Genomic DNA, 57,671 nt, shown 5'->3' with positions numbered 1-57,671 from the left:
GACCTTTGGCTCGGTTATTTTTGGCTGTCTGTTCTTTATGGAACTGAATACGACTAGGCTCTTTACCAAGCTGCTGACCCTGGTAACGCCTTGGTCCTATTCCTTCAGTAATTTGGCCAGCGCTTTTGGCCATTTCACTATTAATGAAGGCATTGCCTTAGGGCTGACATTGTTTCTGGCGGCAGGATTTTTGCTGATGGAGCATATTGCTATATGGCAGGAGCGGACTCTGGAGTATGAACTATTTCTGGTGCCTTGGGTCTCGCGAACATTACTGGTCCTGACTATTTTATTTGCCGCCAATATTCCGTCGGAGTTTATTTACTTCGAGTTTTAGAACGAAGCCTCGAACAAACGCAGTTTAATCAGTCAATTTTGGAACAGGTTGAGAGTTATGAGAGGGTCATTAAAGCTACTGAGTTGGGCCGCGATCGCAGGCATCACTTGGACCGCAGGGAGTCTATACAACATCTATGGCGGCGGTGAAACGACGTGGCTGCGGGCAATGTACCAGCGCAAGGTGGCACTCGCCGAGGAAATTGAGACCCCCAAATTGCTCATTACGGGGGGGTCTGGTGCCCACTACACCATCAACTCGGATATTTTAGAAGCCGAACTCGGTCTGCCAGTGATCAATATGGGTATTGACGGACCAGTCGGGCTCAACCTGATTTTGCCCAGCGTGTTGCCCCAGGTGAACCCTGGTGACACGGTTCTGCTGATTCCTGAATATTTGTTGTTGAGCCATGAGAACGGTTTAGGGGAACGTTCCGGTTCCTTTGCCCTTGCCACCGGACAGCCCTTCACAGGAAATATTCCTCCTCGGCAATTGGCCCAGGAGGTCATGATGTTGGGTATCCCCTCCCTGCGAGGGATGGTGAAATCTGCCACAGATGTTGCCACCCTAGGTCGGGTAACGGGCTACTACGACGACCCTCTCACCCCAAATGGGGATCCTACGGTAGAGAAAGAGCGGGTGGGAGACTGGTGGAAAATAACTATTCGCCAGCCTGCAACTCCCCATACCCTAAAGCGGATTACCCAGTTTCGAGAGGAGGTCGAGGCGCGGGGAGGAACCCTATTGCTCTCCCTGCCCTGGGTCTATGCTGATGGTAGTGATTCTAGGACTCAAGACAGCATCCGTACTACGGCGGAAGCGTTGGCCCAGATTGCCCCCTTGGTGTATGACCCCAAGACCTTCAACATTCAGGTTGATGTAAATCTCTTTGCCGATACTCATTACCACCTGAAGCCTGAGGCCAGGGAACTGCGATCGCAGGAGCTGGCCCAACAACTCCAACCCCTCCTGCCTACGCCTTAGATTCCCCTTCTATTTCCATTGCCCTACGATTCCTGTTGCCCTATGACTGCTGCTGCCCGCCCCGGATTTTGGGAAAAACGCTATGGTCTCGATCTGCGATCTCTAGCCCTATTTCGGATGGGCTTAGCCCTTGTTATTTTGGCAGATCTGACTACCCGCTTCGGTGACCTGACCGCTCACTATACAGATGCAGGAGTCTTGCCTCGACAAGCAGTGGCTGAAATTCTACCCGATTGGTATTGGTCTCTGCACCTGATCAGCGGCCAACCCTGGTTCCAGGCAGGGATCTTTTTGATCGCGATCGCGATCGCGATCGCCCTCTTCGTAGGATGGAAAACTCGCCTTGCCACCATTGCCTCCTGGGCACTGCTCATTTCCCTGCACAACCGCAACCCAGCCCTCATCTTCGCAGCCGATGATGTTCTGCGAGCCGTTATGTTTTGGGCCATGTTCCTCCCCCTTGGGGCCAGCTACTCTATTGACAGTGCTCTCAATACTAATTCCCGCTCCCTACCTAAACGATTCTTTGGGGCTGCTACCCTAGCCCTGATGGCGCAGCAATGTTTCATCTATATATTCTCTGCCTTTTTCAAAACGACTAGCCCTACTTGGTGGCCTGAAGGTAGCGCTGTTTACTACGCCCTTAGCTACGACCAATATGTCACCCCACTAGGCGCTTGGCTCTTGAACTTGGGCGCATTGTTGCCTTTATTCACCTTTTCTACTTTAGTTCTAGAATGGGTAGGGCCATTGTTTTTATTCTTTCCTATTCGTACGGACTTAGTTCGCAACATCACAATCGTTACCTTTATTCTACTTCATTTAGGATTTGGTCTTACTCTCAATTTAGGTATATTTCCAGCTCTAAGTATTACCACTTGGCTTGTCTTTATCCCTACATCGGCCTGGGAGCGTTGGAGTAAGCGAGTTTACGACTCAGAACGGTATGGATTGACCATTTACTACGACATAGACTGCGGATTTTGCAAAAAAGTTGTGTATTTAATTCGCACCTTTTTAGCTTTGCCCAGTACCCCCCTAACCCCAGCTCAAGAAATTCCTGAAATTGCTGCTGCTATGGAGCAAGAAAATTCCTGGGTCGTGGTCGATTGGCAAGGACATCATCGCTATCGGTTTGAGGCAATCGCCTATGTTTGTAGCTTATCCCCTCTATTCTGGTGGATAGCTCCCCTGTTGCGATGGTCACCTCTGATGGGATTAGGGACACAATTCTATGAGGCGATCGCTAATAATCGGCGGCGAGCGGGCCTACTCACCCGTCCCCTCGCCTTCAAAACTTTTTCCGTGAAACCAACTCGGCTCCAGAACGGGGCCGCTGGGCTGCTACTACTATTGACCTTTCTGTGGAACGTGCGCAGTATTACCAACCATTACGCCTTTGTAGATAGCCCCAACTCCGCCATTCGCGTCCTGCGTCGTATCACCAATAGTCGTACAGCTAATCGTCTCCACGGTCTTATGCAAGCTGCCCGCCTAGACCAGTCTTGGAGTATTTTTTCCCCTAGTGCTCCCCGTGATGATGGTTGGTACATCGTAGAGGGAATTCTGGAAAACCAAGATCGCGTAAATCTACTTCAGACTGACCAAGCTATCTCGATGGAAAAACCCACTCTAGGCCAGCGGCAGGCTCTCTACCGCAACCTGCAATGGCGCACCTACTTCATTAACCTCAACCGTACAGTGGGAGAAACCCTATATCCTTACTACGGCGACTACCTATGCCGGAGTTGGAACCAAAAGCATGACTCTGGACCACACCTCAGTAGCTTAGAGGTCACCTTTATGGACGAACGGACTGTCCCCCCCGGTAAAACACAAACCGTGGCTGAGACCCAACCCTGGAGCCAGCCCTGTCCTGATCCTTGACGACCTACTTAGGAGAAATACTTCACATAAACGACAGATTTTCCCAAATCATACCAATCCCTTCTCCCCTTCTATTACACGCTGACCACAAGGATGACAGTATGCATGAAACCTTAGAGCAGCACAATATCAGTCCAGATAGCATCTTTTCTCAGAATCAAATCGCTGTTTTAATTCCCTGCTATAACGAAGCTATCACCATTACTCAAGTGGTTCAATCCTTCAAACTAGCTTTACCCGAAGCAACGATTTACGTTTATGACAATCGCTCTACAGACGACACTTCTATCCGAGCCCAAGCAGCCGGAGCTGTGGTCTGTTACGAAGCCCAAGCAGGTAAAGGACATGTCGTTCGCCGCATGTTTGCCGATATTGAAGCCGATATTTACATTATGGTTGATGGAGATAACACCTACGAGGTTCCTGCAGTTAGGCGACTCGTAAACCGTCTAGTGACTGAAAATCTAGACATGGTAGTCGGTACCAGACAACCCTCTCCAGAAAGCAACGAAGCCTACCGTCTAGGCCATCGAGGCGGCAATTTGTTTTTGACTGGAGTGGTGCGATTCCTTTTTGGGCGGCAGCTCAAAGATATGCTATCAGGCTATCGAGTTATGTCAAGACGATTTGTTAAATCCTTTCCCGCTTTATCCAATGGCTTTGAAACGGAAACAGAACTGACTATCCATACCCTAGAGCTAAATATCCCCTTCGTTGAAGAACCAACCCTATTCTATTCACGTCCCGATGGTTCGGAAAGCAAGTTGAAAACTTTTTCCGATGGATGGCGCATCCTAGGGACAGCTCTACTCCTATTTAAAGAAGTGCGTCCCGCCCTGTACTTTGGCATTCAATTTATCGTTTTGAGTATATTAGCGATCGCTCTGGGGATTCCCTTGATAAAAACATACTTGGAAACGGGATTAGTACCACGAATACCAACTGTGATTCTTTCAGCCTCTATGATTTTATTGGCTTTTCTGAGCTTGTTTTGTGGACTGATATTAGATTCAGTTGCCCGTGGAAGACGAGAGACAAAGCGACTAAACTACCTTGGCTACCCTGCCACCAAAAATTATACTAAATAGCACCAAAAGTTCTAAATAAAGGTTGGTTTTGGGTCAAAAATTTTCGCCTCAACTACTGAATAGTTAATTTGATGATAAAAATTTGATGATGAAAACCTTACTCAAGCTGACCCTAGTTTCCTTGCTCTGGCTACTGACAATCACCTCAGGAGACATGGGCAGTCTGGATACAGAGCTGAGACTACAAATGGCCCATGCTTGGTGGACAGGCACAGAAGAGGTAAAAGTATCACCAGATATCACACCCATTGTCAGAGGTGACATTCGATTTGGAGTGGAGGGGGCCGATGGTAGTCGCTATATCGCCTATGAAACTGGCCAATCATTTTTGATGTTGCCAGCTGACTGGATTGGAACTCAGATTCACCGTAGTTGGCCTGTACTTTCTGAGCAAACTACAAGAAATATAGCCGTCAGCATATTGACATTCATTCCTGTCAATATTGCTTTGATTTTAGCTGTATATTGGTTGCTTAAGTTGTTCTCTTTTGAAAATAATATTGCTGTTGCTAGTAGCTTACTTCTACTGCTGGGAACAACTGTCTTGCACTATGCTCAAGTTCACCAGCATAACAATCAACTATTATTGTTGGCAGTATTAGGTTACGCAACAGCTATAAAATATCTGCAAACTCAGCAAGCTAAATGGTCCTTCTTGAGTGGTTTGGCATTGGGGATGGCAATTTGCATCCGAGTGACTAGCGTAATTCATGCCTTTGCAGTGATGCTATTTCTAGTTGGTGCAATTCTATGGCAGGAAAAACGATTTAGAAAATTGATTAATAGCCTAATTCCTTGGATTGTGGGTATTCTTCCTCTTCTGATTTTTAGTAGATATGTGGATTTCCTCAGGTTTGGTAGTTTCTTTGCCTCCGGCAAAAGCGTTGAAAAACTTCAGCTAGCGACTGACCCCATGTGGGAAGGATTACCCCAGTTACCAGACAACTATCCCTTAATCAACAATCCCCATGTGGGTATTCTAGGGCCATTATTATCTCCGGCAAAAAGTATTTTTCTGTATGATCCATTACTAATTCCCTGTCTGATTCTAGTTGTGATAGCTTGGCACAAGCTGTCACCTTTACTGCGGTTGTACCTCTTTACAGCCATTCTGAATTTATCGTTGCATCTAGCAGCCTACAGTCGTTTCGTTTTTTGGCATGGGGACTCTGCTTGGGGAGCAAGGTATCATGTAACCTCAGTTCATCTTCTTCTTATTCCCCTTCTAGGCTTATTCTTGGGTAACTTACTGATAGTAAACAAGGTTAGACGTTGGGCAATGCTAGGTATTGCCGGTGTTGCTATCTCAATACAGCTTTTCTCAGTCTCTATGCCTATGAACTTAGAAATATTCCAGAAAAATGTAGGGGTACCAGGGACTCGATTTGATCTGCGTTTGCTGCAAAGACCTATTAATTTGGCTTGTTTAGTCAACTCTTCTTTGTCAAGAAGTTGTGTTGAGCAGAATCCTAATAGTCAAGAATTCGTAGAAGGTTGGAATCATATCTACTTTTTACCTTTTAACCTGGCGCAAAACTCAGATGAAGCCAAGCAAGCACCAAGGTTAATAGGCTTTTTATACTTTTTCTGGACTGCAATGCTAATAGGCTCCGTAGCTTCAACTGCTTGGCTCACCAGCTCCCTATTAAACCCGGAAAACAAACTGGATATGCCCAAGAATTTGTCGCTCTAGCTAGTATAATGATGATCTTCAGATTGTTGCGAATATATCTAAACTTAGGAACTCATTGGTAATGCAAAATGTTTTGATTTTGATCTTACTTGTACCTGTTTCAGTCGCTTTAAACACCATTGGTCAAATTCTACTGAAATTTGGTTCTGTCCATGGAATGGTCAACTGGCATGTTCTGGGGGGTGTTACAGCCTATGCGATGAGTACTGTTTCTTACTTACTAGTTTTACGAAGACTTGATGTTTCCATTGCCTATACACTGGTTTTCGGTTTGACCATTGTAGCTACGACCCTTGCTGGAGCAAATGTATTTAAGGAGCAGGTGGGCATCCAGCAATGGATGGGTGTAGGCTTAGTGCTCAGCGGTATTTGTGCGATCGGATTTGGAAATCCCAGATAGGGATCTGTGCGATGAATTTTGCATCAATTCCACAAGGAATTTCTCTCCATCAGCGGCTACGCTCTCTATCAGCGGCTACGGATGCTGTCGTTGGCAGCTAACGATACCTATTTCACTATTCTTTAGATTTATGGCAGATACGTTGAAGTTGGCAGTGAATGGAACGCTGATGCGAGGGTTGGCGCTGAATCCTAATTTGCTCAATGTGGGGGCGATTTTCAATGCCGAAACTCAGACAGAGGCGGCTTATCGCCTGTGGAGCATTGATGATGAATATCCGGCGATGGTGCGGGTGGCGGCGGGGGGAGTTGCGATCGCGCTAGAGATCTGGACTGTGCCGTTGGCGGGCTTGGGGGTGATTCTGATGCAGGAGCCGCCGGGACTAGCTATTGGCAAGGTGAAGCTGGCGGATGGGGAAATCGTGTTGGGGGTAATCGGTGAACCTCTGACGGTGCAGGGCAAACGGGAAATTACAGAGTTTGGTGGCTGGCGCGCTTATCAGCAGTTTCTCTCTTCGGTTGCGACTGCTACCTAGGCATCGGTGGCGCGATCTCAGCACTGTTTCACAATCCCTGAGAGGGTTTGGGTGGGGTGAAGCCCCCAGCCTATAGGCGAGCGAGTGGAGGCAGAGCCTACGGTTGCGGTTTCCAGACGGGGTCTGGGGCACCTATCACCCATCCACCCTGTCACCCGTCGGTACACGGCGATAGTGCAAAAACACCTCATCCGCCACCACTCGACAGGAGACTAGGCGTAGGTGCGGAGCTTCGGATAAAGCCAGCCCCGCGCCGTCACAGGGGGTCGGAGTCTGGGCTCCTCCTAAGAGTCGGGGACAGACGGTGAGGTGGAGGTCATCGATGAGATCCGCCTCGGCCCAGGCGGCTACCAGAGCGCCGCCCCCCAGCAGCGCCAGGGATGTGAGTCCGGCGGCTTTGAGTGCGATCGCAATTTCACGCCAATTTGTGGTCTTGTCAGCCTTTGGAGAAATCTCTCCACTACAGGAAGCGTCAGCGGTAGTCAGGAGCGGCAAAACCCGATCGAATTTCTGCTCTCCCTGCCAAAGTCCTCCCCCTGCTGGGGTGGTCAGCAGCCATCGGGGTACCGCCTGCCGGAAAAAAATCATCTGGGGATCTAACTGGCCACTGGCGGAACAGACGATTTGAATGGGCTGGGGTATTTGCCCCCGGTGCTGGCGCTGAGCCAACAGGTCTCGATCTCGCACTGAGAGGCAGGTGCCATAGGCCCGCAGCGTACCGGCCCCAAACAGCACCCCATCGACCTGGGCCACCTGGCGTTGGAGATGGACTAAATCCGCCGAGGAGGAGAACCGGGCAGCACTGCGATCTCGCGGGGCGATCTTCCCATCCACACTCATGGCCAACACCACCGTTGTCTGGGGGCGTTCAGGGAAGACAGACGCAACACAGCAGTTTTCTGGGTCAGTAGTCATCTCCCCCAACTTCTGGATCCGCTAGCCTTGAAACGTATACGGAGAGGGAGGGATTCGAACCCTCGGACCTTTTGGGTCATCCGATTTCAAGTCGGACGCAATCGACCACTCTGCCACCTCTCCTAGGTCTGACCTATTTTATGACAAATCCTTTCTCTCCATTGAGGATAATGGGGCAACATCCAAACCAGAGGCTATAGGAATGTATGTTCTGATTGGTGGCGCGGGGATGATGGGATTGGACTTGGCCAAAACCCTGCTACCGATGGGCCACACTATCGCTGTGCTGGATACGGATCCCCTCGCCTGCCAGCACGCCCGAGAAAAGATTGGGGTCATGGCCTTTGAGGGCAGCGCCGTGAATACGAGCATATTGATGGAGGCGGGCATTCGCAAAGCAGATGCCATCATCGCTGCTCTACCCCAAGATGCGCTCAACTTGGCCATGGTGACCCTAGCCAAGCACTATGGCGTGGGCCAGATTGTGGTGCGAATGAGCGATCGCGATTTTGCTGAACCCTACCAACTGGCGGGGGCGACCCACATCATTAGCACGACGGAACTTGCGATCGCGCGGGTAGTCAACGCCATTGAATATCCCCAAGTAGATGCCATGATGCACTTTGAGCAGGGGCAGGTAGAGGTACTGAAACTCTCCCTTCCCCAGCAGTGCTCTATCGTGGGACGCAGTGTGGCAGAGATTGCTCAGGATCCCCGCTTTCCCGAGGGAACCTTGATCATCGGCTACCAAGGCCACCCCCATGAGGATTTAATTATCCCCAACGGCAGCACGGTTTTAGAAAGTGGCTCGACTATTCTCACCGTCACAAAACCCGACCTTGTGCGGCAAATGATCACTTTTATGGGGTTGTGCACCTAACCAGAATTTGCGACAGCGCCGTTAGGGCAAAGCCAGCGGAGCCTGGGTTCGAGTTCTGGAGTAGGACTTCGCCCTAGGGCGTGTGGACCATTAATGGGGAAACCCTTGCGGGGTAGGCATGACCACGCCCGCCCTACTGAAGCCAGTTAGGGGCTGTAACCGCTCGATAGCGCGGGTAAAGTATTCGGAGAAGATATTGCATCTCGGGTGCGACCCTAAAGCGATCGCCAATTCCCCGCCAGCACAAACGCCGCCCAATAGTAGGGATGGCTATACTCGCCCCCCCGATTGATCATCTCCAACTGCACCACCCGCAGCGCCTCACTGCGACCCATCCCCGCCATCAGCTTTTCGTAATACCGGGCCATCAGGCTCTGGGTGCCAAAATCATCCACCTGCCACAGACTCAGCAGTTGCGTCTCCGCCCCAGCAATGCCAAAGGCCCGCCGCAGACCATACACCCCCTCCCCATTGGCCACATCCCCCAACCCGGTGTCACAGGCAGAGAGCACCACCAATTGGGTGCCAAAGAGATTCAGTTGGGACGCTTCCAGGGCGGTGAGCACCCCATCTTCATCGCCACTGCGGCGGGGATTGAACCCAGCCAAGGCCAAGCCCGATCGCAGTAGGGGATTCTCGACAGCGATACCAATAGGGGCAGTACTGGCGAGGGGATTATCGGTGCTGAGGATGCCCAAGCCTCGACTGTCGGGTGCAGGCCGTTCCACATCCGCCAGAAAGAACCCATGGGTGGCGATGTGGAGAATGCGGGGGGACTGCACCTGCTTGAGGGCATTCTCCGTAGCACGGCTCTGATCCAAGACGGTGGGATTGTTCAGGAGAGGTGCGATCGCATCTAGTTCCACCGCAGTCCCTTCCAGGGGGCCAAACTGCAACTGCCCCAAGGCTCCAGAGGTGCGTTCACTGGTCGCCCTAGAGGCTGACCCCACTGCCGCCACCAGATCCCCTGGCCCACCTCCCGAGCTGGGCGGCGGGGTAAGAGAGGCGGTGTCATAGTCAGGATTGGCGACCACCACAGCGGGGTTAGTGCTGGGGGGGACAATGCCGAACTTGACCAGATCCCGTCCCGTATTCAGATAACTGATCTGGTATTGCTCCACCAAGTAAGTCACTGAGCCGCCCCGCCCCGCTCCCTGAACGGAGTCGAAGGGCAATGCCTCAAAGGGCAGCAGATTCAGTTGACCATCGGGGGAAATCAGCAAATGCTCTCGCCCCTGGAGGTGGGGGGCGATGGGGTCAAAGACCAAGGCTTTAATCGCACCCGTCACAGTCTCTACCCGATCTGGGGCAATTTGTACTGCCACAGTACCCCGCCGTTGAAAATCAGCGCGGGTATCTTGCAGCAACCCCACAAAGGACTGGACGGCGGCATCAATCTCGGCGGCATCGCCCAGATCCACTGCCTCAATGCGGCCATCGGGAAACAGCAGATAGGCAGCGTAGCGGGCTGCTGCTCCCCAGGGATTGCGGGGATCTTGGGCGTTGAAAGGGCGATAGCGAACGTATTCGACTAGGACGCCATTGGTGGGGAGGTTGGCGGCGACGGTGGCGATATCGGCGGGGGTGCTTTCGGCGCGGAAGGTGGCGCTACGGCGAGCGAGGGTGCTTTCCAGTTGGTTGGCTTCGGCTTCCAGTTCTGCCAGTCGAGCCCGGTAATGGTCTGGGGGCAGGTTGGGGGGTGGGTTGAAGGTGAGGTTGGCCAGTTGGCGCTGGGTGTCGGTGAGTTGGTCGAGGGTGGCTTGGTCTGCGGGGGTGAGGTTTTGGCGCAGCACTTGCAGGCTACTGGTGCCCGCATCCAGGATGCGGCCTTTGCGGCGCAGCAGCGTGGTCAGCGCTAGTTCTGCTGCTTCGGGGGAGGTGGGGGCGGATTGGAGATGGAGGGAAGTGGGAGCTTGGCTAGTGCCCAAGATGGTGGTCACATAGGCTTGTCGCTGGGCCTCGGACAACGTTGCCAGGTTTAGATCCAGGTGCCACTCTTCAATGTCGAGTCCCTGCCTGAGAAGCGCTACCGCCTCCCCATAGAGCCCCTGGGCTTGGTAAAGCAAGGCTATGTTATTGAGGCTGTTTGCCACATCGGGATGGCGATTTCCCAGACTAGTTTCAAAAATGTTGAGCGCGCGCCGGTAGAGAGGAAGGGCGGCAGCATAATTGCCTTGGTTTTTGTAGAGTCCGGCCAGGTTGTTGAGGCTGGTTGCCACATCGGGATGTCGATTCCCCAGACTGGTTTCAAAAATGTTGAGCGCGCGCTGGTAGAGAGGGAGAGCAGCAGTATAGTTACCTTGGTTACTGTAGAGTCCTGCCAAGTTATTGAGACTTTGGGCGACATCAGGATGGTTCTCGCCTAGACTAGCTTCTCGAATGTTGAGGGCGCGCTGGAGAAAAGGTAGGACAGCAGTATAATTGCTTTGGGATTGGTAGAGTAGTGCTAAGTCGTTGAGGCTGGTTGCTACATTGGGATGGTTCTCGCCCAAAACAATCTCTCGAATGTTGAGGGCACGTTGATAGAGAGGAAGGGCAGCAGCATAATTGCCTTGGTCTTGGTAGAGTCCGGCCAAGTTGCTGAGGCTACTAGCAATATCAGGATGGTTCTCGTCTAGGGTATTTTCATGGATGCTGAGGGCACGCTGGTAGAGGGGTAGGGCAGCAGCATAATTGCCTTGGGCTTGGTAGAGTCTTGCCAAGTTGTTGAGACTGATGGCGACATTGGGATGGTTCTCGCCTAGGACAGTTTCAAAAATGTTGAGCGCGCGTTGGTAGAAAGGGAAGGCAGCGGCATAGCTACCTTGGTTGCTATAGGCTAATGCCAGATTATTGAGACTGATGGCGACATCAGAATGGTTCTCGCCTAGGACAGTTTCAAAAATGTTAAGCGTGCGCTGGTAGAGGGGAATAGCAGCAGCATAGTTACCTTGGATACGGTAGAGTTCTGCCAGATTATTGAGACTAATGGCGACATTGGGATGGCTCTCGCCTAGAGCGGTTTCGTAAATATTGAGGGCGCGTTGAAGGAGGGGGAGGGCAGCAGTGTAGTTGCCTTGAGCACCGTAGAGCACTGCCAAGTTATTGAGGGTGATGACAACATCTGGGTGCCTCTCGCCCAGCTGGGCTTGGCGAATCCTCAGAGCCTCCTCAGCTAGAGGAATAGCCTCAGCGTAGCGGCCTGCTTGATGAAGTTCGATAACTTGTTGGTTAAGGCTTCTGACTCGCTCCAGAGCCTCACGTTGTTCCAGGGTTAATCTAATGCTCTGCCACTGGAGACGGTAGGAGTCAATCCGATTTGTATCACTCCCCATAACACTAATCAGATATCTGCCTGTGCGGGGGAGTGTGACTTGAAGACGGGCAATAGCCCCTGAAACCTGACCCAGATATCTCCCAGTTTCAATGTCGATCAATACCAGTAGTGCTGCAAATCCATCGGTAGTAAGTTCGAGTATGAGAGTGTCACCAGCATTGCCCTGAATTACATGGTTATTAAAACGGCCCGTCTCTCCTAGAGCCCTGCTGTTTTCATCCAGTTGCCCAGTAATGGTAGTGGGGGCGGTTTGGGCTAGGGTGACGGGTACTGCTTGCGGGGGTAGGGCTACGGCTCCCGGTGCCCACAGCAGGCTCATCATGATCCACGCCGCCCATTGCCGTTGCCGTGCCATTGGTTTGCCCCCAGGTACTCTCCGTAAAGGTACCTACTTCCCCGCCCCGCGCACTTATTCACCCCCAGTCTCTTTAGATTTCCTGCCCGCCCCGTAGGCTGGGCCAAGGCACGCCGACCCAGCAACTTTCAAGGGCGACACCCCAGTAGCTGGTCAACGGACCCAGTCTACGGTTGCTAATAACTTAAACAGTCCCGTACCCTCCACACTTCCATGGCGCTGCGTGACCTTGAGCCTCAGCTTCTAGCCCTCAACCCAGCAGAAAAAGCCCAAGCCGTGCAGATCTTGCTTCAGAGCCTCGGCACCGTCTGGGCTGGGATTGAAAAAACACCGGGTATTTGCGGTGGCGATGCCCGAATCGCTCAGATCCGCATTCCGGTCTGGGTACTGGTGCAAGCCCGTAACCTGGGTATCAGTAGCTTTGCACAACGGAGCAAGACCAAAGCTTACAGCCTCTCAGCTTAGGGATCTTCGGGTTAATAGTGCACCCAGGGGCCAGGTTTTCTCCCTCTGGGAGCAAGCCCGATCAGCGGGTCGTTTATTTTCCTGCAAATCCCTTATGTTCCTCAAGCCTCAGGAAAAATCATCCTCATGGGATCTAGTGACTGGAGAGGGAGAACAATCGCTATGGTCATTAGCAGGCAAGATTACCTCTTTTGAACCAAGCAACAGCGATAGAATGGAGCAATTAGCGAAGCATCAACGATCGGTTAGATGATCCTATGCTGAACCCCTTTCCCGGTATGAATCCCTATCTTGAACACCCGGAATTGTGGCATCAGGTGCATAATCGGCTGATTGTGGGCCTTGCAGATGCGATCGCCGATCAAGTTGCCCCCCATTATTTCGTTTCTATTGAGCAGCGCATTTATCAATCCTTTGCAGATCCTCAAAGTTTAGTTGGGATTGCCGACGTCGGCATCAAGCGAGATCCGTGGGTCACCGATCAATCTAATGCTTTATCAGGATCGGTGAGTGTGCTCACCAAGCCCCAACGGGTTCAGATTGCAATGCCCTGGGAAGTCAAAGAACGCTATTTAGAAATCCGCGAAGTGGCCACTAAAGAATTAATTACGGTTCTGGAAGTCCTCTCTCCCAGCAACAAACGAGCTGGAGAAGGGCGATCAATCTACGAGTCTAAACGCATCAATATTCTGGCCTCTAAGACTAACTTGGTGGAAGTTGATTTACTGAGATCAGGACGGCCAATGGCAGTTCAGGGGGCACAGAAGTCCCAATATCGAATTTTAGTGAGTCGAGCCAGCGATCGCCCAGAAGCAGACTTATTTGCCTTTAATTTGCAGGAAGAAATTCCAGATTTTCCTATCCCTTTGCGGAGAGAGCACCCAGAACCGATGGTGAGTTTACAAGCCACCCTAAATGATACCTATCGGCGAGGCCGATTAGATTTGCTGATCGATTATTCAAAAGACCCCGTGCCAGAGCTAGGGGCGGGTGACCGACTCTGGGTTAAGGAATTGTTGGTTTAAACCGCTTATCGCCAATTTAAACCTTGCCCAAGTCCAGAAGCGGAATTTCCCCGGTGGAGAAACTCCAGATTTCGAGCTGGACTTGGTATAGTCTTCAGTCATGGGAGTCAGCTTAGAGAACGGCAATCATCACTAGGAAGGAGGAAGCTTCGACCAGGGGCGATTGCTCCCCTCACCTGATGCTGGGCTGACGAATATCAATCTCAAGCGGGCCTTAAATCCCTGGGAGGATTAGCTGTATTGTCCCCCCCGCAAACAAAATGTGAGCATGGAAACGGTTTACCCCTAGCCCTTGGCTTACCATAAATCAACGCTGTGTAGTTCTTGGATCCCACCAAAATCTTGGATCCCGCTAAAATTATGGCCACTGACTCTAAGGTGAATACTAATAACGGTGCTCCCAGCCTAGGGGATAACGCTGACTCTGAGACTAAGCTCAGCACGCAGAATAAACATAAAGGTAAAGGCTCTAAAGCCCTAAAGGTCAAGAAAACCAAGGCTCAGAAGCCGAAGGATGCGGTATATCGATACACCTCGGAGGCGGAGGGGAGTTCTAAATTAAAGAAGAAAAGTTACGAAGAAGAACTGGCAAAGCTGCAAGTGGAGCTGGTCAAAATGCAGTACTGGGTCAAGCATTCTGGCTCCCGCATTGTGATTCTATTTGAAGGGCGTGATGCCGCTGGCAAGGGGGGCACCATTAAACGCATTACCGATCCGCTCAACCCTCGTGGCTGTCGGGTGGTGGCCTTGGGAACCCCCAGCGATCGCGAAAAAACTGAGTGGTACTTCCAGCGCTATGTAGCCCACTTACCCGCTGCCGGGGAAATAGTTTGCTTTGACCGCAGTTGGTACAACCGGGCTGGGGTAGAGCGGGTCATGGGCTTCTGTACCGACGAACAGTATCAAGAATTCATGCAAACTTGCCCGGAGTTTGAGCGCATGTTGGTGAGATCCGGCATTATCCTGCTGAAGTATTGGTTTTCCGTCAGTGATGAAGAGCAGGAGCGGCGCTTTCAGTCCCGCACCACCGACCCGGCCCGCCGCTGGAAACTCAGCCCCATGGATTTAGAATCCCGCGATCGCTGGGTGGAATATTCCCAGGCCAAGGATGCCATGTTTGCCTACACCAACATTCCAGAGGCACCTTGGTTTACGGTGGAAGCCGATGATAAAAAGCGGGCACGGCTTAACTGCATTAGCCATATTCTCAGCAAAATTCCCTATGTTGATATGACCCCTGCCCCCTTGGAACTGCCACCCCGCAGCATTGCTCCCCACAACTACGTCCGCCCCCCCCACAATGAGCAGTTTTTTGTCCCTCAAGTATATTGAGCTGAGCCTAGTACTGGCTAGCAGAAGTCCTGTGCCCATTTCCCCTAAGCGTGGCATTTCTGCGGTGCATTGCTTCGCGAATGCACCCTACGAAACTTCTTTCCTGGTTCCCAGGCTCTGCCTGGGAATCCTCAACGAGGCTCTGCCTCGTCGTTAGAAAACGGCCAGGATATTTACGCCGCCCAGTACTAGTACACCTAGGCTGAAATAGACTTACTATCCTGTCGCACCAGCCCAACACTTTCCGGTCCCCTCGCCCCTTGGGAGGGGGCTAGGGTGAGGGGCCGAGGTGTGCCACGATAGAACGGTACGGCTATTTAATCGGCCCAGTACTAGGACTTCATCGCGTAAGTATCCCTATCTCCGTCCTACCCGTGACCATGCCCCCACCGAGATGGCTCAGGAGATCCATCTCGGCGAGAGCGATATGGCAATGTCCGCAACACTTGCCCCTGTCTCAGGGTTCTTAGCCCACCAACTCCTTGACCTTGGTCATAATGCCCGTAGGGTCAATGCCCTGGTGGGGATACTGTTCCCACAGACCGCCGCAGCCTTCCTCATGGGTGCCCAGGTAGGCAAACTTGGGGGTGTAGCCCCTCTCTAGCAGCCAGGAACCAAAGCGGCTACCCAGACCCGTGCGGCGGTTGAAGGCTTCCGTCACCAGCACAAAGGGAGACTGGCCCACCTTGGCCAAGACCTCCTCATCCACCACATTCAACGTAGCCTTATTGATTAGGCCCACGTCGATGCCCTCCTGCTTCAGCCGTTCCACCGCATCCAGTGCCCGGTAAACAGAGTCGCCAAAGGTGACAATGTAGCCCGCCGAGCCTTCCCGAATCACCTCGTCCTTGCCGGGAGTGAAGGTGTAGTCGCCACCAAACAACTCATGGCCATCGGTATCCAATAGCATTGGCACCTTGGAGCGGGTGGAGAAGATAAACCGCAGACCGGGATCGTTAAAGACCGCCTTCACGACCGCCTTCATCTGGTTGGCATCGGCGGGGAAATAGAGTTTGGTGTCGTAGCCGTCATCCAAACCATTGTCGGCAAACATGTTGTTGATGCCGAAGTGGCAGGTGTTGTCCGCCATGTCGTCAATCCCAGAGTGGGAGAAATGGCACAGCAGGTTGGAGTAGTTCAACCGGGCCATGGTGATTTCGGAAATACACATTTCCAAAAAGGCGGCGAAGGTGGCGAAGATGCCCTGTTTGCCCTTTTCCATCCCAAACCCAGCGGCGGCGGAGAGGTTGCCTCGCTCCTGAATACCACCGCTGATAAAGACTTCGGGATGGGCTTTGCGAATTTGGGCCAAGCCGCAGGAGCCTTCTAAATCACTGTCCACCACCAAGACACTGGCCTTACGCTCGTCTTCGCCCATGGCCCCCAGCACTTCCACGACCGCGTCGCCAAACACGTTACGGTTGGAGCCCCATTTATCGCTGGCCCCCAGGAAGGTGTAGGTATTCTTGGGCTTTTCAATCCCCTTGAGGAAGGCTACCGCAGCAGTGTGGCCCTTAGCCTCTAGGTACTTGAGGGCGGCATCTACGGGGATGACATCGTGGCCGTGGGTGCTGCCTTCGATGCCTTCGATGCCTACGGACATGGGCCGCTTGTTGATGATCGCAATCGGTCCTGGGGTATTGATCGCCTGACAGATGTTGGCATAAAGGCTATCCAGATCTTCTCCGTCCCCTTCTAGAACGGTCAACCCGTGGCCCTCTAGGGTTTGCTTGACGCTGTAGCCTCCCATGTACTGGGAGGGATGTCCGGCAATGGTGACATCGTTGTCATCGATGAGGAGCTTGACATTGACATGGTTAGCCACGGCAAAGCGGGCTGCTTCTGCGTCGTTACCTTCCTGCTGGGAACCGTCGGACCCTAGGCAGAACACCGTTTTTCCGGGGTTGGCTAGGGCCACGCCATTGACGTAGGGCCACATGTGGCCCAGGCGACCAGAGCTAAATTTCACGCCGGGGGTGAGGCCCAGTTCAGGGTGACCAGGGAGCTTTTCATGGGCGGCTCTGTAGCGCATGAGCTGCTCGGCGGGCAGATCTCCATTTAGGGTTGCCATCAAGTACTGGGTGGCGACCCGGTGTCCCGCTTCATCAAAGAAGGTGGGGACAAAATCATCGGGGCTACCGCGAAAGATCGCATCCAGGATCATCACTTCAGGCACGGTGTCATAGGGACCGCCGGTATGACCCCCTACTCCCCGCGCTGCACCGGTGGCGGTGAAGAATACAATGGCATCGCGGCAGAGTTCAATGTTGGCCTGGAGGGCACTGCGCTGCTCATCGGTCAGGGTAGGAACGGCAGGATCCAGAGTAATGCGCTGATACGCGCCTAGGTCAATGGGGAATTGAGTGGAGGTGGCGGTCATGGTAAATAATCTGTGGGGCATAGTTCATGGGTTATCTATATATATTGAGGGATGGCTGCAAGGGCGTCTATCAAGAGCAGGTTAAGTTCCCTGTCAATCCCTGTGTTATGGATCCATGGAGGTGCATCTGTGGGCTGCATCTCCATGGATTTCTGTTTTGAACTGGGCGCGTTGCGAGGGTCTTTCAACCCACGCTGCGAAGGGGATACTATGGTTAATTGGAAAGCTTTTGAGACCTGTTGAGCAAGGACAGAGGGACTGGCGCAATGACCCAAGTAACGACCGTGGCTGGCCGTGGCATTCCCCTTCAGGGAGATGACATTGATACCGATCGCATTATTCCTGCCCGGTTTCTGCGTTGCGTCACCTTTGATGGGCTGGGGGAGCAGGTCTTTGCTGACGATCGTACCCAGACTCAGGGCCGACATCCCTTTGATCAGTCTGTCTATGCTGGGGCGAAGGTACTGGTGGTAAACCGTAATTTTGGCTGTGGCTCCTCCCGCGAACATGCTCCCCAAGCGATTGCCCGCTGGGGCATTCAGGCCCTGATTGGTGAGAGTTTTGCGGAGATTTTCTTTGGCAACTGTGTGGCTATGGGTGTTCCCTGTGTCACGGCTAGCGCTGATGTGGTCTCTACCCTGCAAGCTCAAATTACAGAGAATCCGCAGCGGGAAATTCGCCTCGACCTCGACAGTCTGACGGTGCAGTGTGGGGACTATGAAGCCGTGGTGACTCTAGCAGCGGGGCCGCGACAAATGTTTCTGGCGGGCAATTGGGATGCCTGTGGTCAACTGGTGGCCCAAGCGGATGCCGTCCGCGCCACCGTAGCCCAACTTCCCTATGTAGCCTGGAGCCATACTTAGGGACTCGCAGGAAAATAACGTACCCGCTCCGCTGATCGGGCTTGCTCCCGAAGGGAGAAAACCTGGCCACTGGGTATACTATTAACCCGCAGATCCCTTAGTGGTTAGTCAATTTTACCTGTGTGAGTCTGCGTAGGTTGGGTAAAACGAAGGGTCACCCAACAACAGTGGGCCATGTTGGGTTCCGTTAGTGCTGCACCCAATCTACAAATTGAGGCTTGACAGAGCACTAGGGCGAAGACACAGGAGTTGCCTCTGACTGGAGTTGTTCTAGGGCTGAATAGGCCCATGCGTCTTCCTGGGGATTGGTTCGGTCGGCTTGCTGCACGCATTGAACCGCTGCGGTCTCTGCTAGGGTGGTATTCCCTGTGGCTGTGCTAACTTGAGCCAGCAGGCAGTAAGACTTGCTAGCAGAGACTAGGTCGGATTGTTCCATCGCTAGAATTTCATCCTCCTGGATCGGTGATTGATCGCCTAGGGTCGGGGTTGAGGGAATGGGCAGGGACTCGATGCCTATGTTTTCAGTAGGCTCCCCTAGCAGGGAGTCTCCCCCGAGGGCTAAGCTCTGCTGGAGATTGGCCTCCGCCTCTTGGTAGCGGTGTTGCTGAAATCGAGCCCAGCCTAAACTGGTTAAGAGATCTGCTCGTAGGGCTAGGGTATTGGGGCTATCGCCGATCTCCTCTAGGGCCTGGGTGAGGAGGGCAGCGGCTTTGTCGGGGTTGTCATTGTTCAGGTACAGCAGAGCCAGTTGATTGTAGGCGGGTAGGAAGCCGCTATTCACCGCTAGCAATAGTTGCTCCTCGGCGGTGTCACTACGTCCTAGGGATTCGTAAACCCCTGCTAGTTGGTAGCGAGCCTCTGCATTGTTAGGGTCTAGGGCAATGGCTCGTTTGTAGGATGATTCGGCTTTGGGGTAATTGCCTTCCGTCTGCACGGTCTCTCCTTGATGGGTCAGCCGCTCTGCGAGGTAGGGGAGGCTGGTGCGGAATCCTGCGAGGGTGAGGAGCAGAAGGAGGGACAGGCCCAACTTTGTTTCCTGCCACAGGGGGCGTTGGATGCCGGTTGTTGCGATCGCATTTTCAATTAATTGCCGCCCAGTTTGGGTCAGCACTCCCCCTGCTGTCCCTAGGGTGGCTACGCTTTGGGAGATAACGACGAAGGAGCCCCACAGCCCTGGTCCTCCGCTGAGGAAACGACTGCTAATATCCACCAGCAAACTTCCCGATCCCGTTAGGGCCACCACTGTCAGGGTGCTCCAGAGCCAGTCGTAGCGATCGAGGGGATGAATGGGGGGATCCAGAAACCACCACCAAGCAGTCTCGGGGGGGCTAAAGCTGCGTTGCCAAGCGGCCAAATCTATCGTTCTATGGATCGCCCCTGCCTGCTGTCTCAAGCGTTGGTCCAAATCGATCAATTCAATGAGCAGGTCAGCGGTGGGGGCCAAAATGGGAAAACCGGGAGGTTGACGCGCCGCTTCGATGCTATCCCGAGCGATTAGCGCGGCCAAAATTATGGCGGGGGTCGGCTGGGTCTCTAAAGTTGCGATCGCATCCCCATAGTGGTGAATAGCGGTATCTAGCCCGAGGGCCAAGGAACTGTTTTCCATAGCAACACCCTGATAACACCCTGATCGGATATCAACTCACCCCCCGGCTGTCGCCGCCCTCCTTGGTAAGGAGCACTACAGGGACTGTCTGTAATTGTGTCTATACTCTACTTACCATTTTCCCTAGGGAGAAATCGCCTGCTGTAGAACCGCTGGAGGCAAGTCTCGAATCAGGCTTACCGGCGTGAGCAACTCCCCCGCCATGGCTTCCTGAAGGTAGCGGGCAGTGAGAATGCTTGCATACCGAGTATCCCCCACCAGATGGGTCTGGAAAAAGCCCAAGCTCAACACCTCCAGGTAGGACCGGGCCAGATTGGGATTAGGGCCAATCAGCGCCAGGGGAACTGAAAGACTCGCCCCCCGCCGAGGTACTTCCGGGATCACCGAAAAGTGGGTGAGACTGCCCACCAACACCAGATAGCGATCCGGGGTTTGCAGCCAGGTAAAGGGACGAATCTGCTCCGGTAGTGCTGGGGCAACAGTATCCGCTACCCCAGCCAAGATCAGGGTGGGCACTTGAACCGTGCCATACCCCGTTGGTCCAAACAAGGCACTACCCACGGGATTCACCAACAACACCGCCCGCACCCGATCATCCTGCAAGGGGGGCAGGGTTGACAGTGACTCCGCCTGACATTGAAGGAGCAAAGATGGGTTAACGGGAATCAGTTGGGAGCCGCAAATCTCCGGTTGGGAGCCGGTTTGCACCGGGGCTCCGGCCAAGGCTAAAGCCGTATAGCCACCAAAGGATTGGCCAATGATCCCCACATTTTGCCAATTAATGCGATCGCGCCAGATACTATTGCCCGCCAAATGAATTTCCAAGGTATCCAGTAGGGCCGAAACATCCTGGGGGCGAGCCACGAACTCCTCATCACTGACCACATTCTGGCTCAGCCCCTCCAGCAGGTTCTCAATCTGTTGGCTGTTACTGCCGGGATGGTCAGGCACCACCACCACAAACCCCCGCCGTGCCAAGTAAGTGGCCAAGTAGTCATAGCTAAAACGGCTATCCCCCAAGCCATGGGAAATCACAATCACCGGCACCTGGGTCGGCAACACTATCCGTGCATTCGAGGGACTGGGCAGATAGAGATTGGCCTGAAATCTGCGATTGGGTACCCGTAGTTCCGACCGTAGCGCTTCATAGGGCGGAGAAGCCCCCACCAATTGGCGCGCTTCCCGCACCATCGCCTCCGGCTCCTCACTGGCAATGATGGCAGCCTGACCATGAACTAGGGCAACGGATTGAGCCGCATCGCTCAACGTGCGCCCCACTTGGTCGGCAATGGCTAAGCCTCGGATTGCATCCACCCGAATAGCAGGCGCTGGGAATTTCTCAAGAAAGTTCAGAATTGTCAGCCCCTCAGGCTGATCCGCAGCGGCTAAAATCAGAGCTGCCCGCACCGCATAAAAACCTGATTGCCGGGGCGGCGTTTGCATGACATTCCCCACAATCTCCAGCAATGCCTGTCCCTGACGGGTATAGAGAAACTGAGAAATCAATACCGCCTCATTTACCGACTGACTGTCATTGTTTAGGGTGAGGGATTGACTCAGGGTATTGCTCAAGGAGAGGTTGAGAATCCGACGGATTTCCTCCAGTTGCCTTTCCGAGAGATTAAACAGTCGAATATAGGCAGCCAACTGCCGACTAGGATGCTCGCCTCGGGCAAAGGCTGCTAAGTCCTCGACCTGAATCGTGCGCTCAAAAAAACCATAGGTGAGAATGATCTCTTCGGCACTGAATCCAGGTCGGGGCGTCATTCCCACTAGAGATGCCGCCGCTATGGTGCCCAGGAGAAAGGTCCACCCAGGGCGTCGTAATTTCCACCTCTCTCCGTGTCGTCGCAGTGTTTTCCCCCAGTCTTCATTGCGACCATGGAGACGGGTACGGCGATCGCCCGACGGTTTCCAGAGCAGTTTTCCTACCCGTGCGATCGCGCCCCCATTCGCCTCACCCGAATTCGTCACACCTACATTCGGATTATTTGGTACTTGTGCGATCATTGGGTTGCCTATCCTAGTTGATGACAGTGTGACGAAGGTCTTCAGGAGGCGACAGATACTTCCTCTAGCCAATCCAAAAAGCCGCCGCAGGCATCCATAAGTAGATCAATAACGTAGCGAAACCCCTCAGTTCCGCCATAGTAGGGGTCCGGCACCTCGGTATCAGGATGGTGGCGGCAAAACTCGCAAATCTTACGCACCTTGTACCCATAGCGACCATCGGGATCCAGGCGCAAAATGTCGCGATAATTGTCGTCATCCATGGCTAAAATCCAGTCAAACCGCTCAAAATCAGCGGCTTGAAACTGTCGCGCTTGGCCCACTAGGGTAATCCCCTGCTGCTGCGCCGCCGCCGCCATGCGGCGATCGGGAGGACTGCCGATGTGGTAGCTGGAGGTGCCCGCCGAATCACACTCAACATGATCTAACTGCCGCTGGCGCAGGAGATGGCTCATGATGTTTTCGGCGGAGGGAGAGCGACAGATATTACCAAGACAGACAAATAGCAACTTAGTCATAGCATCGAAGTCATAGGACACAATTTCCCCTAGGTAATGGCCCCAGGGAACCAGGGCGGACGCAGAACAGGTATAGCCTTGGCCGATTTGGTGCAGGCATCGGATATCTCTACAGATGCTCAATGCCATAGCAAATGGGTTCGCAGTCTCGTCCCAATGGGACGGGTGACTGCTATCCACAGGGTGGCTAGGGGGCAATGGGGTCTAGGCATGATCCCTGGAGGTCAGCATTTTCCCATTCCTCCCTAGCCCTAGAGACTATAGGTTTGGGAGGCTAAGCCCCCCAGTCAGATCCTCCATTCGCTGCCGCATCGTTTCCGTAGATTTTTGGTAAGCATCTTGCATAGCTGCCGTCACCAAATCCGATAGAATGTCTGCCCCTTCGTTCAGGGCGTCGGGGCTAATCACCACCCGTCGGGGTTCCTGGTTGCCACTCATGACTACGGTGATCAAGCCGCCCCCCGCAGTTCCTTCAATTTCCATTTGCTCCAAGTCTTCCTGAAGCTGCTTGGCTCCTGCTTGGATCTGCTGGGCCTTTTCAAAGGCATCCTTCAGTTCCTTCATTTTGCCGAGGCCGAACCCAAATCCTTGCCCTTTTGTCATGGTCAAACCTATGTAAAACTCCGTTTATCGCTGTGCTCAGGATGAGCTATTCGATTCTACAGCGGGGGCTTCCCCTGGTAGGGGGGACATCACTACCTCCCCACCCTAGCAAGGGGCAAATTCTCCCAACATCCTCACTTCTGGGTGCAGGCAAAAATCCCAATGATCGCTGACCTTGTCCTGGACATGGTGAATCAACCGCAGAACATCCATGGCCTTGGCTCCACCACAGTTGACAATGAAATTGGCATGGAGGGTAGAGACCTGAGCTTGACCAATCTGGTAGCCCTTCAGTCCCGACTGCTCAATTAGCCAGCCTGCTGTGTGGGGTATGGGGTTGCGAAACACACTGCCGCAACTGGGAAGGTGATAGGGCTGGGTGGTCCGGCGTTGGCATAGAGCTGCTTGGGTGTCTGCCATCACCGCAGCGGGATCATGGCCCGGTTCAAGCTGGAAGGTAGCCTGGGTAATTAGATGGGGGCTGTTTTGCAGATAAGAAGTCCGGTAGGAAAAGTTGAGATCGGCGGCGGCCCACTGGACGGGCTTCCCCCCCAGAGTCAGTCCCTCAATCGTAACCAAGCTATCGGCGGTGCAAGCTCCGTGGGCTCCAGCATTCATAAATACCGCCCCGCCAACGGTGCCAGGAATACCTACCGCCCACTCTAAGCCCCGCCAACCCCGGCGGGCCGCCTTCCAGGCTAAGTTGGGTAGGGGCTCTCCAGAGGCGGCGGTCAAGCGCCCCAACCCTGTCTCAAAGGTCACCTGGCGCAGATGGCGGCTGCATATCACTAGTCCCAGTAAACCGCGATCGCTAATCAACAGATTGGAGCCTGCCCCCAGCAGCGTGATGGGCAGAGCCTCTGATGTCGCCCAGGCAAGGCAATCGGCCATCTGATCCACTTGACGGGGCTGGGTAAACCATTCAGCCCTGCCCCCGACTCGATAGGAGGTATATCTAGCCAGGGAAACCTGGGGCTGGATAGGACAGTCAAGACTGATAACTACAGGGGTTGGGGTATCAATGGAAAGGACCATTGGGAAAGACCTCGGGAATGACAGTCAGCGTAGGGAGTCGGGAGGCTGAAGCACCCTTCAGCGGTAGCGATAGCAGCAATGGGGAATTTAGCCTCAGACCCCTCAGTTTTAGGGGGTGGCAGTACCCCACGCAGGGCGGGCCAGATCCCCTGGATCTAGATCGTTTCTGGGCCAAGGGTCTCACCTGACTTAGGCCCGTTGGGCAACGGGAGTGGGCATTGTAGCTCGATCCGCCAGCACCTCTGGGATAATACGGTTCAAGTTGCCTGCTCCCAAAAACAGGGCCATATCCCCCGGCTGAAGCTGCTGCCCCAGGGCGGCTCGAACGTCATCTAGGGTGGCGCAGTATTGGGTGCTCTGCTGGTGACTGGCGATGGCTTCTGCTAGATGCTGACCGCTAATACCAGATTGATTGTGTTCTCCAGCACTGTAAATGTCTGTGATGATGACTGCATCTGCATCCCCAAAGGCCGTGGCAAATTCCTGAAGAAAGGTGGCGGTGCGGCTGTAACGGTGGGGTTGGAATACGGCCACGATGCGATTGACTGGGCGATCGCTGTTCCCCTGTCGCCGCTGGAGGCTGGCGGCGGCTAAGGTGGCCCGAATTTCGCTGGGATGGTGGGCGTAGTCGTCAATGAATTGCACCCCATCCTCGTAGCCTCGCAGTTCAAACCGTCGTCGGGCTCCCCCAAAGGTGGAGAGTCCCTCGGCTAAGATCTCAAAGGGCTGTTTCAAATAGCGACCCACGGCAATTGCGGCTAGGGCATTGCTCAGGTTATGACGCCCTAATACCCCTAGGGATAGGGTACCCAGGATGGTGCCCCGCTCCCAGATGCGGGCCTGGGTGCCCGTGGCTGCGGAGACGATCTCGTCGGCCCAATAGTCGGCCCCGCAATCCGCTTCCAAACTATAGGTCAGGGTCGGGGAAAGGGTGCGGCGTACATTGGGGCAGTCCCAGCAGGCAACTAGGACCTCCGATTGCTGGGCAAATTGTTGGAATGTGGCCTCGACATCCGCGAGACTCTTGTAGTGGTCGGTGTGGTCCAGTTCGATATTGGTGATGACCCCAATGGTGGGGGCGAACTTGGTCAGAGAACCATCGGATTCGTCCGCCTCTGCGACGAACCATTTGCTTTGCCCCAAACGGGCATTGCCTTTCCAGGCGGTCACCTCTCCGCCAATGACAACGGTGGGATCCAGCCCTGCCTGCAATAGGGCATAGCCCACCATGCTGCTGGTGGTGGTCTTGCCGTGGGTACCCGCGATCGCAATGCTGCAATACTGCCCCATCAGGGCCGCGAGCAAATCCGAGCGATGAAAAATCGGACAGCCTAATTGTTGGGCTGCCCGATATTCAAGATTAGTGTCATCAATGGCCGTGGAGCAGATGACCTGAGGGAGACTGGCGCTGACGTTGGGGGAAGTCTCAAGGGCCAGAGTCGGAGCGGGATGAAGGGTCGTGCGAAAAAACTGTAAATTCTTCGCCTCCTGGCTCCAGAAAATATGGGCCCCTGCTTCCTGAAGGCGTTGGGTAATGTGGCTCAACCGCACATCGGAGCCCGAAACCGGTAGATGGCGCTCGGTTAGCACATAGGCCAACGCCGACATGCCAATGCCCCCAATGCCGATGAAATGGAAGGGCCTACCGCTAAAATCTACGGAATTGGGCATATTAACACTCCTTACACACCACACCACACCAAATATCAGGCGTATCATACCAGGAATCTTTCGGATGGCCCATGAAGCCCGGAACCAGCGATTTTGCGCCCAATATCGCCCCTCAGCGGTGGAAAGGGATCTTCCCACCTAGGTCCATTCCCCAGGGCCGGGGGCACATCACCCCAGGCGATTCCGAAAAATCTTGGTGATTTCGCAAATAGATGGGGGGATGCGCTATGTAATTCCCCATGGGATGCAACCATCCCGGAAAATTCCGTCCTACAGTCCCTTCCCCCCACAAAAGCTTGGAAAAATTGCGATCGCGCTGGCCACCCAAGGATGCTTTTCCCAAGGAAAATGGGGATCGGGGCTAGCGATCCCCTGAAGGGTACCTCAGTAAACTCTTCTCCAGGGCTCTAGAAAAGGGGAACATCCTTTGCGATAATGGATCGGACTAGGAAATCTTACCTATTGATTACATAGAGGGTTAGGCGCAGTGATTAGAGTAGCAATCAACGGTTTTGGACGCATTGGGCGAAACTTTCTGCGTTGCTGGCTCACTCGGGAGAACAGCCAGCTCGAAATCGTTGCCATTAATGACACCTCGGATCCGAAAACCAATTCCCATCTGCTTAAATACGACTCCATGTTGGGGCGACTAGATGCGGATATCCAGGCTGGGGAAGATACCCTGATCGTCAACGGCAAAACCATCAAATGCTCCTCTGATCGCAACCCCAATAACCTGCCCTGGAAAGCGTGGGACATCGACCTAGTCATCGAATCCACCGGAGTTTTCTGTAGTTTAGAAGGGGCCTCTCGCCACATTGAGGCTGGAGCCAAAAAGGTTCTGATCACCGCCCCTGGTAAAGGTGGCGGTATTGGTACCTTTGTCATGGGCGTCAACCACGAAGATTATGATGCCAGCAAGTTTAACGTGGTCAGCAATGCAAGCTGCACCACTAACTGTCTAGCTCCCGTGGTCAAGGTCATCCACGAGAACTTTGGCATCATCAAAGGCACCATGACCACCACCCACAGCTACACAGGTGATCAGCGCCTGCTGGATGCCAGCCACCGTGACCTCCGTCGTGCCCGTGCAGCGGCCCTGAATATTGTGCCCACCACCACCGGAGCCGCTGAGGCCGTGGCCAAGGTCTATCCCGCCGTGGCAGGTAAGCTGAACGGTATTGCGCTGCGGGTGCCAACCCCCAACGTTTCCGTCGTGGACTTTGTGGTTCAGGTAGAAAAGCAAGCCATTGCTCAGCAGATCAATGATGCCTTCAAGGTGGCGGCAGCAGATGCGCTCAAGGGTATTTTGGGCTACAGTGACCTGCCCCTCGTCTCCATTGACTATCGTAAGACCGACGAGTCCTCCATTGTGGATGCCAACTTGACCATGGTGCTGGGAGGCGACCTTGTCAAGGTGGTGGCTTGGTACGATAACGAATGGGGCTACAGCCAGCGAGTGGTAGACCTAGCGGAACTGATGGCTCAGAAGTGGGCATAGATTAAACAGCCCTCTAGAGCCTAGACTTCCGGGCTCTAGAGGACGACGCTATTGCCTAATTACATCGACTCCGTTAGATAGTTGATATAGCGCTGAACGCGGGCAAAGTCCCCAGTGGCAAGGCAGGCTGTTTTCAAGCTGCTGAGGGTTTGCCGTTGCAAAGATTCATCGTTGAGGGCTAAGGCCACTCCCAAACGCTCTTCTCGGTATTGCAGGGATTTGAAGACATCCCCTAGGGCGTCGTAGGCGATCGCTAAGCTTTCTAAGGTCTGGGCCTCGCCCCGCAGGTCCCGAACACGGCGGACAAGGATCAGCCGTTCTTGCAAGTAGAGGATAGCCTGCCCATAGTCTCCTAGGGCATAGCAGGCGCTATTAAGGTTACGTAGAATTTTGCTGACCACTTGGTCATCCATGCGATCTCGGGCCAGTTGCAATAGGCAATCGTAGTAGTGAATGGCTTGCTGGGAGTCGCCGAGGGCATGGTAGGTGTTGCCCAAGTTCCGCAAAATTTGCTCCTGAGTGACGGTATCCTGCAAGATTTGCGCTAGGTGTAGACTTTTTTCGTAGAGACTTGCCGCCATGGGCGCTTCGTTGCGCGTACGATAGATAAGCGCCAGGTTATTGAGAGCTCGCATCTCAGCCGCCTGATCCCCCAATTCCTCCGCCAGAGTTAGACTTTCGGTCATGTAGTTGAGGGCTTTGTGCAGGTCCCTCAGGTGGCGATAGCTGTTGCCCAAATAGTTGAGGGCTTGCTGGACAATAGCCTTAGCGTTTAAGGGGCGAGCCAAGACTAGACTCTGGCGGGCATAGTCCACCGCCCATAGATAATCGGCTAAGCCGTAATAGAGGCGAGCCATGGAGAGCAACACCTTGGCTTCGGCGGCAGGTTGCTCCAGGGTGCGATAGGTTTGTTGGGTCTGTTGAAAGGCTGCCAAAGCCGCTGTAAAGTTACCTTCTCGATATTGGGCAACGCCCTGCCGGAGCCACTGTTGAGCCTCGGCAGCCAAGCAACGGCACTGCTCAGGGGTTAGGGATTCGGGAACTTTATCCCAGGCCGGAACCAGGGTCAACTGCTCTAGCAGCGACTCAGCAGTCATAGTGCGATATGTGATACCCATTCCTATTGACCTGCCACTGTGAGGATTTTCTAGGAAGTAAATGCCGAAAAATAAAATCTAAATTGATATCTTGAGTATTGAGCCGGATGATAACCTCAGCAAAATTGGCCAGATCCCCACAACACTTTGTCCTTGTTTGTCATCCTAGTTGAGGGATTTTTGATCTGTAACCGTATATTCCACAGGGGGATTTCTCGGACAAAGACAGGATTTTATGAAGTTTTCGCGAGTTTATGAAGTTGACATCGGGTAAAGAGACGGATTTAACCCTTTACTGGGTTCCCTACCAGGGAATATTGCTGAGGGGGAATGGGGATGATTGACGCTTTCTTTTCGGAAGAACGCCTACTCTTTACCCCCGCGATCGCGACTGGGGAGACTCTCCCCGTCATCTTTGCCTTTCCCAATGAGTACACCGTTGGCATTACCAGCCTGGGGTATCAGGTGGTGTGGGCAACCCTGGTCCAGCGTCCGGATCTGGCGGTAACGCGACTGTTCACCGATGGTCACGAACCCCTGCCCGCTGCCCCGGCCCTACTGGGATTTTCCGTATCCTGGGAGCTGGACTACATCAATATTTTGAAGATCTTGGAGTCCCTGGGCATTCCCCTTTGGGCCTCGGAGCGCACGGCGGAACATCCCCTCGTCTTTGGCGGTGGTCCGGTCCTGACGGCGAATCCGGAACCCTTTGCCCCCTTCTTTGATGTGGTGCTGTTGGGGGACGGGGAGACCTTGCTGGATCCCTTTATCGACACTGTGGTACAAACCCAGGGTTGCGATCGCGCCACCCAACTGCGGCAACTGGCCCAGGTACCGGGGGTCTACGTACCCGCCCTGTACGAGGTGACCTACCAGTCTGCAACCGGACCCATTGCCCAAGTGACGCCCCAGGATAGCGACATTCCCCCGCGACCCGAAAAGCAAACCTACCGTGGAAATGTCCTCTCCACCTCCACGGTGGTGACAAAGCGGGCCGCCTGGGAAAACATTTACATGGTGGAAGTGGTGCGGAGTTGTCCAGAAATGTGTCGCTTCTGTCTGGCCAGCTACCTGACCCTACCCTTTCGGACAGCGACGGTGCCGGGGGCGCTGATTCCCGCCATTGAGCGGGGACTGGCGGTGACCAATCGTCTGGGTTTGCTGGGGGCATCAGTGACCCAACACCCCGAGTTTGAGACCCTGCTGGACTACCTCAACCAACCCCAGTTTGATGGGGTGCGGGTGAGTCTGGCCTCGGTGCGAACCAATACGGTGAACCGTAAGCTGACGGAAACCCTAACCCGCCATGGCAGTCGATCGATCACCATCGCGGTAGAGAGTGGCTCCGAGCGCCTGCGGCGGATTGTGAATAAAAAGCTGGATACCGATGACATTGTGGCGGCGGCTGTCAATGCCAAGGCGGGGGGACTTAGTAGCCTCAAGCTCTACGGTATGGCTGGCATTCCTGGCGAAATGCCAGCGGATCTGGAGGCCACAGTGACGATGATGTCCACCTTGAAAAAGGCGGCTCCCGGCCTGCGCCTGACCCTGGGGTGCAGCACCTTTGTCCCCAAGGCCCACACGCCCTTCCAGTGGTATGGGGTGAATCGGGCGGCAGACAAGGGGCTGAAGAGGCTGCAAAAGAGCATGGGAGCCCTGGGCGTTGAGTTCCGTCCGGAAAGCTACAACTGGTCTATCATCCAAACCCTCATTTCCCGAGGCGATCGTCGTCTGGCTCCCCTATTGGTGCAGGTGCGAGACTATGGCGATTCCCTGGGCAGCTACCGTCGCGCCTTCAAGGATTTCAAGGGCCAACTGCCACCCCTAGAGTTCTATGTGCATGAGGATTGGGCTACGGACCAGCCCCTCCCCTGGGATCACATTGGCGGACCGTTGCCCAAGGCGACGTTGCTCAAGCATCGAGAAAGTGCAATCGCGGAATTTCCCGAAGGGTTCACCCCGACCCCCACGGGCAGGAAAAAATCCCCTTACAGCGGTTCTCACTTGGGTTAAGTACAGGCAAGGGGCTTAAGCCCCTTGCCTGTACTTAACCAGGGTCAATGATTCCAAGTTGGAACGCTACCAGGCGCTTGGCCGTGGTACACCTCGGCCCCTCACCGTTCGGCTGAGCTCACGCCGAAGCCCTAGCCCTCTCCCAGGGGGCTAGGGGACCGGAAAATGTTGGGCTGGTACATCATAAGGTTTTTTCAGGGTTTCGTAGGGTGCATAGCGCTAAGGCGCGGCTTCGCCTTTCATATCGCTTGCGAAACGCGAAGCAATGCACCGCAGAAAGGCAACGCCTAGTGGAAATGGGCACAGGATTTCCGCCCCAGAGTACTAGGTTCTAAGCTTTGCGTTACCTTCGAGACAAGTCCTTTATTCTCACGCTTCTGAATGCTACCTAATCCTCAAAGTTCGAATGTCCACACCAGTTCAACTAAGCCAAAACAGGGGCAAGTGCGGAACGCCGTGCCCCCTGTAGGCGCTGTCTTGCGGCGTCAGTCGCCCCCCGCTGGCGGTCCCTGGCCCTGGAGTGACATTGTGCACTGGGGTCAGCGATGGGTTGTGCTTGGATGCTTGGTGATCCTGACTGCGATCGCACTACCCAGTCCTAGCCTTGCCGCTGGCCTTTCCTCCTGGAATGGAGCCTTTAACCCAGAAACAATAGCCGCCCTCCCCGGTTTCAAAGCGCTTTTTTCTGGGACGCGCCCGGACAACTTAGGGGTCAAGGACGGTCATTTAGCCCTCTGTCCCAGTACCCCCAATTGTGTGGTCAGCCAGGGGGGAGATGACAGCCATGCCATTGCGCCCCTGACCTACTCTGGGGATTTGGCCGTGGCCATGACTGCCCTAGCCCAGGTGGTGGCAGATCAGCCCCGCAGCGAAATCGTGGAACAAACCGATGCCTACCTCTATGCGGAATTTTCCAGCCGATTGATGGGCTTTGTCGATGATATGGAGTTCTATAGCGATCCCGCTAACCCCGGCGTGATTCAGGTGCGGGTGGCCGCTCGTCTAGGGGAATCGGACTTTGGGGTAAACCGCGATCGCGTTGAAACCATCCGCGCTGCCTTTGAAAGCTCTACTCACAACTTGGCAGGTTAGGGGCTAACTTGAAAATATTGCCTCAAGCGCGATCGCCCCATGATTTACAACATTTCCCTTGACGAGATTCATGAGTACACCGAACCCCAAGTATTTGCGCGGGGAGAAAACTACTATCAGTCAGGGGCAGTGGAACGATTGGTGCAGCGAGGGCAGACCCTTGAAGCGATGGTGCTAGGGAGTGATCCCTATCGGGTACAGATTGACCTTAACGCAGAGGGGATTACGGCAGCAGCCTGCACCTGCCCCTACGATTGGGGAGGCTGGTGCAAGCACATTGTGGCCACGCTGTTGGCCGTTCTAGACCAGCCCCATCAGGTAGAGCAACGCCCAGAATTAGAAGCATTGTTGGCGGACCTCTCCCAAGAGAAACTGACCACCCTGCTTCAGAACTTGGTTACCCACTTTCCCGAGACCCTGGACTGGCTAGAACGCCAGCTTCAGATCGTTACTGTCGTTGCTTCGGGAATGAGTGTCTCAGAATCCACCGCTATCCCCCCTGCCCCCGTTCTCTCCATTGACCCGTTCCCCTTCCGCCGCGCTGCCCAGAATGTCGTCAGGTCAGCCGTCGAAGACTGGGAATATGGCGGAGAAGAAGATAACCTCACACCGGAGTTGGAGGAACTAGTGCAGGAAGCCCTGGCCTTTGCCCATCGCGGCGATGGCCTCAATGCCTTGGTTGCCCTAGAGGCCATCATTGCGGGGGTCAGTGCCGAATGGTCCCAAGTGTGTGACTATGGCGGCGATAGCTATGACTCCCTCTTAATGTTGGATGATGCCCTGACAGAGGCAATCCTGACGGTGGACTGGCAGGGGGAGACCGATCTGCCTTGGCAGGAAAAACTAGAGCAGTGGCAGGATGACCTGGATGTGAGTCTGGCCATGGCCCTGGAAGCTCTGCGGCAGCAATGGCATTATCCCCCCTTGCAGCGAATTCTCCAGGGGCAGGAGGAGACCAACACCGCCATGACCTCCCTGCCAGACTGGGCCAGTACCCTAGCCCGCATTCGCCTACGGATTTTGGCCCGTCAGAAGCGCTATGAGGAATACCTGCGACTGGCACGGGGGGTCGGTCTGGGGGCGGAATATCTGCTCATGCTGACCCAGTTGGGGCGCATTGATGAGGTGATGGCGGCAGCTCCGGAACACCTGACCAATCTCCGGGATGCCTATGCCCTAGCCCAGTTGCTGTGGGTAGAGGATGCGAAACAGGAAGCGTTGGCGATTTCGAAGTTGGGGCTATCTTTACCGCAAACTTCGGTTCCCTATCTGGAGAATCCCTCCGGCACGACTTATGGCAACACCCATGCCCAACTCATCTGGATCAGTGACCTGGCCATGGATTTGGGAGATCGGGAAACCGCTATCACGGCCCAGATTGGGGCATTTAAGGACGAGCCTTCCCTGCGAGGGTATGAGCAGATCCAATCGATCGCCCCCCAGACTTGGAGCCATCACCGGGCCGAATTACTCGATTACCTGCGGCAGACCGAGCAGTGGAATGCCCAGGGTGCCAAGGTGAATATTTTTCTCCATGAGGGGTTGCTGGAAGATGCGATCGCGGTAGTCAGCGAGCGTTTTTTCTACAATGACCACCTAATCTTGCAGGTGATGGATGCGGTGATGGCCACCCATAGCGATTGGGTCGTGGCCACCGCCTGCTCAAAGGCGGAGGGGATTATGAATGGAGGTAAAGCTAAATACTATGGTCAGGCGGTGACTTGGCTAAAGCGCGCCAAAGCAGCCTATGTAGCCAGAGATCGCGCCGCCGACTGGCAGGCATACTATCAGCGTTTGAAAACCATCCATGGCCGCAAGTACAAACTCATGGACCTAATGCGGCAAGCCTTGGACTAGTATTCATGAAGATAGGAACGCAATAAGCGAGCAGCAATTCTGAATTCAAAATAGTTAGGATGTATTACCCGTGGCAGGTGTGGTCCCATCGTCGAGCATGAAGTCAATGAGATGCTGCCAGGAGTCAAAGAGCAGATCCTTAGTCAGGGTCTGAATGTCCTGAAAGAAGCCCTTGCGGGTACCACGTTGCTTTCGGATGCGCTGATAGGAGTCATCCACGAGGTGCAAGATGGTATGAAACAAGAAAGCCAGAGTGTTGAGGGTGAGTAGCGTCATGGCCAGATGCTGTTGGCCATGGCCAAAATTATGCTCTAGGTGATAGACCTTGGTTTTGAGGACATTGTGGTTCTCATTCTCACTCTTCCAGCGAGCCCGAGCCGCCGTCACAATCTCCGCTACCGTCGCGTCATTGATGTCATGTAAGGTCACAAAAGCATTGTGATAGCCCTGTTGTCCATCAGCCTCTCGCAGCACTGGCACCTCACACCAATTAACCCATAGGGTGGGTTGTGCGTCCCGCAGAGGAATGCAGTTGATATAGCGGTACTGCCGCAGTTCATAGTCCCGGCCTGTCCAAACCCGTTCTTGGTGATTGTGCGCCTCATCGTTGGCCTCTAGATAGGTCAACCAGTCATACAAGGCTGGATCGGAAGTGGGCAGACAGGCAAAGATAAAATTCACCTGATGGTCGATGCAGTGCTGACAAGTCGGTTGACGACTATGGAGGTCGTCGCCGAGTACCGTCAGGCGACCCGCAGGAAAGAGGCCATGATCAGTATTGAGCCAACGTTTGGCAGCAGCGGTTTCGCTATCCTGCTTCTCTGCGCCATCTTGAGGCTGAAGGAATTCGGGCATCAGGGAAATGACCTGCTCCTACCCTGGTGCGACGATGAATTTATAATTGCTGAACCGCCTTGCCTTCTGCCCACGACGAGATCGCTTCTGGTGTAGGGTATCTAGACGGGACAATAACGATGTAATCAGAATCGCGACTGCTATAAAACGCTGCGTTAATCTCTCTGCTGCAATGAAAGAGCTGCTTTATCTTGAGGTGCCCACCCCAGACATCGGGCGGGTGCAGCGCTGGCTGCAAACCGAGTTTGTGCCGGTCCGAGGCAACCCCCGAGTTACCCCCGATGGCATTCGTATTGAGCTAAAAGCCCCCAGCGCCGCTGAGGCAGAGTTACCCCCGGCCCTATCCGTGGTCACCTGGTCCCTCCAGCGCACCACCTATCTCAAGGTTTTTCGCTGGGCCAGTGCCCCCTTGCCCCAGGAAAAGGCTATCCTCCAGCAGCTTCAGCAGCAAATCCAGGCAGCCTTCCCCATCGCCTATCCAGAACTGCCGCCCTTTCAGCCCGACCAGCAGACCATCTTTGAGGCGTTGCGAGAGGCTTTTCCCAAGACAGTCACCTACTTCCAGCGGATGCCCAATGGCGAGGCCGATCTGGAGCGGGTTTACTGGTGGGAAAGTCGCTGGCATCAGAATGTGCGTGCCCCCCAAACGCCCCAGCAGGTCATTTTTCGGCCTGGGGAACGTCCCAGCTCCCAGCCCTGGGACCGTACTGGTGAGGATACCGGGGAGATTGAATCCTTCGACCTGATCTATGTAGGGGGAGCCCTAGGGGTAATCCACGCTGCCGTCATGGCCCAACTGGGACATCGTGTATTGCTGATCGAACGGCTTCCCTTTGGCCGAATGCATCGAGAATGGAATATTTCTCGGCAAGAATTCCAGAGCCTGATCAACCTGGGGTTGTTTACAGCAGAGGAATTTGAGGCCCTGATTGCGCGGGAATATCAGGATGGGTTTAACAAGTTCTTTGACGCCAACAATCCCGAGGCGGCTAAGGCCCCGGTGCTGCACACCCCCACGGTGCTGAATATTGCCCTCGACTCTGAGGCATTGCTGCGACTCTGTGGCAAAAAACTCCAGGCCGCTGGGGGAACGATCTGGGATGAAACGGAGTTTGACTGGGCCGAGGTGGGGGATACTGGGGTGACGGTCTGCGGTCATCATCGCAAAAACCAGGCCCCTGCGATGGTCAAGGACCGGCCCAATGGGGTCATCGCGCAGGGTCGCCTCTTGGTGGATGCCATGGGCACCGCCTCCCCCATTGCATGGCAGCTCAACGGGGGCCGTGCCTTTGATAGCGTCTGTCCCACGGTTGGGGCCTGTGTTTCCGGTGGCTTTGAGCCCGGAGTCTGGGACTCTACCTATGGCGATGTGCTGTTTAGCCATGGCGATATTTCACGGGGACGGCAATTAATTTGGGAACTCTTCCCCGCTAAGGGGGATGAACTCACCATTTACCTGTTCCACTACCACCAGGTTCATCCCGATAATCCCGGTTCCCTGTTGACGATGTATGAGGACTTCTTCCACATCTTGCCAGAGTACCGCCGCTGCAACCTGGACAAGCTTACCTGGCGTAAGCCCACCTTTGGCTATATTCCCGGTCACTTTAGTACCCATCAGCGCGATCGCACCGTCGCCTTTGACCGCTTGGTCGCCATCGGTGATGCTGCCTCCCTCCAATCTCCCCTGGTGTTTACTGGCTTTGGATCCCTAATCCGTAACCTGCCCCGCCTGACGGAGTTGCTAGATCTGGCCCTGCGCCATGATCTGCTCCAGGGCAAGTACCTCAACCGGATTCGCGCCTTTCAGAGCAATGTCGCCATCACCTGGCTATTCTCTAAGGGCATGATGGTGCCTACGGGCAAAACCCTGCCCCCAGAGCGCATCAACGCCATGCTCAACACCTTCTTCGGCATTTTGGAAGACGAATCTGCCGAAGTGGCGGAGCGGTTTATTAAGGACCGGGCCACTTGGGGGGAGTTCAATCGCATGGCCCTCACCGCTGCGACTAAGAACCCGGCGCTACTGGGGTGGATCTGGGGGATGGCGGGAGCCCAGGATATGGTGCGCTGGGTGGGCACCTATCTGAATTACACCCTACAAACCTTCTTAAGTTGGTTGCTGAGTAGCCTCTCGGTCTGGCTCTCCGGCAGTCGCCGATGGCTAGAGCCCACTAATCCGGGACTATTCTTTACCCTGTTGGCTCTCAACAATCACCTCACCTACGGCATGGGTCGCCCCCCGACCCAGCAGGCGGTTCATATTACCCCGCTCGAAGTGACGCCAACGGAATCTCCCCCCCAGGTCAAGCGTCCTGCCCGCCCCCCCCTCTCTGCCAGCGGTGCTGCCTCATCTACCACGAATGAAGGGTAGGGTTTTTCTGGCAATTTCAAGCTTGACGCGCCCCTAGCCCAGTCGCTGTTTTAGTTTAGTCAGCAGGTCGCTCTGTTCCTCTAGGTCACCCGCCAAGAGCACACTCAGCTTGCCGGCATGGATGGTGCCCCAGTTCACCAAGATTACCCCCTTGCCCGTAGCAGGATTAAACTCCAGCCCCGCCAAGTTCAGATCGGGAATGGACCGGGGAGCTAGGGCACAGGTGGCACTGCTCCACTGGGAAATCTGGAGTCGATTTGCCAGCCCTGTGGGGTAGGACGATCCGTTAAAGCGGGGATTGCATTCAATGGCCACATATTGGATTTCATCCCCAGTAGGCACCACGGCCACGTCAAACGCAAAGATGCCCTTCATACCCCGATCTACCAGCCACTGGGCCATGGGGGCGACAATATCCCAGGGTTCGTGGCTGGCGGGATAGCGATTGCCGCCGTGAACACAACCCTCCAGAATTTGTTCGGAGACTAGTACCGGCTCGGCCCGCCCGTTGACGGTCTGATATTGCAGGTTCAAAAAAGCGCTGGCGGCAACCTCGGTCTGCACTTGAAAGGGCACATCGGGCTCCAATTGAGCCAGGGCTGCCTGGACATCCTGGACTGTTTCACAGCGAGCAATGCCAAACCCATGGTCTGATACGGAGGGTTTGAGATAGCAGGGATAGGGCAACTCAGCGAGGTCTGCTAAGTCGTCCTGGTGGTCAAAACAGAGGGTGGGGGGAACGGGGATATTTAATTCTTCGGCTAGGTGAATAAAGTTGTTTTTGGAATTAATGTAATCAACGGCTTTGCGCCAGTCCGCATCAATCGCTTCAAAGAATGCTTGGTAGGAACTCCTGCGGTTAACGGCATCTCCGAAAAAATACACGGAAATGTCGTGGCCGGGATGGCGGTTAATTTCCTCAATGGAAACATCCCAGATGATGTCTTCCGTAAAGGTGAGTCCAATCCGGTGGTAATGCCCTGCGATCGCATCCCAATCAGCCTGGAGAGCGGGATGCATTTGTAGCTTATCGCCGGGGACGGTCAGACCCAAAGCCCGCCCTGAGTAAAAATGAATACCCCCGTACTTTTCATGGGTACTCAACATGATGTCGTGGTTATAGATGGTCATGATGAATCGAGGTGCGGAGAAAGAACAGGACCGAAGAATTCAGAGAAGCGCAATCGCGGACTGTCAAACTTAACCGAACCTATCAGAGGTCATCTTCCTAGCGAGTTCATGACAAACGCTATGCCAAGATTCCATGACTTAATTCTCTATCCTGGGCATCCGGCTGGCAACCGAGGCCGTCCGGCCCATTGGCGATCTGGACTGAGTTTTGCGGTCATATTGAGCGACGACACAGACTGACGATTTTGGCCACCACCTGCTCAATGGTGAGGCCGTCTGTCACCACCTCCACAGCATCCGCCGCCTTACGAAGGGGGGCGACTCGGCGGGTGCTGTCCTTGCGATCGCGCTCATCAATCGCCTTTTCCAGCGCCTCCAAGCTCGTCGCCGGTTGGTTTTGGGCGGCTAGATCCCGCTGGCGGCGACGCGCACGTTCCTGCACCGAAGCGGTCAGAAATATCTTCACCTCTGCTTCAGGAAAAACCTGGGTGCCGATATCCCGGCCTTCCATCACGACCCCCCCAGCTTGGCCATAGTCCTGCTGCTGCCGCAGCAGCACCTGGCGCACCATGGGCTGGGCGGCCACCGTTGAGACTAGGGCCGTTACCTCTGGGCTGCGAATCGCCTGGGTTACCTCCACCCCATTGACCCAGACCTGACTAGGGCTGGGTTGACCCTCTTTCTGGGGGCTGGGAGCAAGGCGAATGATGCAGTCCGCCAGCAGTTCCGCCACCGCCACCTCATCCTTGGGGTCAATGCCTACCTGGAGAACACGCCAGGTCACCGCCCGATACATGGCCCCTGTGTCTAGGTACAACAGCCCCAGGGCATCCGCCACCAGCCGGGTGACGGTGGACTTGCCCGCCCCCGCTGGGCCGTCAATGGCGACGATGGGCTGGCGCGATCGCAATAGGAGATTATCAATCAACCGGGTACGCCCTAGATAAGCCGCGATCGCCAATAGCCCCGTGGTTTCCACCTGCTCTAGGGGCTGAAGCATCACAGGATGCACCAGTTCCACATACTGAGGCCGCAGATCCGGTGCCGCCGCCAAACCCTTCTGCACCATCGCCACCAGCGTTGCCGCCCGTCGCTCTCCCCCCTCAAAAGCATCCCTAGCCACCTGCAAGCCCTGGTAGAGCAATGAAGCCTGGGTCCGTTCCGCCGGGGTGAGGTACTGATTGCGGGAACTCAAAGCCAGACCGTCGGGTTCCCGCACTGTGGGACAGCCCACCACCGTAACCGGCCAGTTCAAATCCGCCACGAGCCGCCGCAGAATGGCCAACTGCTGGGCATCCTTCTCGCCAAAATACACCCGATGGGGCTGCACTAAATTCAGCAGCTTAGCCACCACCGTTGTCACCCCCGCAAAGTGACCGGGGCGGTAGGGACCGCAGAGATGGGCCATTAGCTCTGGGGGCGGCACCACCTGAGTCAGAGCGATCTCCTGGGGCTCCCCCCCGTAGAGGGTGATGGGACTGGGGCAAAACACCGCATCCACCCCTGCTGCCTTGCACTGGGCCAAGTCCGCTTCCAGAGTCCGAGGATACTGGTCTAAATCTTCGCCGGGGGCAAACTGGAGAGGGTTCACGAAAATCGTCACCACCACCCGATCATTTTCCCCTCGGGCTCGGTGTACCAAGCTCAAGTGGCCCCGATGCAATGCGCCCATGGTGGGGACCAGTCCCACGGAAGCGGTGTCCACTGCCCCTGCGGCCAAGGCAGGTTGCTGCCAAGCCGATAGACAGCACTGCAATCCCTCTAGGGTTTTGAGTTCTCGCACTGTTGCTCCCTCCCACCAATAGGGGGCTTGCGCCCCACCTGCAAAGCTGCCCTAGTTGGGCTAGGCGGCAGCCACAAACTCTATACAGTACCAGACCGTTGAGTGGGGTAGCGGGCGACAGAAGGACGCAGAAACACAACCCGCCCGCCTTGGGCGCTAATCCCATTATTTTTGACCGTACTAGGTTTCTTCTTGCCGCTGTAGTTACGTCTTCCGGATAGCAACGGTGTAGGAGGGGCGTTGGGATTTTTCCCGCTGGGTCTTGACCAGGCGAAACTCCGAGTCAATGTACAGGTTATCGAGCTGGGGGCGGGCTTTAGCAATTTGCTGGTATTGCTTTGCCTTCAGCCGTCCCTTCTGGGGAGCCTCTGGCGGGGGGAGCGCGGAGTCTGCCGACTGCTGCTGGGCAATAGCCTTGCGGAGCCATATCTGCGCCGCCTCTGGACTAAAGGAGCGGGAGCCAATGCGAAGCGCCTGCTGAATGCACACATTTTGAATCTCCCAGTATTGCTGCATGGGGGGAGTTCCATGGATGGCATCCTCCGACTTCCCCTGGGCCAGGGTTTGCACCCGGTAGGACTGCATAATCAGCAAGTCATAGCTGAGGAGCCAGCGGGAAATCCGGTTCAGAATCGGGGTCTTGCGCCCCGGTTTATAGCGAGCCAAGTTGGCGTAGTAGCCGCTGTCATCAAAAATCTGGTAAGACTCGTCGTGGACGCGCCCCGGCAAAATATCCTGAAACGGGTTGGTAGACCACAGGGACACCCAGAGCCCTTGTAATAGCGGAATCTGCTGGTGCAAGTCCGGGATGGGGTTACGCTTGGCCAACTCGTGAAAGAGGGGCATCAGGGTTTCGTTAGCAAAGCGCACCTTTTTCGCCATCGATTCAGCCTCTCGCCCCTCGACGTGCTTCAGCAGGGTGGCCTTGAGGGTAGCGGTATCGGCTGCGGCTAGGGCAGCAGGCTCAAAGGGGGTACTGAGTACGGCGGTGTCCATGGTTCACCAGGTCTCCACAAGTGGAATGGACGGTTGGTTACGGCCTAGGCTCATGATCATGATACAAAACCTATTGTTCAGCGCTACGTATACAGTGCTGGACGTAGCGGGGGTTGAAGCATGTTCGCGCAGTGTCTCCGCTAGGAGAAAACCCAGGGAACATATTGATCGCGCCGCCTCCAGAACCGGAGACAGACCCAGTACAATAGAGGTTTTGGACCTTCCTACCCCGCCCCTATGACTGCAACTCCTACCATTGCTGTAACCCACCTAGGCTGTGAAAAAAATCGCGTTGACACCGAGCACATGCTAGGGCTGCTAGTGCAAGCAGGGTATGGGGTAGATGCCAACGAGGAACTGGCGGATTACGTCATTGTCAACACCTGTAGCTTTATTGAATCAGCGCGGGAAGAGTCGGTACGCACCCTGGTAGAACTGGCGGAAGCCAAGAAAAAAGTAGTGATTACCGGGTGTCTGGCCCAGCATTTTCGGGATGAACTGCTGGAGGAAATTCCCGAGGCGGTGGCCCTCGTCGGCACGGGGGACTACCACAAAATTGTGGAGGTGATCCAGCGGGCCGAGGCAGGGGAACGGGTGAAGGAGGTGAGCCTGGAGCCCACCTACATTGCCGATGAAACCGTGCCGCGTTATCGCACCACCAGCGAAGGCACCGCCTACCTGCGGGTGGCGGAGGGCTGCAACTATCGCTGTGCCTTTTGCATCATTCCTCACCTGAGGGGGGATCAGCGATCGCGGCCTATTGAGTCCATCGTGGCGGAGGCCCACCAACTCGCTGCCGAAGGGGTAAAAGAACTGGTGCTCATTTCCCAGATCACCACTAACTACGGCACCGATCTCTATGGCAAGCCCCAACTGGCGGAACTGCTGCGGGCCTTGGGGGAAGTGGATATTCCCTGGGTGCGGATGCACTATGCCTACCCCACGGGTCTGACGCCAGAGGTCATTCAGACTATGCGAGAGGTGCCCAACGTCCTACCCTACCTAGATTTGCCCCTACAACATTCCCACCCTGAGGTGCTGCGGGCGATGAATCGCCCCTGGCAGGGCCAAGTCAACGACAACATTATTAATCGGATTAAGGCGGCATTACCTGAAGCAGTGCTCCGAACCACCTTCATTGTTGGCTTTCCCGGCGAAACGGAAGCTCACTTTGAGCACCTGATGCAGTTTGTTCAGCGCCACGAGTTTGACCATGTAGGGGTCTTTACCTTTTCTGCTGAAGAGGGCACTCCCGCCGCCACCCTGCCGCATCAGCTTCCCCAGGCTGTGATGGATCAGCGCCGAGAACAGGTGATGCTCGCTCAGCAAGCCATCTCCCTGAGGCGCAACCAAGCCCAGGTGGGTCAGGTTATGGAGGTGCTGATGGAGCAGATCCAGCCGACAACGGGGGAAATGATCGGGCGATCGGCCCGCTTTGCCCCCGATGTGGACGGTGTCGTTTACGTGACAGGGCAGGCCGCTCTGGGCCAAATGGCCCGCGTTCATATTGATAAGGCTGATGTATACGATCTCTGGGGCACGATTGTGGCGTAGGGGGTTCTCACCCTTCTGGACTAAATCCCCGTTTTCATATCCCTGTGGGCAGGCGATCCCCGGCATTTGACCGCAATTCCACTTATGTATTCTCTCATAAGCAATAAGCCCAGACTATATGAGTCTTGGTGATGAGTCCCCCATTTCTAAAAAGGGGCTGCTAAGGTGTAGTGGCTTGAGAGGATTCTTAACTAATCTAAAGTTTTCGTAGCCTATGCAGCGAAATATGCATTGCTTCGTTTCTGGGGAAAGCCGAACTGCGGCGGTGGGCTCAGTGCCGCTGTCCCATGGGGCAACCCTATTCTGTGATTTTGATGGTCCCATTGCCGATGTGTCGGATCGCTACTACAGCACCTATCGACAGGCGCTCATGGATACCCAGGCGGGCTATGCCGCCCAGGGTCTTGACCTATCTGTGCGGGTGTTAACGAAGGCGCAGTTTTGGCGAATGAAGCAAACCCGAGTGCCCGACCCGATGATTGCTGACTGGTCGGGGCTGAGGGGTGACGCGGTGACTTGGTTTCTGGGTCGGGTGAATGACATTGTGAATCAAGCGGATTTACTGGAGCAGGATTGTCTTCAGGTTGGGGCCAGGGAAGCGCTGTTGCGCTTCCAGGCCCATGGCATCCGCTTGGTCATTGTTACTCTGCGCCATGGTGCTCAAGTGATGCAGTTTCTCTACGACCACGACCTGACTACCACGGTGCACCAAATCTATGGGGCGACGGAGGTGGAGGCCGCTTACCCTAACCGCATCGAGCACAAAATTGCCAGCCTCAGGGGCGCGATCGCAGATCGCCGCCGACTGGGTCTAGATCCCGTGGGAGCTTGGATGATTGGCGACACAGAGGCCGACATTCGGGCTGGACAGGCCGCCCATATTCCCACGATTGGCCTGACCTGTGGCATTCGTAGCGCCTCTTCCCTGGCCAGTTGTAAACCTACCCGCCTCTATGGCTCCCTGCAAGCAGCGGCAGATTTTCTCCTCACACCCACCAGTGCCAAGATCCTTTAGTCCCCTCACCCCGGCCCCTCTGCCATTTCCCGGCTCCTGTTTTTCTTTTAACCCGAAGATAAACTTTGGTTTCAAAGTTGGGGATCAGGGCAAATGACCCCCTATCTTAGTAGTTAAGGAGCTTAAGGCTCCGGTTCCAAATCGGAAGTTCAGTCCCCGTTAAATAGGAGGTTAAGTATCGATTTAACGTCTGAACCGGTTTCGTCGAAGACAGCAGTATCCAAGCAGGTTTTTGATATTTCCTCTGCTCAGTAGCAGGGAGCAATGCGATAAATACGGCGGGGCGAGAAGTCACCGAAGACACCGTATTGAGGCAACTCCAGGCAGGTTTGACAGATGTGAGGAGATCACTCAATGGAACCGTTCTGGGTACTGCTATTCTTTGTTTTATATCTCCTAATTTTTAGTCCTAATAAACGTCCAATACCCCTGAGGACTTTTTCCGGAGTACTGAGTAACCGCTGCCATACAAAACCGCTACGATACATACCATATAATCAAAGCTGGTCTGTGCTGACTCATAGGCGCATAGGCGCATAGGCGCGACTTGTCGCCAATCGTCCCTGAACTTTTGTCAGTCAATCAGACGGCAATGACAGATACCACCATCGATTCAACCCTATCTCCAGAGCCTACCGGGGACGGGAGCCAGACGTTTTACTCCACCACCTTTGGAGAATGGTTTCACAGTCGCGGTGGAGCCTACGAAGAAGCCCGTGGCACCTATGTTGAGGCTACAGATTTAGTCGCACGAGCACAGCGGCACAGTGCAATAGCCTTTGGTCGGCCAAAGGCCATCGGAATCCTAGACCTGTGCTACGGCTTGGGCTACAACACCGCTGCGGCTCTGGAGGCGCTGTGGGCCATAGATCCCAGCTTGCCAATTCGGATTGTGGGGCTGGAGTTAGATGGACAGGTGCCCCAAGCTGCGATCGCCCAAGGGTTAGTCAGCGGCTGGCCTCTTGCTGTGCAGACTATTCTGGAGCAATTGGCCACAGTGGGCCAGAGTTCTGTCCACTCCCCAGGGCTGCAAGCAGACCTGCATCTGGGGGATGCCCGCCAAACCATTCAAACCCTGGTGCAATCCGGTTTCCAGGCGGATGTCATCTTTCTTGATCCCTTCTCGCCCCCCCGCTGTCCCCAGCTCTGGACCGCAGAGTTTTTGACCCTAGTGGCCCGCTGTCTGGCCCCTGGGGGATGCTTGGCCACCTACTCCTGCGCAGCGGCGGTGCGATCGGCTCTGCAACTCGCGGGGCTGCACATTGGCCCCAGTGCCGCAGTGGGTCGCCGCTGGCCAGGAACCCTTGCCAATTGGGGAGATACACCCTTGCCCGCCCTCTCTCAACAGGAGGTGGAGCATTTGCAAACGCGAGCAGCGGTGCCCTATCGGGATCCGACCTTGACAGATTCAGCCGTAATAATTCAGCAACGCCGCCAGCAGGAACAGGCTACTTCCCCACTCCAGCCGACGGGGGCATGGCGCAAGCGCTGGCTCAGTGGTAGGAAGGGTTAAATCCTGTAGAGGCCATGGTTATCATGGGTTGCCGTGCAAGGGGTCGCATTTCATTGTTGGGGAGAGGGCCAGAATCGAGGGATCCGTTAGAGAAAACGACTGGGGACTAGCTTGATCACTTCTCGTCCCAGACGTTGATAGAGGGGAATCCACTCGGAAAAAATCTTGGCGTAGCCGCCGGATCCCGGTCGCAACTGCTGATCAGCATTGTCAATGACGACGCGCACGGTGGCAATCCGGCGCTGCTGGGTGCTGTCGGGGGCAACATCCTTCAGCACCCGATCGACTTCTGCATCGTAGGGTGTCAGTTTAGAAGAGGTGGGTCGGAAGGTGACGGCGGCTCCCGGCTGAACATAGTTCAAATCTTCTTCCTTCACCTCTACATTGGCGGTGAGTTGGTTAAGTTGGGCAATTCGCAGCAAGTTCTTCTCGGGGGTAACTTCCTGCCCGACCAGCAGGTCGAGATCGTCGTCCAAAACCGTTCCGGTCTGGGCGGACACCAGCACCAAGTTCTGCTGCTGGGCCTGGAGGGCCAGTTGGCGCTCACGGTGGCTGGCGATGACCTGTTCTTGGGCCGTGATGAGATCTCGATAGCCTGCCAGTAGGGCAGCAGCATCTGCGCTGGCTCCCTGCACCTGGGCATTGCCAATTTCATCGGCGGCGGTGTCTGCTAGACGCTGACGGGTATGGGCAATCTCTGCGGCTTTAACTTGGAGATCCTTCTGGGTGTTGAGGTAATTGTTTTCTCGCCGTCGCACTTCCTCATCTGCGATCGCACCCTGGGCATGGAGAAATTGGTACCGCTCCCATTCCTCCCGATCCGTGACCAATTGGCTGTCTAAGCGATCGCGCTGTACCTCTAGCAGGGCAATTTCAGGCAAGGTGGCCCCCTGGGCTCCCTGCTCACCTCGGACCACGGCACGCTTGGTCTTGTCCTCGGTGACCACCACTACGGCGGTGATCTCCCTTACTCTTGCTTGGGCTTGGAGTTGCTCTCGCTGCACCTCTGCCAAAAGCTGCTGGGCCTGATCAATGTCTCTCTGTAGCTGAGCGATCTCTCGCTCTAGGTCCAAGCTGGAGAGTCGCACAATTGTCTGTCCTGCCGTTACCTGATCCCCCGGTGCCACGTAGAACTCCTCGACAATAGCCCGCATCGGAGCCCGGATTTGCTGGCGATCACCTTCGGGCCATGCCAGGGTGACTTCGCCCCCGACTTGGTAGGGGGTGGGGATAAATCCCGCTAGGACAAGGCCGCTTGCCACGATCAATCCGCGCCAAGGCCACCGGAATGGCGTTGTTTCAGGGGCTGTTGCCGAGGGCGATGCCGCCGAGGCAGGGGCATCGGTGGGTAGAGGTTGGCTCGGGGCGGCTGGGGGGGAAGCTGGGGATGAGGTCGGCTGGGGTGTCGGGGCGGCTGGGGGCGGCACCACCCTAAAGGGCGCTTTTTGCCGGGGGTTAGGGGAGGTTGTCATGGGGTGAAAAGTAGTAGAGACACCAGAGAACGAACAGAACCAGGGCCACATAGGGAATGTGGGTCAGGATGACATTGGCTAACCAGAGGAATAATTTGCCAAAGACCAGCAGCAGGTAGAGAAAGCTGAGGGGGGCATAGGTGGCCAGAATGGCGCGATGGCCTCTGGCCGGTCTTTGACCATCACGGCCCTGCTCGGGGCTGGGCTGTCGCCGTAGGAGGGCGGCATAGAACAGAAAGGAGCGGGGTTTGAGGTTGCGAATGCCGGTGGCGGCACTGAGGAGGTAATAGCCGTCGAAGCGGGCCATGGGATTCAAATTCAGGGCCACAGTGAACAGAGCCGCCACCATTAATAGATAGGCCAGGGTGTGGAGTCCGGCACTGGCGGCGGTGCCAAACCACAGCCAAAATGCGATCGCGCCAATGACAACCTGACACAGCACCCCAGCCCCAATCACCAACACCTGCTGACCCTGGCGCAGGCGGTAAGCATCGCTGCTGTTGGTATAGGCGGCGGGGATCAGGCACATAAACAGCAGTCCCATGTCGGACACCGCGCCGCCAAAGTGCTTCAGCGTAAAGGCGTGGGCCAGTTCATGTAACGACACGACGGCCATGGCCAGCAGGCCAAAGGGTAGTAGCAGGGTCCAGCCATAGGCGTGCAATAGTCCCTGGCCAAAGAACAGGAGGTCGGGGCGATGGGCATTGGCCATCACCGCCGTCAAGGCCAAAAACCCACAGAGCAGCAGGCCGGTAGATTGCCGCCACAGCCAGCCCAGTTTGCCGACGTGGCGTTCTAGCCAGCGATCGGGGTTGAGCAGGGACTTTTTGAAGTACAGCAATTGTATAGGGGTAAATTTGCGCCGGGGCGGGGGGGGTGTCTCTACCCCCGTGAGCATTTGGGCCTGGGCTAGAAGGTTGAGCAGCGATCGCAGATGGTGTGGAGTGCAGTGGTGCTGATGTGCGATCGCCGCCAGAGGCAAGTGACCAATCTGCTCAATAATCACCTTATCCCCAGGACTGACTTGCAGGTGACGCAACCCCTCCGCATCCCCCAAAATCCAATGACCATCGGCCTGATGCACCCACCGCACCCCCGGCTTCAGCCCCAAGGATTGAGGGGCGGCGGGCTCTGGGCCGGTCTCACCCTCAGGGGCCAAAATCCCCAGTTGCACCAACTTGGTCAGCACCGTTACCACCAAGTCCGGCGGCACGTCGGTGCCAAATTCTGCCTCACACTGGGCCTGAATCTGGGCCACGGTCCAGCCGCCGCTAAAGCGGGCCAAGGCATAGCCCTCCATGGGGTCAAAGCGAATCTGACGTGGTGTCTCCCGCCCCTGCAAAATCCAGCAATTGGCAACCCGGTTTTGCCGCAGTCGCCAATGGGCACTGAGGTCGGGGCAAAGCCAATCCTGGGCAGTTGGGCTATCAATTTGCATAACACCCAATGTCTACCGGAATCTACTGAGGCTTAATCCGGGAAATTACTGAATTATTGGCTCACCTTTTTTGATTTTGGCTCACCTTTTGCTGAGCCAAAAAGTGAGTCAATTCCCCAGAAGCTTTGTTTGACAAGGGATTAAAGGAGTTTCATGGCCCCTCATCCCATCAGCTAACCCCAAAACAGGGGGGGGCATTTCAAACATTTCAGGTTAGTATCCCCAGTATGACCCTGTAAGAATTATCACGGTCATTCCCAGCATTCTGCCTTAGCCTTCTGCGTAAGCTACCTAGACCGCTTTCTTTCCAGCAATCAGGAGCATTCCCATGAAACTGTTTGGTTCTCTTCGGACCCGGCGTCAACCTGCTAAGGGCTTTGTCCCCCAGCCCACTGAAGCCTCACCTGTCCACCAAACCTTTCTGCTGGAACAAATCCTGACCCCCAGTGGCCTTCTCGATACAGGAGAAGATGCTCCTGACGGGGCCGATATTGATCTGTCCTCTCTGGATGCTGAAGCTGATGTTGACGGCGGTTTTGACCCCGGTGACCTTGAGGACACCCCCCCCTTCGACATCGGCAACACCCCGGAAGAAGACCTCGAAGACATTGATTTCATTCCACCCCCAGAGGATTTCTCCACGAGCCTCTCCTTCGAGTTTGAGTCTGGCGTCTTTACTGTGGGCGAGAGCGGCGAAGTCACCATCGACTATCTCTTCGATGGCGGTAGCTACCAGGGCGAACTAGCCATCTTTAGCCTAGAGGGGATGGAGGAGTTTGAACTGGGCTCTGAGGACTTCATCCGCGAAGCCGCCCGCCGCGCCCTCACTGGCACCGAAGAAGGCCACATCGTCATCCGCGATCGCCTTGAAGGTGCCCGCTTTGGGGAATACAATCCCAAGCTGGATCAGTGGAACTCGGGGGATTACCTGGGAGCCAAGACCTTTCAGATGAAGGCGGGGGATGAATTCGGCCTCATGCTGGTGCCCAGGGGCCGGGTCTGGAGCGCCTTCAATAACCCCCGTATCGATAGCAGCGGTACACCGCTGTTCTCGATGGCCACGGCGAACCCCGATGACATGTTCGCCATGGGCCAAATCGCCGATGTCTTCGGCGATGGCAATACGTTTGCTTTTGAGGACATACGGGTAGACCGGGGCTCTGACCTGGACTACAACGACATCGTGTTCCAAGTGCGGGGAGCAGAAGGTAAAGCCCTGTACATGGGCGACCTTGTGGATCCCAGTCAGGATTGGCGCTCCACGGATATTGGGCGGGCAATTCACACCTATGCCGAATCCTATGTGGCTCCCTTCGACAGCAGCTTGGCGATCTCCGCCTCAGCCCCGCCAGCGGCCCAACCCCTAGTCGGCATCATTGACACGGGCCTCACCACAGGCCACCCCGATCTCAATTACAACAACATCACCTCTGGCTGGGACTGGGTGGATGGCAACAACAACTCCTTCCATACCCTGGGAGCAGGGGATGACCATGGCACCTTTGTCGCGAGTAAGATTGCGGCAATTCGGGATAACGGCATTGGCATCGACGGTATCAACGACCAATCTCCCATCTGGGTTTCTCGGGCTGTGGGCTCTGGACAGTGGGCCAATTCCTTGACGGAGTTTGTGGATGCGGCGATCGAGTCGGGCCAACCCAATGCGGTGGTCAACCTCAGCTTTGACCTGACTCAGATTGATACCGATGGTAATGTGACCACCCGCTATGAATTCACGCCCCAAGAGCGGGAGGCAATTGAGTATGCCCGCCAAAATGGGGTGCTGATGGTGGTGGCGGCGGGCAATGATGGCGGGGTGATGTCGGTGCTGGGGCAGGCGGCCCAGGAGTTTGACAATATCCTCACCGTGGGCGCGGCGGATGGGCTGGGTAAAGCCGCCTATTCCAGCTATGGCAATGGGTTGGGGCTATTGGCTGCGGGGGGTACGGCGGAGAATCCGGTGGTGTCGCTGATGGCGGATGGTTTGGGGACGATGGCGGGTACGTCGGTGGCGACGGCTCAGGTGACGGGGGCAGTGTCGCAGGTGTGGGCGGCGAATCCGCAGTTGAGCTATCGTCAGGTAATTGAGATTTTGCAGGCGACGGCGACGGACCTAAACACGCCGGGGTGGGATGCTCAGACGGGGGCGGGGCTCCTTAATCTCCCTGCGGCGCTGTTGATGGCGAAGGCGACATCGCCCAAGCCTTATGATCCAGAACCCTGGTTTACACCGCAAATTTGGTCAGGGTCAAAGGAATTTACAACTTCTGAACGTGCCGTTAATGGAACGGGGACAGGTTACGCACAAGTCAGCTCGATTCCACAGAATTTAGGCGCTTTCATCAAAGAGGAAATGAGTAATGGTGTCACTGTTCGTTACTACACCAAGGGCTATTTAACGATTCAACCCAGCGGTCACCAGTCTTGGTATGCAGTAGGGACTGGGTTGCCTGTAACTATTGCGCCTAGTGCGACACCCCAGCGGCTAACGCATCGCTCAACAAACCTGGGCGATTCTATCTATCAACTTCAAGGTGATTTCTGGGCAGAAATGCCAGGTAAAGCTAAAGATATTTCCGTTGGAGCCGATGGTTCAGTTTGGGTCATTGGAACGGAACCTGAATCAGGGGGCTACAGTATTTATAACTGGAATGGCCAGGGTTGGAACAAGGTAGGCGGTAGTGCAGTACGAATAGCTGTGGCACCCGATGGTACGCCTTGGGTCGTCAACTCTAAAGGAAATATCTACAAGCGCGAGAATAATGTTTGGCGGCAGATGCCTGGGCAAGCCAAAGACATTGGCATTGGAGCCGATAGCTCAGTTTGGGTAATTGGAACGGAGCCTGAGTCAGGGGGCTACGGTATTTATAACTGGAATGGCCAGGATTGGAACAAGGTAGGCGGTAGTGCAGTACGAATAGCTGTGGCCCCCGATGGTACGCCTTGGGTTGTCAACTCTAAGGGCGCAATCTACAAGCGAGAGAATAATGCTTGGCGGCAGATGCCTGGAACAGCCAAAGACATCGGCATTGGCGCTGATGGCTCAGTTTGGGTGATTGGAACACAGCGCGTTTTTGGCGGATACACCATACACCGTTGGAATGGGACAGGGTGGGATCGACAAAATGGTGGCGGCGTTCAGATTACAGTTACCCCTAATGGCAACCCCTGGGTTGTTAGTGAACCAACGCCAAACTTGCCAAACTCGGGAAATCATATTTACCAGCGCAGTCACAATACTTGGCGGCAGATGCCTGGGCAAGCCAAAGATATTGGCATTGGCGCTGATGGCTCAGTCTGGGTAATTGGAACTGGGTCTGAGTCGGGAGGGTACGGTATTTATAGCTGGAATGGAATTAACTGGGACAAAGTAGGCGGTAGTGCAGTGCGTGTAGCCGTTGCTCCCGACGGTACGCCTTGGGTCGTTAATTCTAAGGGCACAATCTACAAACGCGAGAATAACGCTTGGCGACGGATGCCTGGACAAGCCAAAGACATTGGCATTGGCGCTGATGGTTCAGTTTGGGTAATTGGAACTGGGGCTGAGTCGGGAGGCTATGGTATTTATCGCTGGAATGGAACTAACTGGGACAAGGTAGGCGGTAGTGCAGTGCATGTAGCCGTGGCACCTGACGGTACACCTTGGGTCGTCAATTCTCAAGGCACCATCTACAAGCGAGAGAATAATGTTTGGCGACCGATGCCTGGAAAAGCCAATGACATTGGCATTGGCGCTGATGGCTCAGTTTGGGTGATTGGAACGGGGGCTGAGTCAGGGGGCTACGGTATTTATCGCTGGAATGGGCAGGGTTGGGACAATGTCGGCGGTAGTGCAGTTCAGATTGCCGTAGCACCTGATGGCACGCCCTGGGTTGTCAACGCTGATCCTAAAGTAGCCTCAGGTGGCTATTACGCTGAGTTGTCAGCTTTAAGCCGTTCCGAATGGAATCAACAGAGTAAAGACAATTTGTTCTTTGATGGGAAAACCAGTAATGGTGAGAGTTCGTTGTCAGTGAAGCAAATCTATTCCGATCTCTCTAATGAGATATTTGGCTCATACAAAGCCATGACTGCTGGATACTTCGACAATACTAATTACTCTGGCACCCACTATGGAATAGATATGGCTGGATTGGCTGGTGATGCCGTTAGGGCTGTAGTTGGGGGTACTACAACATTAGTCCAGAATATTGCAGGCAACTATTTTGTCGGTGTGAAGGGAGATGATGGAAACCTTTGGATCTATGGACACCTTGAGAACTACTCGGTAGGCATTGGCCAAACTATCACCAAGGGTATGAAAATTGGCACTGTTTTTGATGGCGCTTATCTCCCCAGCGGTTATTGGATGGCTCAACATTTACACTTAGAGGTTCATGAAGGGCACTCTTACAATCGATCTAAATCGATAAGCCCACTTCAAGCATATTGGCGTTCTAGGAATCTCTGATATCACTTAATTTTCACATGATGGGCGATCACCCCTTGATGGTATCGGCAGCGCGATCGCGTCCTGGGCAATGGCGACGGCTTGGATATTGGCAGCGCGATCGCCTGCTGCCTGGACATTTATAAGGGTGGTCAATGATGTTGCAGGATCAACCCCAGATGAACGATATAGGTACATCCGTGCCATCGCCGCATCCAGCAGTTTTGGCTAGCGATCGCACCTCCCAATCCCACATGTCCACATCCCTAGAAACCGGGCTTTGCTCTCCTTGGGATCACCTTGCCAGGGAGTTAGCAAAAGCTCGGTTTCTTGCGTTCACCAGTTGCTTGCATCCAGTGCTTCTCACTGCCGACTTGACGATGGAAAACATCCATTGAGCGGTGAGCCCCATACCGCGATCGCGGAGCTGTTATTTCTTTCATGGGAACAGATTTCGATCCTACCTTTGGTCACGTAGACATCGTTACACGTTACGATGCTGCAACAAATCGTATTTACTACATTGACATTGGCAAAAAACAAGGGGGTGCGAGATCGTGCACCACTGTTCTTAGCGGTTGGCGATCGCTAAAATAGAGTCAGTGCGATGCCTTACCTACAGTGAGCTTCGCTAACGCATCCCCAGAAAATCCATGATTGCCGTTCCCAACTACGTCAGCCCCGAAGAATATCTCGATATCGAGCGACAAAGCCCAGTTCGCCATGAATATCGACGGGGGCTGGTATATGCCATGGCAGGTGGCACCGATAATCACGATCGCATTGCCCTCAACCTGTTGACGCTAATCAACTTAAACTTACGCAACACAGAGTGTCGATTTCACTCAGGTAATGTCAAGGTCAACTACCGAGATGAGTTTTATTACTATCCGGATGCCTTTGTGACCTGCGACCCGCGAGATCGGAGCGATCGCTATGTGAAGCGCTATCCCAAACTGATCACAGAGGTGCTCTCATCCAGCACAAAAACGTTTGACTTGGGCGAAAAATATAACGATTACAAGCAGATTGAATCTCTAGAAGAATATGTCGTGATTTCTCAGAATGAGCAGCGCGTTGAGTGTCGCCGTCGCAACAGTGTGGGCGATTGGGAAACGGTTATTTATACGTCGGGGGAGCGGGTTGCTCTGACCAGCATTGGCTTGGAATTTGAGATATCTGAACTGTATCGCGGCCTTGATGGTTAGGGTGCTTAAGCCCAAATTCTTTGCAGATTCAGCGTAAACCCTGGCAAAGTCTTTGCTCCCGACAATGTTGTTGGGTTGTCTAAAACCTCAATGTTTTGACCGGCACGGTAAATTTCCACTCACCTGTATTTGGAGTCAATTAACCAGCAGCAGTTTTGGCTAGCGATCGCACTTCCCAATTCCACACATCCACATCCCCAGAAACCGGGCTTTGCTCTCCTTGGTATTACCCTGCTAAGGAGTTGACAAAGGCCCGGTTTCTGGCTTTCACCCGTTGCTTGTATCCAGTGCTTCTCACTGCCGACTTGATGATAGAAAACATCCACTGGGCAATGAGCCCCATACCGAGATCGCGGTGTTGCAGCATTGAGCGAGACGGGTCAGTGAGATCACCTCAACCCTATCCCAAATGACCTGATATCGCGATCGCCGCTTCCCAAAATGGGGGGGCGCGTTAGCGAAGCTCACCGCAGGTATCGCCCCTTATCTAGCAACACCCTGTAGAGGCGAACGGTGTACCTTCCCATCAAACCTCCCCGGTAGTGCATTTTAGTAAAGGACAGAGGAAACCATGGACTCTTCCCTTGCTGCCAGCTTCTCTCTGACTCGGCGATTGTAGTCATGGATGAACGTTCAGATCGCGCCGATGTGATTCTCTAGCTTCTTGGAAAAGGACAGTGTCTTCCTCACTAACCGAGAAATCCGCTGCCTCAGGGTGTTGTTTAGTCTTTCGATGTAGTTCGTCAAGCCGCTATCTTTGCCAACAGCAAAATGTCGTTTGCTCGGAATGACGCTGACGTAGGCTTCCCAGTAGTCGGTGTAGATCTGGCCACACTGTCGGTATACAGCCGGGATGGACTGCCATAGGGCAATGGCTGATTCTCTGGAGCGGTCGCCGATATGACAGCCGATGATTTCTCGGGTGTCTGCATCGATCGCCAGCCAGACCCACTGCTTGTTGCCTTTGTTATCGACAAATGACCACAGCTCATCCATCTGCACTTTCAGCTTGCCTTTGGCCTTGGGGACAACCTCTGCCGCTTTTGGCACTGCCTCATAGCAAGCGTTGACGTAGCTTTGTAGCCAACTATCAGAGACGTCGGTGGCTCTGGCGATGCCGGCTAGGGGGATCTTCTCTAACAGCAGCAGATCGACCAAACTCCGAGTGTCTTTGTCCTTACAGGGTGACAACCCCCCTAGAGAGCTTGCTGGATAAGGGATAGGGCGTGAAAACCTCGCTGAAAATAGCGGTGTTTATGGGGTTTGAGGGCTACCAGCTTGAGCGCCCAATCGGCCCATAAATCCATGGCATAGAGCCATCGTTGCCCATAGAGACTGAAGCTAAAGTCACTGTGCCGTGGAGCCTTATCTTGGTGCTCTTGGAGACGTCCGGCATACTGAGCTAGCTTGGCCTCCTGCATCCACTGGCCGTGGAGAGTCGCCAAACTGTAAGCCAGAGCGATCAGTAAAACTAAGGCTAAGAATCGGGTGTCATTGACCTTGGTGTCCTCCAAGTTATAGCCCCCAGTCTTAAAGTCTTTGAAGAGCTGTTCAATGCCCCAGCGACATCGATAGACTGCTAAGGCTTGCTTCAAGGTGGGCAGATTAGTCAGGATATACCACGGTTCCTTCGGCCCCTTCTGGCGATAGGAGCGCTTCCAATACACCGCTAAATTAAACGGGCCCATACCATCGCCCTTGTTGCACAAAACTCCCTCATAAAATCGAGACTGGCCCGGTTTGAAGCCAACGTTTTTGAGGACTTGATAGTCGGTATCGGTATCGGTCTTGAAATGGAAGTCCTTTTTCTGTCGGAGTGCAAAGGACACCCCGCGCTGATCCAACCATTCCGCCAGTTTAGGGCTATGGAACTCCCGGTCACCCAGCAGTAGAACCGGGTAGGACTTAAACAAGGACAGGGCCGCTTTCAGCAGTCGCCGTTGCGTTTTCAGGTCACTCGTGCCCGCCCGCCCTAAACGCTCCCAATAGACGGGTAAAGCATGAGTCCCCCACACCACGCTGACCATGAATATATTTCGCCCTTTCCATTCCGTGCGGTCCATTGCCAGAATCCAATAGCCGTGTTTATGGTGTTTGAGCGTTCTCAGACGACGGCGTTGGTCACGGTTCAAGCCCCGTCCCGTTTCCACTTGGCGGATCCAATATTTGAGCAGTGGAAACCACAGCACCTTGAGCGTGAGTTTGGGTAAGGCTAAAAAGCGTTGTAAGTTCCGTTTGCGACTTTGATACTGAATGGGCTGAGGAAAGACGCTGGCTAAGACGGAGAGTTTGACTTGGCGATGCGCTTGTAGCAATAACAACAGTAACTGGAAGGTCAAGTACTGTTTTTCATTGAGATGGGTGAGAAGGGTAGTTTGGTAGAATGTAGGGAACATATTTGGTTGGGGGAGCTGTACTGAGGCTCCCTTTTTTTTGTCCCCTCCATTATCTCAAAACCCTGTACCGTATGACGTTGAGTGCCCTTGTCACCCGTTAAGGTCTTTGTCTTTCGGCTTCCACTGGGGATCTTCTACGAATTGACGATTGCAGTCTCGGCACTTGTAGTTTTGCTTTCCGCGTCTGGTAGTACCGTTCTTTGAGATGTCGTGAGACCCACAAGTTGGACAGGTCATCTCGATCTTCATGTGCCCTACTCCCGTGAAATTGCTACGGCTATACCTTGTTTTTCTTTATCCTTTACATTAATGCACTACCACCTCCCCTATCCCCAAACCCCTCACCTACACTGGTGGTAGAGTACCGGGAGTCAAACCCATGTCTACCGAACCAATGGGCAAAATCCTCACCACCCTGACCATTACCAACCGGGCTGATCAATCAGCAGCCTCTCGCGGGTATATCCCTGCGGACCAGGTGCGATCGCTCACCCTCAACAACGTCCTAGTGGATACCGGGACGACGACCCTGTGTTTACCTGCCACCACGATCGCCCAGCTAGGGCTGGATCTCCTGCGGGAAGTCGATGTCTCCACCGCTACTGGACTGAGCAAAGCCCGCATTTTTCAAGATGCCCAACTGTCATTACTGGGGCGAGAAGGGAACTTCGAGTGTTTAGAGCTGCCTGGGGGTCAAAATGCCCTGTTAGGAGTCATCCCCTTAGAAGCCCTGGGCATTGAGTTAGACCTGCAAAACCAAACCCTGAAAGTGCTGCCAGAAACCTCGGTCGATACCTACCTGACCATTCTTTAGCTGGGGCATTGGGAGCAGGAGAAAAGAAATGCGATCGCCCTTTAGAAAATGCATTGAGTTGAGTTGCGCGATCGCCGCACCAATGCACCATCAGGGCCAAGTATCAACCTTCGTCAAACTGCTGCAATACTGCTTGAATAAAGCGATCGCTGAAATAAATCCCAGCGTCTCTCATGGCCTGAAGGTAAGGCTTGACTGCTAAAATATGCCCCAATTGTTTGGCCCGAATCAGCAAGCCAACCGAGCCAGTTACTTTTAGATTCAAAGACTCTGCAACCTTACGCCCCGTCAATTCATCCATTAAAACAACTTGAGCGTCCACTTCTAGAGCAAGAGCAATGACCTCAGCTTCACCTCGATCTAAGGTAGATAGTAATAGAGAGACCGTATCCTCCGATTTTACCGAAACCGTTTCAATCCAGGATTCATGGGCCAAATCAATACTCCCTGGAGGCCCTGGCTTATAGGCCGAGATTTCCTGGGCGACTCCCAATGGAATGAAAACTTTTCCCACCACTTTTTGTAGTAGAGAAAGCTGATCAATACGGGCGAAAGCAATTAATGGAGTCGCATTACTGATAATCATGCACCACTACAAGTTGAGCATTGAGAGAGCCGAAATCCCTTCTAACTCACCTTCCACCATTGACTCGTCATAATCAAAAACAATAATTCCTTTCTTTGCCAGACTGTCCATGAAAGCCAAGCGATTCATGCCTGCCAATTGGGCTGCCTTACCCAGAGACAGTTTTTTCTCCTGGAAGTAGGAAATCGCTGCTATTAAGCGAATATGTCGCCCCAAGTCAATAGCACCTAATTTAAGTGCTGCCAGCAGATCAGGTGAAACCTCAAAAGTGACTGCTTCCGTTGGCATAATTCCCCATTTGAAAATAGCAATCAGAACAGAGTTAAGTACATCGATACTTAATCGATTGTCATCATCATAGCTTGCATTTCTGGTTGGGGTTCGTAGCGCCATTGGCATCCGACTGAAGAAGGATAGCCGCGATCGCGGCTTGACTACACCGATATCCCCGCCTGGACTTTTATAATGGTGGTCAATGATGTTGCAGGATCAACCCCAGATGAACGATATGGGTACATCCGTGCCATCGCCGCATCCAGATACATCCAGTGATAACACCTTGAGGGCGATCGCCTACAGCATGGATGCCCTAATTCCAGGGATTTATCTATGGTGGGGCGCATGGCAGATCCGCATTGGCGGTAGTCAA

General features: G+C 54.5%; 44 protein-coding genes, 1 tRNA gene and 2 pseudogenes (2 of these 47 only partly in view). 24 read left to right on the top strand and 23 right to left on the bottom strand.

The window, feature by feature from the left end; genetic code table 11:
• The 7 genes from LEP6406_RS0206335 to LEP6406_RS0206305 form a co-directional block, all read left to right on the top strand.
• Window positions 1–337 carry the end of an MBOAT family O-acyltransferase gene (locus LEP6406_RS0206335; RefSeq protein WP_008314017.1) on the top strand. Its footprint begins 1,124 nt before the window's first position, so the window shows 337 of its 1,461 coding nt (coding positions 1,125–1,461); its start codon lies off the left edge, out of view; its stop codon occupies window positions 335–337.
• 57 nt (window positions 338–394) lie between these two features.
• Window positions 395–1,321, top strand: coding sequence for a hypothetical protein (locus LEP6406_RS0206330; protein WP_008314016.1), 927 nt, complete (start codon window positions 395–397; stop codon window positions 1,319–1,321).
• A gap of 42 nt (window positions 1,322–1,363) precedes the next feature.
• Window positions 1,364–3,208, top strand: coding sequence for a DCC1-like thiol-disulfide oxidoreductase family protein (locus tag LEP6406_RS0206325; RefSeq protein WP_008314015.1), 1,845 nt, complete (start codon window positions 1,364–1,366; stop codon window positions 3,206–3,208).
• 101 nt (window positions 3,209–3,309) lie between these two features.
• On the top strand, window positions 3,310–4,296 hold the full coding sequence (locus LEP6406_RS0206320) for a glycosyltransferase family 2 protein (protein ID WP_008314014.1): 987 nt from the start codon (window positions 3,310–3,312) through the stop codon (window positions 4,294–4,296).
• Window positions 4,297–4,381: 85 nt separating this feature from the next.
• The gene (locus LEP6406_RS0206315; RefSeq protein ID WP_008314013.1) at window positions 4,382–5,989 is read left to right on the top strand and encodes a glycosyltransferase family 39 protein; all 1,608 of its coding nucleotides are present in this window, start codon (window positions 4,382–4,384) and stop codon (window positions 5,987–5,989) included.
• 61 nt (window positions 5,990–6,050) lie between these two features.
• Window positions 6,051–6,389, top strand: coding sequence for a DMT family transporter (locus LEP6406_RS0206310; protein WP_008314012.1), 339 nt, complete (start codon window positions 6,051–6,053; stop codon window positions 6,387–6,389).
• 130 nt (window positions 6,390–6,519) lie between these two features.
• The gene (locus LEP6406_RS0206305; protein WP_008314011.1) at window positions 6,520–6,924 is read left to right on the top strand and encodes an allophanate hydrolase-related protein; all 405 of its coding nucleotides are present in this window, start codon (window positions 6,520–6,522) and stop codon (window positions 6,922–6,924) included.
• Between the two features lie 135 nt (window positions 6,925–7,059).
• Here LEP6406_RS0206305 and LEP6406_RS0206300 read toward each other — a convergent pair whose 3' ends face one another.
• Window positions 7,060–7,839 (bottom strand): RibD family protein, encoded by a 780-nt coding sequence (locus LEP6406_RS0206300; protein WP_008314010.1) that lies wholly within the window; start codon window positions 7,837–7,839, stop codon window positions 7,060–7,062.
• Between the two features lie 39 nt (window positions 7,840–7,878).
• Window positions 7,879–7,962 (bottom strand) — tRNA-Ser (locus tag LEP6406_RS0206295).
• A 79-nt stretch (window positions 7,963–8,041) separates the two neighbouring features.
• On the opposite strand from LEP6406_RS0206295, the gene LEP6406_RS0206290 reads away from it, so the two are divergent.
• Window positions 8,042–8,719: a potassium channel family protein gene (locus LEP6406_RS0206290; protein ID WP_008314009.1), complete on the top strand. Its 678-nt coding sequence runs from the start codon at window positions 8,042–8,044 to the stop codon at window positions 8,717–8,719.
• A 215-nt stretch (window positions 8,720–8,934) separates the two neighbouring features.
• On the opposite strand, the gene LEP6406_RS26810 is transcribed toward LEP6406_RS0206290, so the two are convergent.
• On the bottom strand, window positions 8,935–12,390 hold the full coding sequence (locus LEP6406_RS26810) for a CHAT domain-containing tetratricopeptide repeat protein (RefSeq protein WP_051463628.1): 3,456 nt from the start codon (window positions 12,388–12,390) through the stop codon (window positions 8,935–8,937).
• A gap of 213 nt (window positions 12,391–12,603) precedes the next feature.
• Here LEP6406_RS26810 and LEP6406_RS26805 point away from each other — a divergent pair, with 213 nt between their 5' ends.
• The 3 genes from LEP6406_RS26805 to ppk2 all read left to right on the top strand — a co-directional run bounded on the left by LEP6406_RS26805 (window position 12,604) and on the right by ppk2 (window position 15,212).
• Entirely contained in the window at window positions 12,604–12,855 is a 252-nt protein-coding gene (locus LEP6406_RS26805; protein ID WP_008311890.1) for a DUF433 domain-containing protein, read from the top strand.
• Between the two features lie 257 nt (window positions 12,856–13,112).
• Window positions 13,113–13,880 carry a DUF4058 family protein gene (locus tag LEP6406_RS0206275; protein WP_008311892.1) on the top strand — a complete coding sequence of 256 codons (768 nt, stop codon included), beginning with the start codon at window positions 13,113–13,115 and terminating at the stop codon, window positions 13,878–13,880.
• A gap of 360 nt (window positions 13,881–14,240) precedes the next feature.
• A complete protein-coding gene (gene ppk2 / locus LEP6406_RS0206270; RefSeq protein WP_008311894.1) occupies window positions 14,241–15,212 on the top strand; it encodes a polyphosphate kinase 2 in 972 nt (323 codons plus the stop codon).
• 466 nt (window positions 15,213–15,678) lie between these two features.
• Here the strand turns inward: ppk2 and LEP6406_RS0206265 are convergent, their stop codons facing one another.
• Window positions 15,679–17,592 (bottom strand): transketolase C-terminal domain-containing protein, encoded by a 1,914-nt coding sequence (locus LEP6406_RS0206265; protein WP_027268898.1) that lies wholly within the window; start codon window positions 17,590–17,592, stop codon window positions 15,679–15,681.
• Between the two features lie 266 nt (window positions 17,593–17,858).
• Here LEP6406_RS0206265 and leuD point away from each other — a divergent pair, with 266 nt between their 5' ends.
• Window positions 17,859–18,455 carry a 3-isopropylmalate dehydratase small subunit gene (leuD, locus tag LEP6406_RS0206260; protein WP_008311899.1) on the top strand — a complete coding sequence of 199 codons (597 nt, stop codon included), beginning with the start codon at window positions 17,859–17,861 and terminating at the stop codon, window positions 18,453–18,455.
• Between the two features lie 229 nt (window positions 18,456–18,684).
• Here leuD and LEP6406_RS30020 read toward each other — a convergent pair whose 3' ends face one another.
• The 6 genes from LEP6406_RS30020 to murC form a co-directional block, all read right to left on the bottom strand.
• On the bottom strand, window positions 18,685–20,061 hold the full coding sequence (locus tag LEP6406_RS30020; RefSeq protein WP_008311904.1) for a tetratricopeptide repeat protein: 1,377 nt from the start codon (window positions 20,059–20,061) through the stop codon (window positions 18,685–18,687).
• Between the two features lie 123 nt (window positions 20,062–20,184).
• On the bottom strand, window positions 20,185–22,035 hold the full coding sequence (locus tag LEP6406_RS26795; protein WP_162160848.1) for an alpha/beta hydrolase: 1,851 nt from the start codon (window positions 22,033–22,035) through the stop codon (window positions 20,185–20,187).
• Window positions 22,036–22,112: 77 nt separating this feature from the next.
• Window positions 22,113–22,718 (bottom strand): low molecular weight protein-tyrosine-phosphatase, encoded by a 606-nt coding sequence (locus LEP6406_RS26790; protein WP_008311908.1) that lies wholly within the window; start codon window positions 22,716–22,718, stop codon window positions 22,113–22,115.
• Between the two features lie 129 nt (window positions 22,719–22,847).
• Window positions 22,848–23,192: a YbaB/EbfC family nucleoid-associated protein gene (locus tag LEP6406_RS0206240; protein WP_008311909.1), complete on the bottom strand. Its 345-nt coding sequence runs from the start codon at window positions 23,190–23,192 to the stop codon at window positions 22,848–22,850.
• Between the two features lie 105 nt (window positions 23,193–23,297).
• A complete protein-coding gene (murB, locus tag LEP6406_RS0206235) occupies window positions 23,298–24,227 on the bottom strand; it encodes a UDP-N-acetylmuramate dehydrogenase (RefSeq protein WP_008311911.1) in 930 nt (309 codons plus the stop codon).
• A 189-nt stretch (window positions 24,228–24,416) separates the two neighbouring features.
• Window positions 24,417–25,898, bottom strand: a complete 1,482-nt coding sequence (murC, locus tag LEP6406_RS0206225) for a UDP-N-acetylmuramate--L-alanine ligase (protein WP_008311913.1) — start codon at window positions 25,896–25,898, stop codon at window positions 24,417–24,419.
• A 487-nt stretch (window positions 25,899–26,385) separates the two neighbouring features.
• Here murC and LEP6406_RS0206220 point away from each other — a divergent pair, with 487 nt between their 5' ends.
• On the top strand, window positions 26,386–27,399 hold the full coding sequence (locus LEP6406_RS0206220; RefSeq protein WP_008311916.1) for a type I glyceraldehyde-3-phosphate dehydrogenase: 1,014 nt from the start codon (window positions 26,386–26,388) through the stop codon (window positions 27,397–27,399).
• 59 nt (window positions 27,400–27,458) lie between these two features.
• Here the strand turns inward: LEP6406_RS0206220 and LEP6406_RS0206215 are convergent, their stop codons facing one another.
• Complete coding sequence (locus LEP6406_RS0206215) at window positions 27,459–28,517, bottom strand: tetratricopeptide repeat protein (RefSeq protein ID WP_008311918.1); 1,059 nt, start codon at window positions 28,515–28,517, stop codon at window positions 27,459–27,461.
• A 315-nt stretch (window positions 28,518–28,832) separates the two neighbouring features.
• Between LEP6406_RS0206215 and LEP6406_RS0206210 the strand changes: the two genes are divergently transcribed.
• From LEP6406_RS0206210 to LEP6406_RS0206200, 3 genes are all read left to right on the top strand, one after another.
• Window positions 28,833–30,509 carry a B12-binding domain-containing radical SAM protein gene (locus LEP6406_RS0206210; RefSeq protein ID WP_008311920.1) on the top strand — a complete coding sequence of 559 codons (1,677 nt, stop codon included), beginning with the start codon at window positions 28,833–28,835 and terminating at the stop codon, window positions 30,507–30,509.
• A gap of 456 nt (window positions 30,510–30,965) precedes the next feature.
• Window positions 30,966–31,601 (top strand): DUF1499 domain-containing protein, encoded by a 636-nt coding sequence (locus tag LEP6406_RS26785; RefSeq protein WP_225886439.1) that lies wholly within the window; start codon window positions 30,966–30,968, stop codon window positions 31,599–31,601.
• A gap of 39 nt (window positions 31,602–31,640) precedes the next feature.
• Window positions 31,641–33,458 carry an SWIM zinc finger family protein gene (locus tag LEP6406_RS0206200; RefSeq protein WP_008311925.1) on the top strand — a complete coding sequence of 606 codons (1,818 nt, stop codon included), beginning with the start codon at window positions 31,641–31,643 and terminating at the stop codon, window positions 33,456–33,458.
• 54 nt (window positions 33,459–33,512) lie between these two features.
• Here LEP6406_RS0206200 and LEP6406_RS26780 read toward each other — a convergent pair whose 3' ends face one another.
• Window positions 33,513–34,313 carry a hypothetical protein gene (locus LEP6406_RS26780; protein ID WP_051463626.1) on the bottom strand — a complete coding sequence of 267 codons (801 nt, stop codon included), beginning with the start codon at window positions 34,311–34,313 and terminating at the stop codon, window positions 33,513–33,515.
• Window positions 34,314–34,485: 172 nt separating this feature from the next.
• Between LEP6406_RS26780 and LEP6406_RS0206190 the strand changes: the two genes are divergently transcribed.
• Window positions 34,486–36,687 (top strand): hypothetical protein, encoded by a 2,202-nt coding sequence (locus LEP6406_RS0206190; protein WP_008309727.1) that lies wholly within the window; start codon window positions 34,486–34,488, stop codon window positions 36,685–36,687.
• 33 nt (window positions 36,688–36,720) lie between these two features.
• Here LEP6406_RS0206190 and LEP6406_RS0206185 read toward each other — a convergent pair whose 3' ends face one another.
• The 3 genes from LEP6406_RS0206185 to LEP6406_RS0206175 all read right to left on the bottom strand — a co-directional run bounded on the left by LEP6406_RS0206185 (window position 36,721) and on the right by LEP6406_RS0206175 (window position 40,597).
• A complete protein-coding gene (locus tag LEP6406_RS0206185; protein WP_008309726.1) occupies window positions 36,721–37,818 on the bottom strand; it encodes a CarB family protein in 1,098 nt (365 codons plus the stop codon).
• 214 nt (window positions 37,819–38,032) lie between these two features.
• The gene (locus LEP6406_RS0206180) at window positions 38,033–39,601 is read right to left on the bottom strand and encodes a bifunctional pantoate--beta-alanine ligase/(d)CMP kinase (RefSeq protein ID WP_008309724.1); all 1,569 of its coding nucleotides are present in this window, start codon (window positions 39,599–39,601) and stop codon (window positions 38,033–38,035) included.
• Window positions 39,602–39,805: 204 nt separating this feature from the next.
• Window positions 39,806–40,597 (bottom strand): hypothetical protein, encoded by a 792-nt coding sequence (locus LEP6406_RS0206175; RefSeq protein ID WP_008309722.1) that lies wholly within the window; start codon window positions 40,595–40,597, stop codon window positions 39,806–39,808.
• Between the two features lie 237 nt (window positions 40,598–40,834).
• On the opposite strand from LEP6406_RS0206175, the gene rimO reads away from it, so the two are divergent.
• The 3 genes from rimO to LEP6406_RS0206160 all read left to right on the top strand — a co-directional run bounded on the left by rimO (window position 40,835) and on the right by LEP6406_RS0206160 (window position 44,679).
• A complete protein-coding gene (gene rimO, locus LEP6406_RS0206170) occupies window positions 40,835–42,151 on the top strand; it encodes a 30S ribosomal protein S12 methylthiotransferase RimO (protein ID WP_008309721.1) in 1,317 nt (438 codons plus the stop codon).
• A 226-nt stretch (window positions 42,152–42,377) separates the two neighbouring features.
• Window positions 42,378–43,166: an HAD family hydrolase gene (locus LEP6406_RS0206165; RefSeq protein ID WP_027268895.1), complete on the top strand. Its 789-nt coding sequence runs from the start codon at window positions 42,378–42,380 to the stop codon at window positions 43,164–43,166.
• A 592-nt stretch (window positions 43,167–43,758) separates the two neighbouring features.
• Window positions 43,759–44,679 (top strand): tRNA (5-methylaminomethyl-2-thiouridine)(34)-methyltransferase MnmD, encoded by a 921-nt coding sequence (locus LEP6406_RS0206160; protein ID WP_008309719.1) that lies wholly within the window; start codon window positions 43,759–43,761, stop codon window positions 44,677–44,679.
• Window positions 44,680–44,765: 86 nt separating this feature from the next.
• Here the strand turns inward: LEP6406_RS0206160 and LEP6406_RS0206155 are convergent, their stop codons facing one another.
• Window positions 44,766–46,151, bottom strand: coding sequence for an HlyD family secretion protein (locus LEP6406_RS0206155; protein WP_008309718.1), 1,386 nt, complete (start codon window positions 46,149–46,151; stop codon window positions 44,766–44,768).
• Window positions 46,135–47,589, bottom strand: a complete 1,455-nt coding sequence (locus LEP6406_RS0206150) for a peptidase M50 (protein WP_008309717.1) — start codon at window positions 47,587–47,589, stop codon at window positions 46,135–46,137. The genes LEP6406_RS0206155 and LEP6406_RS0206150 overlap by 17 nt, the downstream gene beginning before the upstream one ends.
• A gap of 328 nt (window positions 47,590–47,917) precedes the next feature.
• Here LEP6406_RS0206150 and LEP6406_RS30015 point away from each other — a divergent pair, with 328 nt between their 5' ends.
• On the top strand, window positions 47,918–52,039 hold the full coding sequence (locus LEP6406_RS30015) for a tectonin domain-containing protein (protein ID WP_027268893.1): 4,122 nt from the start codon (window positions 47,918–47,920) through the stop codon (window positions 52,037–52,039).
• A gap of 6 nt (window positions 52,040–52,045) precedes the next feature.
• Here the strand turns inward: LEP6406_RS30015 and LEP6406_RS32700 are convergent, their stop codons facing one another.
• Complete coding sequence (locus LEP6406_RS32700; RefSeq protein ID WP_155834642.1) at window positions 52,046–52,225, bottom strand: hypothetical protein; 180 nt, start codon at window positions 52,223–52,225, stop codon at window positions 52,046–52,048.
• A gap of 446 nt (window positions 52,226–52,671) precedes the next feature.
• Between LEP6406_RS32700 and LEP6406_RS0206140 the strand changes: the two genes are divergently transcribed.
• Window positions 52,672–53,226 carry a Uma2 family endonuclease gene (locus LEP6406_RS0206140; RefSeq protein ID WP_008316582.1) on the top strand — a complete coding sequence of 185 codons (555 nt, stop codon included), beginning with the start codon at window positions 52,672–52,674 and terminating at the stop codon, window positions 53,224–53,226.
• A gap of 633 nt (window positions 53,227–53,859) precedes the next feature.
• Here LEP6406_RS0206140 and LEP6406_RS26770 read toward each other — a convergent pair.
• The 3 genes and pseudogenes from LEP6406_RS26770 to LEP6406_RS32695 form a co-directional block, all read right to left on the bottom strand.
• Window positions 53,860–54,399, bottom strand: a pseudogene (locus LEP6406_RS26770) (IS1 family transposase); the annotation flags it as partial.
• Window positions 54,400–54,422: 23 nt separating this feature from the next.
• Entirely contained in the window at window positions 54,423–55,622 is a 1,200-nt protein-coding gene (locus LEP6406_RS0206125) for an IS4 family transposase (protein WP_027268829.1), read from the bottom strand.
• 129 nt (window positions 55,623–55,751) lie between these two features.
• Window positions 55,752–55,871 (bottom strand): annotated as a pseudogene (locus LEP6406_RS32695) (IS1 family transposase); the annotation flags it as partial.
• Between the two features lie 130 nt (window positions 55,872–56,001).
• Between LEP6406_RS32695 and LEP6406_RS0206120 the strand changes: the two are divergent.
• Window positions 56,002–56,436, top strand: coding sequence for an aspartyl protease family protein (locus tag LEP6406_RS0206120; protein WP_008308814.1), 435 nt, complete (start codon window positions 56,002–56,004; stop codon window positions 56,434–56,436).
• Between the two features lie 103 nt (window positions 56,437–56,539).
• Here the strand turns inward: LEP6406_RS0206120 and LEP6406_RS0206115 are convergent, their stop codons facing one another.
• A complete protein-coding gene (locus LEP6406_RS0206115; RefSeq protein WP_008308817.1) occupies window positions 56,540–57,022 on the bottom strand; it encodes a PIN domain-containing protein in 483 nt (160 codons plus the stop codon).
• Between the two features lie 6 nt (window positions 57,023–57,028).
• Complete coding sequence (locus LEP6406_RS0206110; RefSeq protein ID WP_008308819.1) at window positions 57,029–57,415, bottom strand: UPF0175 family protein; 387 nt, start codon at window positions 57,413–57,415, stop codon at window positions 57,029–57,031.
• A 115-nt stretch (window positions 57,416–57,530) separates the two neighbouring features.
• Here LEP6406_RS0206110 and LEP6406_RS0206105 point away from each other — a divergent pair, with 115 nt between their 5' ends.
• Window positions 57,531–57,671: the 5' portion of a hypothetical protein gene (locus LEP6406_RS0206105; RefSeq protein WP_027268891.1), read on the top strand. Its footprint extends 108 nt past the window's final position; 141 of the gene's 249 nt are visible here — the first part of the coding sequence; the start codon lies at window positions 57,531–57,533; its stop codon lies beyond the right edge, outside the window.

It is taken from the genome of Leptolyngbya sp. PCC 6406, assembly GCF_000332095.2.
Taxonomy (GTDB): domain Bacteria; phylum Cyanobacteriota; class Cyanobacteriia; order Phormidesmidales; family Phormidesmidaceae; genus PCC-6406.
This window is presented reverse-complemented; position numbering and strand designations above follow the sequence as displayed.

Excerpts from the sequence above, each read along its gene's own strand:
- LEP6406_RS32700 (WP_155834642.1), bottom strand. The coding sequence starts at position 52,225 with ATGGCACGGATGTACCTATATCGTTCATCTGGGGTTGATCCTGCAACA.
- LEP6406_RS0206110 (WP_008308819.1), bottom strand. The coding sequence starts at position 57,415 with ATGGCGCTACGAACCCCAACCAGAAATGCAAGCTATGATGATGACAAT.
- LEP6406_RS0206140 (WP_008316582.1), top strand. The coding sequence starts at position 52,672 with ATGATTGCCGTTCCCAACTACGTCAGCCCCGAAGAATATCTCGATATC.
- LEP6406_RS0206115 (WP_008308817.1), bottom strand. The coding sequence starts at position 57,022 with ATGATTATCAGTAATGCGACTCCATTAATTGCTTTCGCCCGTATTGAT.
- LEP6406_RS0206305 (WP_008314011.1), top strand. The coding sequence starts at position 6,520 with ATGGCAGATACGTTGAAGTTGGCAGTGAATGGAACGCTGATGCGAGGG.
- LEP6406_RS0206120 (WP_008308814.1), top strand. The coding sequence starts at position 56,002 with ATGTCTACCGAACCAATGGGCAAAATCCTCACCACCCTGACCATTACC.
- ppk2 (WP_008311894.1), top strand. The coding sequence starts at position 14,241 with ATGGCCACTGACTCTAAGGTGAATACTAATAACGGTGCTCCCAGCCTA.
- LEP6406_RS0206155 (WP_008309718.1), bottom strand. The coding sequence starts at position 46,151 with ATGACAACCTCCCCTAACCCCCGGCAAAAAGCGCCCTTTAGGGTGGTG.
- LEP6406_RS0206240 (WP_008311909.1), bottom strand. The coding sequence starts at position 23,192 with ATGACAAAAGGGCAAGGATTTGGGTTCGGCCTCGGCAAAATGAAGGAA.
- LEP6406_RS0206165 (WP_027268895.1), top strand. The coding sequence starts at position 42,378 with ATGCATTGCTTCGTTTCTGGGGAAAGCCGAACTGCGGCGGTGGGCTCA.
- LEP6406_RS0206125 (WP_027268829.1), bottom strand. The coding sequence starts at position 55,622 with ATGTTCCCTACATTCTACCAAACTACCCTTCTCACCCATCTCAATGAA.
- LEP6406_RS0206210 (WP_008311920.1), top strand. The coding sequence starts at position 28,833 with ATGATTGACGCTTTCTTTTCGGAAGAACGCCTACTCTTTACCCCCGCG.
- LEP6406_RS26790 (WP_008311908.1), bottom strand. The coding sequence starts at position 22,718 with ATGGCATTGAGCATCTGTAGAGATATCCGATGCCTGCACCAAATCGGC.
- LEP6406_RS30015 (WP_027268893.1), top strand. The coding sequence starts at position 47,918 with ATGAAACTGTTTGGTTCTCTTCGGACCCGGCGTCAACCTGCTAAGGGC.
- LEP6406_RS0206320 (WP_008314014.1), top strand. The coding sequence starts at position 3,310 with ATGCATGAAACCTTAGAGCAGCACAATATCAGTCCAGATAGCATCTTT.
- LEP6406_RS0206190 (WP_008309727.1), top strand. The coding sequence starts at position 34,486 with ATGAAAGAGCTGCTTTATCTTGAGGTGCCCACCCCAGACATCGGGCGG.
- LEP6406_RS0206160 (WP_008309719.1), top strand. The coding sequence starts at position 43,759 with ATGACAGATACCACCATCGATTCAACCCTATCTCCAGAGCCTACCGGG.
- leuD (WP_008311899.1), top strand. The coding sequence starts at position 17,859 with ATGACCCAAGTAACGACCGTGGCTGGCCGTGGCATTCCCCTTCAGGGA.
- LEP6406_RS0206185 (WP_008309726.1), bottom strand. The coding sequence starts at position 37,818 with ATGACCATCTATAACCACGACATCATGTTGAGTACCCATGAAAAGTAC.
- LEP6406_RS26805 (WP_008311890.1), top strand. The coding sequence starts at position 12,604 with ATGGCGCTGCGTGACCTTGAGCCTCAGCTTCTAGCCCTCAACCCAGCA.
- LEP6406_RS0206325 (WP_008314015.1), top strand. The coding sequence starts at position 1,364 with ATGACTGCTGCTGCCCGCCCCGGATTTTGGGAAAAACGCTATGGTCTC.
- LEP6406_RS0206215 (WP_008311918.1), bottom strand. The coding sequence starts at position 28,517 with ATGGGTATCACATATCGCACTATGACTGCTGAGTCGCTGCTAGAGCAG.
- LEP6406_RS0206290 (WP_008314009.1), top strand. The coding sequence starts at position 8,042 with ATGTATGTTCTGATTGGTGGCGCGGGGATGATGGGATTGGACTTGGCC.
- LEP6406_RS0206275 (WP_008311892.1), top strand. The coding sequence starts at position 13,113 with ATGCTGAACCCCTTTCCCGGTATGAATCCCTATCTTGAACACCCGGAA.
- LEP6406_RS0206330 (WP_008314016.1), top strand. The coding sequence starts at position 395 with ATGAGAGGGTCATTAAAGCTACTGAGTTGGGCCGCGATCGCAGGCATC.
- LEP6406_RS0206310 (WP_008314012.1), top strand. The coding sequence starts at position 6,051 with ATGCAAAATGTTTTGATTTTGATCTTACTTGTACCTGTTTCAGTCGCT.
- LEP6406_RS0206315 (WP_008314013.1), top strand. The coding sequence starts at position 4,382 with ATGATGAAAACCTTACTCAAGCTGACCCTAGTTTCCTTGCTCTGGCTA.
- LEP6406_RS0206265 (WP_027268898.1), bottom strand. The coding sequence starts at position 17,592 with ATGACCGCCACCTCCACTCAATTCCCCATTGACCTAGGCGCGTATCAG.
- LEP6406_RS26810 (WP_051463628.1), bottom strand. The coding sequence starts at position 12,390 with ATGGCACGGCAACGGCAATGGGCGGCGTGGATCATGATGAGCCTGCTG.
- LEP6406_RS26780 (WP_051463626.1), bottom strand. The coding sequence starts at position 34,313 with ATGCCCGAATTCCTTCAGCCTCAAGATGGCGCAGAGAAGCAGGATAGC.
- murB (WP_008311911.1), bottom strand. The coding sequence starts at position 24,227 with ATGGTCCTTTCCATTGATACCCCAACCCCTGTAGTTATCAGTCTTGAC.
- LEP6406_RS0206200 (WP_008311925.1), top strand. The coding sequence starts at position 31,641 with ATGATTTACAACATTTCCCTTGACGAGATTCATGAGTACACCGAACCC.
- rimO (WP_008309721.1), top strand. The coding sequence starts at position 40,835 with ATGACTGCAACTCCTACCATTGCTGTAACCCACCTAGGCTGTGAAAAA.
- murC (WP_008311913.1), bottom strand. The coding sequence starts at position 25,898 with ATGCCCAATTCCGTAGATTTTAGCGGTAGGCCCTTCCATTTCATCGGC.
- LEP6406_RS0206150 (WP_008309717.1), bottom strand. The coding sequence starts at position 47,589 with ATGCAAATTGATAGCCCAACTGCCCAGGATTGGCTTTGCCCCGACCTC.
- LEP6406_RS0206300 (WP_008314010.1), bottom strand. The coding sequence starts at position 7,839 with ATGACTACTGACCCAGAAAACTGCTGTGTTGCGTCTGTCTTCCCTGAA.
- LEP6406_RS30020 (WP_008311904.1), bottom strand. The coding sequence starts at position 20,061 with ATGGAAAACAGTTCCTTGGCCCTCGGGCTAGATACCGCTATTCACCAC.
- LEP6406_RS0206175 (WP_008309722.1), bottom strand. The coding sequence starts at position 40,597 with ATGGACACCGCCGTACTCAGTACCCCCTTTGAGCCTGCTGCCCTAGCC.